Below are 52,226 nucleotides of genomic sequence, written 5' to 3' on the forward strand. Positions count from 1 at the left end.
ACCTGCATGGCTATCAAGTTGTCAAGGTTCAGACCTTTGCGGGTAATCTTCTGCCCATTTCAGGGCTAGTTTCTACCCAACGATTCGCACTATTCCTCCTGCCTCCTACCCTCTGCCTCTCTTGTTAAAGAACCCCAATCTTCCAATTTGTTAAGGGGAGTAGAGAATTAGTTTCAACACTTTTTGTGTATTTCTGTTCTTGCCAGCGACCAAAGAATTTGCCCAAGGGAGCCATTTCTCTCATAAATTCTTCAAAGCTGGCAAAATTAAGCGACTGAGGCCCATCTGAAAGGGCTTTTTGAGGATTAGGGTGAACCTCGACCATTAGCGAATCACAACCAGCTGCTTTAGCAGCCATTGCCATTGGTGTCACCAATTCTGATTTCCCAGTACCGTGACTGGGATCAACAGCAATTGGCAGGTGAGTTAAACTACGCAAAACAGGTATTGCAGATATATCTAAAGTATTGCGTGTATACTCTCTGTCAAAAGTCCTAATGCCCCGTTCGCATAAAATCACATTGGGATTTCCTGCTGCCAAAATATACTCAGCAGACATCAGCCAATCTTCAATAGTGGCTGACAAACCACGTTTGAGTAACACAGGTTTACCTGTTGCACCGACTTTTTTCAAAAGGGAAAAATTTTGCATATTGCGGGCACCAACTAGCAGGATGTCTGCGATTGATGCCACCATTTCTAATTCAGCCCCATCCATCACCTCAGTAATAATACCCAAGCCAGAAACCGATCTAGCTGTTGCTAACCAGTCTAAAGCACTTTCTCCATGTCCCTGGATAGGGTGAAGTTCGTGGTTTGTAAGCACCTCCTCTGAGAAACTTTGCACCTGCGGCTTTGACTCGCAGCGCAGTTTCTACAATCATCTCTTCGCTTTCGACAGAACAGGGGCCTGCAATTACGACTACAGGATGGTTTTGACCAAAGGTGATAGTTTCAGAGGGTGTAGGCACCTTTACATCGCTGGGTTCACCATAACGAAACTCTAAACTAGCTCGTTTGAATGGCTTCTTTACCCGCAGCACTTGCTCAATAAAAGGGTTTAGATTTTGCACTTGCTGCACGTCGATTTCCGTTGTATCACCAATCAAACCAATTGCTACTTTGTGTTTACCTACAGAGATTTCTGGGACAATCTTCCAGCGTGAAAGTTCTGTGAATAGTAATTCAATTTCTTGTCGAGGACAACCGGATTTCATGACGATAATCATCGTTTTCACATCCTCCTAAAATATGCAATTAATTTGTAAAAAGCTGAAGTTGTGTAATTACTTAGCTGAAAATCAAGGAACTAATTAGCAGTCAGTAGTTTTACTGTTGCCGATGAATTACACAATATCCGACATATTCATGCCACACATCCACCTTTTCTGCTTGTTTGAGTGCAGTATTCATACCTGGAGAATGCATGAATGCGATCGCCTCATTTCAGAAAACTGCATGATTAACTTCTGTATGCGAGCAAGCGGTGAATAATTATTCTCATAATGAGAATTACTGTAACGAGAGTTCTGGCAGGAGGTGAGACAAGGACAAACCAGATATAGAAGTAGCGATCGCTAATGCGACGGAAGAGTTGAACCAGCTAAAAGAAGTTGAGCAAGCAGATTATTCAATGGATGAATTACTGCGCTTTTCACATTCTTTTACACAACTGACATTAGCACTGCACTCAGAAGCAACAGAGGCAGCTTTTTTCTGCCTAGTTTCAGTTCGTAGCCGAGCTTGCAACTCATTAATAGTGTCACTCTGAGTAACAATTTCTCCCACTGAATTTTGAGTAGTTGCGATCGCTCCCTCGCCATCTCATATCATGTCCGGCTAATTAGTTATAATTCCCTTTCTCTATGCAGAAAGCCCAGAAAGCCCAAAAACCCCTCCCCTCTGGGGTCTTAATGATAAGTCTTTAACCGGACATAATATCACAACCCCAAATTTAGCATTAGCTTTTGAAAAGGATGTCATAAAGTGACAGCAGAATCTCTACCACAATCAGAATCACCACATACCACTCTACTCGCTGACTACTGCTATGCTGCATGAACTCCAGCACCGTTTGGGCGGTTTGGGAAATTAGCTCTAGTTTACGTTCCAGAGCATGGTGACGCTCACGAATTTCGTATTCATCCTCCAAGCGCAGATATAAGTTTTCTAGCTGTGGAGATTCCCAAAGCAACTCCGGCTTATCGATAATCTCTACTTGACCCACAATCTTATGTTGAACTAATAGGGTAGTCCCAAGTTGACGCAGTAATTCCCGGCTTTGTTGTCTACTCCTGTTTTCACGCTGGAGACTAGCTGCAAACGGTTCAATTTGATCGAATACAGTCGCTAGGCTAGTTTCATAGTGAGACAGCACAACACTCTTGGCAAGAATATCAGCCACTATCTGCAAGCGTTCTATACTCAATTCATGCAGTAAAATTTTTCCTTCCTTAGCTCGTTCACTCTCACTAATAGTGAGATGAACTTCTACCTCTTCTGTTTCCGGGTCGGCAAAAGGGCCGCTAATTTGAGAGGATAGTTTGGTCAAAAAGGCTACCTTTTCTACAGGCTCAAGGTTAAACAGGACAACTGCACCATAGGCCAGCAATACTGCGTAGCCTTCTTCACCAACTCTAATCATTAGTGGCATACTCGCCAAGGAAACGTAATTATCCAGTGTCTGTAAGTTAATATCTTTACCAAGGAATAGGGCCTGCGCTCTAAATCTATCTTTGTCATTAAAAAGGAGTTTTTGCATTATTGCCCGGAAGCTATATTCTGCCTGCTTTACTGCTCTGGTAACGATAGTAATTGATGCCTGTTGTTGGAGATAACTACAATTTCAGCTTACCATTTCCTCTTTACCCTACAGCCCATACCCTGTTTTGGTCAAAAAAATTCAACCAGTCAAGGTAAATTGGGATTGTCTAATTCTGGCTGGATAGATGATACAGTCTAATGTCTCGTTGCCACCTGAATATATTCTTCGTAAAGCCAAGCCTTTTGATATGTGGTTAATAGTATTTTTTGTGTTTAGAGCAAAGCTAGACCCCAGTCAACTAAGATGGCAGCAATTTTGGGTGATTGAATCTGATGGGCATTTAGTGGCCTTCGGGCAGATCCGAAACTTTCACTTAGCACAAGAGCTAGGTAGTTTATTTGTTGCACCAGCTTGGCGAAACCGTGGTTTAGGGACTGTTCTAGTGCAGCATTTAATTACTCAAGCTAGTCAACCGCTTTATTTAAAATGCTTAAAACATCAATTGGTGAATTTCTATATTAAAAGAGGTTTTGTATCCGTTAATTTTAAAGACTTACCACCATCCCTCAAGCCCAAGTTTGGACTATCTCAATTACGAAAGAGGTTAACAAAAGCTCTTGTAATATTTACGAAGTATGAATATTACAAGTGAGCGCTTATATATTCCCTCAATCCAGTGAAAGATTAGCCTATCCTGTAAGAGGCGCGTCCATGCTTCTTTAGATATTGCTGATGATACTCTTGCGCTCTAAAAAAATGACAGCGCTTTTCAAGTAATTGAACTACACTACTCGCCACTCCCCTAAAATTGTTAGAGTGAAGAGAGTTATGAGGACGCAAATATGACTGACAAAAATCGTTCTCAATGGGACTTAGGCAGGTTTATCGAAACCCTGACTTACTTTGAGGTGATTCCTTTCCTTAACTGGGTACAGCAGTTAATCCAAGGTCGTCCTAAGGATAATCAATATAGACCCAATGGAGGAAGAAATGTGGGTGTAATATTAGTAGCAGGTGCAACAGGTGGTGTCGGTAAACGAGTCGTGCAGCGATCGCTCCAACGAGGTTATAAAGTTCGCGCCCTAGTTCGAGATATTGACAAAGCGCGGTCAAGTCTTGGTAATGATATCGATTTAGTAGTTGCGGATATCACACAGCCAGAAACTTTAACTCCTTTAGTTATGGCTGATATCCAAGCTGTAATTTGTTGCACAGCAGTGCGTGTACAACCAGTTGAGGGAGATACAGCAGATAGAGCCAAATATTATCAAGGTGTTAAATTTTACCAGCCAGAAATTGTTGGTGACACTCCTGAAAATGTAGAATATCAAGGAGTCAAAAACTTAGTCCAAGCGGCAGCAAAATATTTGCCCCAAGCAAAGGAAAAACTAATATTTGATTTCACCAAGCCATCAGCAGAATTAAAGGATAACTGGGGAGCGTTGGATGATGTCGTCATGGGTGGCGTGAGTGCGAGTAATATCCAATTAGTAGAAAATACAGCTTTATTTGCTGGTAATGTCTCCACCGCTAACTCTGGCGGATTTGCTTCTGTCAGAACGAAGAATTTTGATCCACCCTTCAACTTATCTGGTTATGAAGGAGTGAAATTGCGCGTCAAAGGTGATGGTCAGCGTTATAAAATATTTTTGCGAACAGATACAACATGGGATGGTGTTGGCTACAGCTATTCTTTCGATACCGTAGCTAATACCTGGATAGATATTCACATTCCCTTTGCCGATTTGATTCCCGTATTTCGGGCAAAAGTTGTCAAAGATGCGCCGCCAGTTGAGCAAAGTAGAATTTGTTCATTCCAACTGATGTTGAGCAAATTTGAACATGATGGCGCTTTAAATCCCAAGTTTTCCCCAGGTGGTTTTGCTTTCCAGTTGGAATCAATTAAAGCTTATGGGGGGACAACTTTACCACAATTTATCCTTGTCAGTTCAGCAGGTGTCACTCGTCCCGGTCGCCCTGGCATTAATTTAGATGAAGAACCCCCAGCAGTGAAATTAAATGACCAATTGGGAGGAATTTTAACTTGGAAGTTGAAGGGAGAAGATAGTTTAAGAGAAAGCGGAATTCCTTATACGATTATTAGACCTTGTGCTTTAACTGAAGACGCAGGGGGTAAGGAATTAATATTTGAGCAAGGTGACAATATTAGAGGCAAAATCAGCCGTGAGGATGTGGCAGAACTTTGCGTGCAAGCGTTAAAACTAGGAAAAGCATCTAACGTCACTTTTGAGGTGAAACAGGAAGAAAATACTGTCAACTCTATCGATTGGCAGAGTTTATTTTCTAACTTACAACCGGATAAGAGATGAAATATCTCCAGATTTTTAGTCTGTAATTATCCCAACAAAGTCTGGTTACATAGGCTGTTATAACAAGTCAGCTATTTGATATGAAAAAAATCAAGGTGTTAGTAATCGCCGGGATTTTAGTAACAATTATCTGGGGCAGTTTTTTTTCCAAAACTGCCTCATCCCAGCAAGTAGAGTCCCGCATCAATAACTTAGAAGCGGACTTGAATCGTGTTGAGTCGCGGTTAAATCAGCTAGAGTCTCAGCTAGGTAGAACCCGTCAGTCTCCATCCTCAAGAACAAGACTTACCCCACGACAGTCAACTGGTTCCAGAGGGAACTTATCACAGCAAGATCCGATGTTTGATCGGCTTGCAACTTTGGTGATTGAATTGAAGCAACAAGTTAATAAATTAGAGGAGCGAGTTGCTAAATTAGAATCACGCTAAATATTTAATCAAATTTAAAAAAGCTAGTACTTAGTAAGCTATTTCTGGGCAATTTTCAACTTCAATTCTTGTAAAAGTTCAGTACTAATGGGTGATTTTGCCAGAATTGGATGTTTAATACCGCCCCAAATACTTCCAGTGCGGATACGATGGAAAACCAATATTTCAGGAATTTGACTAGAGATTAAAACCTGTGGTGGTGCGAGTTGACCGATGGTTCGCGCTCTCTTGTAATGATATGATTCTAATAAAGCCAGATCCAGCTGTTGAGCGATAATTTCTGAGGTTTCTTTTGCCGAATCTAATAATAGAATATAGTGTGGAGGATCGGCAATCGGTATCAAGCTTTTAAAATTAGTTTCTTGCAAGTTCAAGAGAGTAAGAGCATTATGGACAAAGGTTTCTTGCAACTTTTCGCCCACCAAATCGCTAATAGCTTGATGTCGTCCGAGAAACTCTAAACAAGGAGTGTGGCGATAGTAATGAGTTACCCGGATGCGATCGCCAATCCGATAACGATACAAACCTCCTTTCTGCGATAAAATTATCGTGTATTCCTTGCCAATGCTGAGTTCATGTAAACCATATAGCGAACCAGTATCGTCCTCGAACTCGAAAAACACTTCATCAAGAACTGGCACATATCCCCCAGCTACAATCAACGGAATCGTTATTGGTGCTTCGGTTGCTAATAGTCCTTTACCTTGAACTAATACACCTGGAAATTGCGATCTTAATCCCTGAGCTTGATCTGCTGCATTGGCGCTATCCCAGCAAGAAATCAGTTTCAAATTTGGCCAGAGTTGCATCCAGGGAATATTACTTTCACTGAGGAGTTGCAGGCGATGATCTGAAATCCGATTCTGTAATTCTCCTCGCAATAAATCCTGATTTTCTTGAATATATTTTAAATGTACTTGCAAAAAACTAGGACTCCAAATAGAAATAATTTCTAGTTTTTCCGCCTCTAATAATGCCAAAGCTAGTTGATGTTTAAACAACTTCGAGTCATGGAGCCGATTAAGTTTATTTGGCATCACCAACCAAGGACGCAAAAACCAACGCAACCAGCCATCTAAATAATCTAAATCATCTTGTAAAGTTTTGCTATCAGCTACATTTAATTGCGGCGAGATACAAGCGTAAAGCTTGCCTGTGGAAAATTTCGGCCCGTGTACAATCAAATCATGCGCCCATACACAGAACATTTGATTAAACGATCGCTGCAAAGATTGAGTATAAGGAATCCATTTTACTGCTCCACTACTACCAGAGGTTTTTTCATAGAACAAAATGGGTTCGAGAGTGAGATAAATTTGTTGATGTTTGTGATTTAAGTAGGGTTCGAGTGCATCATAATCTACAATTGGCACACGCTGCCAATCATCTAGAGAATGAATCCCCAAAGTTTTACCATACTCACTCTTGATTAAGCGATCGCAAATTTCCCTCTGTACAGATGTCTGCATTAACTCTGGGTTATCCAAAGCTTGATAAAATCGCCTTGCAGTTGGTGCGAGAATTTGCCCAAAAAGCTGAATAATCGGACGCATCATACCAAAATAAACTAGCTCACCTTTTTTTGTATGCCTGTAATGTTTATACATCATTATCAAGAAAAAGATTATATGGAAAGTTTCCATATAATGAATAGTTAGGTTGTTTTAAAGGTGGATGTGATGACGTACTGTGTTGGTTGGAAATATGGGGGGGCTGTTTACCTCTTAGGCGATACAGCAGCCACTAAGCCGCTTCCATCAAGCACTGATCAATCAAGCTTTGGTCAACTTCACGACAAAGTTAGAGGTGAGTACGTCGAGGAATCTCTGTTAAAGGTTGTGCCTATAGCACCCGACACCGCCATAGCTTTTGCAGGCGAAGTTCAATTGGCAACAGCAATTATTGAGTTTCTGAAAGAAAATTTTTGCAGTACAGAAACATTTACGCATCTATTCAAAAAGGTAAATGCCAGTCTGGGCCCGTTTGATCCTAAGCGACCTGTTGCATTGTTATTGGCCTATGCGCCCTCAAATGTTGAGCCACAACTTATCCATTGGGACTCAACGCATGGGCTAGACAGTCGCCAGTCTGACTACTATGAGATTGGAAGCCTCACTTCATATCATGCCGCTTTGACACCACAAGTACTATCGATCTTAGCTAATGGTCAGCTGGCACCAGACCGGATTCTGCCAATGCTCATTGCTGTCGTACAGTCATACGGCATCCACAATAATCTCATTGAACAGAATGTTGGGGGGATCATTTTTGGACTTCGTGTTTATAAGGGGGAAATAACTTGGCAAGAGGATACAAACTTTGTTCTATACGATCCCACTTTCGCAAGCCTGGCCTATATATCAGCCTTTGTTCGCAATGATGTACTCGTTGTGAACTCGTCGCTCACCAATGATATTCGTGCTTTCGCACATTCCGTTTCAACACCATCGATTCAAGCGTGGCAAAAGTCTTGGAATCCTTTCGTTGTTAGTCATATCAACTCAGACAAGTATCGGTATTGGGTATTCTTGTGCACTGGGGCAAGAGTGATTACAGTCCTCCGTCGGGATAGGTTCGATAGTGAGAATAAGTACTTTAGTCTACAGTACTCTGGCGATGGAAATTTCTCCTTTGGCTTGAGTCCAGAATTGAAGGCGTTGCTAGTGGAACAGCTTAGGGATCTCGGTGACGGCAGTCTCCCATTCAGATTGAATTTTCGCAATGCCTGAGCCAATATTGCATTTAATTATGAGCCACTATGAGATACAAAATTATTTTTTCGCCTGAAGCTGACTGAAGCAGATATCACTGCCCTCAAAACTAGCGGTTGCGTCAAGCCTCTGGATGCGATTGAGACAGTCCTCAAATATGCTGGTTAGGGTAAAGGTCTGTGAGAGCTGGAATAAAGGTATTATCAGCAATGACTACTCCAGGCGCAAAATGAGTTCCAGCACCAACAAAAACATTGCTGCCAATCTTGACTTTTTTGACATACAACATTAAATTTTGTTTGCGGGGTTTAATGATGTGAGAATAGATACCGACACGATGCCCGATAACGACGCGATCGCCAATTTCTAATAAACTGCGATCAGCAATTTCCAAACCTGGTGTCCAGTAAACATCTCGCCCCACTTTAGCACCCCACAATCGCAACCAACAGGAAAACACCCCCGGAATCAACCGCAGTACTGCCTCCAACCCGGGAATTGCAATAAAAATTACTTGGATTTGATGACTACCCCACCACGGACTATATTCTTTACCTTGTAGATAACTAATACCCTCCCGCACAGGATAAACCCATTCATGCAAGCGGTAAACTAGCACTGGTAGCCCATAAATAGAAAGGAACACTGCCAGAATGCTGAAGATGTTGGGTGAATAGGCGAGGTAGACTATTGCTGCTCCAGCTATCATTAATACAATGGTGGGAAAAAATAAAAGAATTTTACTTATAACTGTCATGGAAATGGGAAGAAAAGTTTTTGGAACAAGTTTAATGAGCTAGGAATTCCGATTATAAATGGCAATTTTTTACTTTCATAATATGTTCCATGTAACTTATCCCAAATTTTCAGATTAGCCCCATAGTTATAATTGTGGACTTCACGGCAATGATGCCAAGCATGATCCTGTGGTAAGATTAACCAAGGAGATAAAAATTGATAAAGCCAGCTACTTTCAGGAATTATCAAGTAGCTATGTCGCCATAAATCTAAGGCAGAAGTTAGACTTACTCCAAGTAAATAACCTGTTGGATCAGCTAACAAATATAAAAACAAAGTGTGTATCCATAAATAAATAATTAACAAACTTGTCCAAAGTGTGTTACGAGAAGTTCCTAATACATCCATCTGACTAACAGTATGATGGACTTGATGAACCTTCCAGAACAATTTAGTATGTAATAAACGATGATTCCAATAATATAAATAATCAACTATAACAAAACTGATAATAAAAGCCGGAACTAATGAGATTTTTAAACATCCTTGTTGAGTGGGTAATAAATGTTGATAAAGCCAATAAACTAAAGTAGCTTGTAGTAAGGGAATGAAAATTCCTTGAATCGTTAATCCTGTACCATCTAGCAACCAATCTTCACGACTTTTAACTTGAAGTTGAGTTCGTCCAACCTGATTGGTAATAGTCCAACCAAGTAATCCGATAAAAGAGCCAAAAATTAGCAGTTGTGAAAAGTTTTGTATTTCCACTTTTGATTGCTCACACTGATATTGATTAATTACGAATTATACTTAAACCCAAAATGTAACTTTTACCGATTGATTTGGCAATAAACGCGGATCTTCTCCACGAGATATAGCTGCTATAATTGACTCTACAAATATATGAATTGTGTCCGCAGGCGTATTATAAAATTGTGTACCGTATTTAGCGATCGCTTCCCCCTGAATCCCCAAAATTTCCACGTCTTGGCGGATAATGTGTTGAGCAGTCCACCGCACAAAGGGACGTGCTAACTTATTCCAAATACCATAGTTGTAGGTGACATCGGTGTAAACCAGAGTTGAATTATCGGTTTCTGGAATAGATTGACTGGTAATGAACAAATGGCGATTATCTGCCATTTTATATTCCACAGAGGTAATATTTGGCATATAAAAGCGATCGCTATGTTTAATCTCTGCACCCTGCAAATTCAGAAAACGGCTGTACCATCCCAAATTACTGTTTTCGTTGCGATATTCCACCAAAACCGAACCATTCCAGCGTTCAACAGTCATTTCTAGCTTTTGTTGGCGGGAAGTACGGAAAACACCAGGATGAACAAAAGCCGTATGGGGAATATCGATAAAGTTTTCCGCACAATTAGTAACATTGTTAGCAAAACGGTTAATTACCCGCACCGTCTCCCATCCAGTTTGTCCGTAGTGAGGCATAGAAAAGGGTTCAAAATCAACGCTTGGGGTATCGGCTAACCGCACATAAACATAGCCATCCTGTTCTTTGGTAGCGTAACACTTGACTCGACGCTGTGGCGAAGGTTTGAAGTCATTTCCTTCGGCTGGAACAGCAATAACATTCCCAACCCCGTCGTATACCCAACCATGATAGGGACATTGTAAAGCACCGTCACAAACTTTACCTGTGGACAGACGGCTATTGCGGTGTAAACAGCGATCGCGCAAAGCTACGGGTTGTCCATCTTCACCGCGAAATATCGCTAACCATTCTCCTAAAACGGTGCGTGGTAATACCTTGTTAGGTTGTAGCTGTTCGCTGAGTGCGACAATATACCAGAAATCTGCAATTTGCATGGTGGGTGGGAGCGATCGTATTTAAATTATGGCAATGTCTTGAGTAGAACCGCATTGCTGTATCTATCGAATTCCAAAAGAGCTAATTTACAATTAAAGGTGATATAGCCTGAGATGGGAAAATGATCATGACATTACAACAATTACAAAAGCAGGTATTAGAGTTACCAATTAGCGATCGCTGGATATTAGTGCAGACCCTTTTGGAGTCGTTACAGCGAGAAACTAGTTCTGAATTGAAAAAGGGTAACTTGTCCCGACTGCGAGGAATTGCAAAAGGTACAGAAATATCAAGTGAAGATGTTGAAGTAGATTATATTAACTATCTCACTGAAAAATATAAATAATGCGAATCTTAATAGATACAAATGTTGTGCTTGATTTTTTACAAGAGCGAGAACCTTTTGTAAAGGATGCGGCAAAACTGTTTGCAAAAATTGATGCTGGTGAAATCGAGGGGTTTATTGCAGCAACAACAATTACTAACATCTATTACATCGTCCGCAAAGCAGCAGGTGCGATTGCTGCTCAACATGCAATTGCACAAATTCTGACAGATTTACATATTTGTGCAGTCGATAGAGAAATTTTGGAACAAGCGATCGCATTTAATTTTCAAGATTTTGAGGATGCGGTGCAGTGTGCTTGTGGAATAAGACATGGGGTTGATGCGATCGTAACTCGTGATGCGTCTGGATTTGTCAGCGCGGGAATTTTAGTAATTGCACCAGGAGAGTTAAAAAATATTGCTAGTGAGTAAATGAAGCGATCGCGTAAAGCTACGGGTTGTCCATCTTCACCGCGAAATATCGCTAACCATTCTCCTAAAACGGTACGTGGTAATACCTTTTTAGGTTGTAGCTGTTCGCTGAGGGCGACAATATACCAGAAATCTGCAAATTGCATGGTGGGGAATTTCGAGGGAAACATATAGCGGAGAAAGTTTTCATTAATTATAGTGATGTAGCTGCAATTGTACTCAAATCTATTTTTTATGAATAAAATGCCGAAAGTTATCAATCAGCACTACGTCCCTCAGTCATATCTGAAAAACTTTAGCCCTGATAGATATCAAATTTTTGTTTTCGACAAGCCTAATCAACGCAGTTTTCCAACCCATGTAAAAAACATTGCAAGTGAACGAGCCTTCTACGATTTTCCTCAAAGTGCAACGCAACCAAAAAATATACAGATTATTGAGGAAATATTTTCAGGCTTGGAAACGAAACAAAGTAGATTATTCCAACATCTTCAAAAAAAGATAGATGGAATTTATCGCTTAAGACTCACTCCTAATCAGTCAACAAGAATTTACTCCATAAACGTTTTAACGGAAGATCAAAGGCAAGACTTAGCTTGCGTAGTTGCTATTCAATTTCTCAGAACAAAAGAGTTTCGCAAGTTTATAGTCGAGATGCGTCAAGTAACAGAGCCTCTGATAAACCATATTTTAGAAGACACAATTATTGAGCAAATTAAACAGTTTGAGGAATTAACTTCCGTTGATCTTGATAAAGAATTAGTTTCTGGAATAAAATCTCTTATTTTTGATGAATATACATCTATTGTATCTTCAATGTACGATTACGGCTTGGCTGTCATACATGCCAAGTTTCTCCTTGATTACTATGAACAAGCTGCACAAATCTTCAACAGCCACATTTGGATAATCGGAGTAAATGACACAGGACAATTTTTATTTACCTCGGATCATCCAGTTGTTCGACATCCTTATCTATCTTTTAGTGGTATTGCTTCTGAGGGGATTGAAATTGCTTTTCCTATCAATAATAAAGCTATTTTGATTATGCGGGAAAAACAACACTTTCATAAATTCACTAATCAAGACAACAAACTTTTACCACTTACTCTAGAAGATGTTGAACATTACAATAGATTACAAATTTACAATAGTAATCGATTTGTCTTTGGTTCTGAAGATTCTTTTGATTTAGTGAAAACAGTTTGTCAACAACAACCTGAAATTTGTTCAGAAGATAGAGGTAGAATTCATATTACAAACATTGAGCCACAAGCTGATGAGCAAGTCTGATAACAATCATATCGTAGGAATTAGGTTAGTTTGATTCTACTAAAGCCAAAATTTCATAAAACTGACAAGTGCGATATTGGGTAGGAGAAAAGCTGATTGTTAATTTGATCCTGTAAATATCTAACTGGCTAGAGACATTGAAGACTTGAAATAAAGGTCTATTTCCACCCATACTCTAGCAATAGCAACATTTCGGGGTGGTGCTGGCACATTACAAGTTTTGCGAATTTTTGCGACGCGCTCTAACCAATCCATACTTGCTCTTTTAGTTGTTTTTAAATCACCATCTAAACCCTACGAATTTTAACATTCTCTGTAACATCAACCTGACAAGCTAACCGCGCATGAGGATGATTAGCTGCTAATGTCTCCAGCATTTCCTGTTCATCAGGTTGAGGAGGAGGAATATCACCAATAACCTCAACCAAACAAGTGCCACAAATACCAGTCCGACAACCAAACAAAACAGGTGAATTCTGAATCGTGAGATGTTCAGACAAACTTTGATGACATTCCAGAGTGATAGTAACAAAATTACTTCCCGGAAACGATATCTTACAGAAGTCAGCCATAATACGCAACAATCTTACCTAAACAACACTCTTCCATTCCTCTCTGCGCCTCTGCGTCTCTGGGTGAGATAAAAATAAATCCTCTCGGTATTCAAAACCTTGAAAAGCCTTTTTTTGAGTTCCCAAATATTGAGTAATTGAATTAGTAGCCATCAGCGACATATCTCGATTACGTTGCCAAAGATAATCGAGTTTCTCAACATACACTTGATAAGATTTCATCGCCTCCTGATGAGTTGAAAAACTGCGCTGCAATCCTTCCGACTCCTCCGTAAAACAACGCCGCATCATTTCTTTAGCATCTCTATCACTCATCTCAAAAATGGACGATCGCAACACTCGATAAATCTTATTATACAGCGCCGGATCGTACCAAAATATCCCGTTTATCGCCGCCGAAAAATGAAAATGATCGCGCTGACATCCCAGCAATCCTAAATTAGCAACCAGTCGCTCAAATGCAGTTGGTGGCTTAAGACAAGTGACAACATCGTGAGATATAATAGTTGAACTATTAAAGTGAAAGCTTTCATCCATAAAGTGATAATATGAGACTTTAGCAGGAATGGGAGCCGCTTCAGGATGAGGATGTTTTTGATAATAATTGCTAAGTTTGTGCTGTACTAACTTACCATTTAGTGTCCGCACTCCTCGGACTGTGAAATACTGACAAGCTAAAAAAGTATTATTTGCAGAAATCAGCCCAAAGTATTGAAGTTGAATTTTTTTCCACCAAGTTTTTAGGGCATTGGTGTCAGCATATACCATCGTTTCTGTAAAGGGGCCGCGCATGGGGTAGGTAAAGATAAGTTCCCCAAATAACGCTTGTTCAACCTGTTTGGCAATTGTGCGGAAGGCGTTAATGTGCGATCGCTCTTGGGAGGATTCCAAATCTAATGTATCGCAGATTAAGCGAAAATCTTCTTGAGCGTAAAGTCCGGTTGCACTGGTTTGATTGAAAAAGATAGTGGCAATTTCAGCAGAAACAATTTGTGAGTAGTAAGCTACCCAGTAAAGTTGGTTCAAAATTATACGCTGATGTTGGCTGGACTGTTCCCATAAAGGTGTACCATATAGTAGGGAAAATTCCTCTGGGTTCCAATACTCGCTTTGACAATCTTCATAGCGAAAATTGCTAACTGCTTCATCCATTAAAGCAGTATGGTCTTGCTGTTTGTTGCGGGTGTGGTTAATTTGTAATTTGCGATGAATAGTTTTTTCCATATCCGTTTTTATTTGACGCAGAGATAAGATTGATATTTATTACACACATTGATAAGGGGGGAGTGGTTGAAAGGCTCCGCGTTCTTCTAAATTTTGCAGGATAGACTGGGCTGATTTTCCTCCCATGAGCGATCGCAATATTTGTAATCGGGTTCCGCTGTGAGTCTCTGTATCTAGTTCTTCTAAGATTTGGATTTTTTGCGATCGCGTCAGATGTCCTTTCACTTGTTCAACTGCTGCTAGTAAGCTTTGTGGCCCTACCTGTACCATAAATAAAAACTGTGCCAATACATCAAGAATTGTTGTTTGACTGAATGCTGAAAGAGTAATTTGATTAAACAAGGTGGTTCCCGTGGCGTGATGACGGGATTCAGATTGTAAAAAACTGGAAAAAAGTTCTGCTAAAATTGGATAGCGGCATTCCTTTGCTAAACGTCGATAATGGCTTAAACCCCATCCTTCTAAAACTACTTGCAGCACAAACAACAAAACTGTTTTATCTGCACTTTCAACCACTTCTGATAGTAAGCGCAAAAACGGATCGTCCGTGTTAGTTACTTCCGTTTCTGGTAAAAAATGGCTAATTTGATGAAGGTGGGTAGCTTCATCAGCCGTAAACAGTCCATAGAGCATTCGTTCTTCAACTGTTTCTGCTAACAGTACCATTTTTGCCATGTAGCCAACGCCTGCTTTTTCTATGAAATATGATTCTTCTAACAGACTGCGATTGGTAAGTTCCAGAATAGCAGATTGTTCAGTAAGATTAGATTGTTGAAAAATTTTGACTTGATCTAAATTGAAAAATTCCGCATCCCAATAATTTACTTGTGGATAATTAGCATAATTATTCTGATTGGGTAATGCTGCTGTTAATATCCGTCGTAAACAGTTATGAGAATCTGTGTGTGGTAGATCAAAACCGACAATGTTATATTTTAAATCCATTTTTTTCCTGTTCCATTAATCTGAAGTCAGGGTTAGATGTTGATAAAGTTTGAATATCTGGATAATTAATAGTTTCCCACTTTCCCCAGGTTAAGGCTTTCTGGTGATTAACGTGCTGAATAAATTGCAGAATAGATTGATCTGCTTTAGTAGGAGTCTTTAAATCAAACTGAATTGTTTGAAATACTTGTGTATCCCCTTTTGCAAAGTAATTACCAACTTGCTGAGTTAACCATAACAAACCACGATTTAAAACCCATCCCCAAAATCCTGAACGCTTAGGAGTGACAAGAATTGTTTGCCCTTCAGTTTTACCACCTTCTATCATTCGCAATGTAAATATAATGTAGAAGTACAGAAAATCCGGCCCTAGCGTCACAGTGCCAGTGCTGCCATACCAGTAACACATACTATAAGTAACTTCGTTGCGGTATAAAGGACGAATCAAGCGGATTAACCAAGAATCATCCCCTCCCCGTGTAGTGTTGCTGAAGGTAATAGCGTTGGGGTTGAGGTTTTGAGAATCAAATACAATCTCTAAGGGCAGATTGTGTACTGTATTGAAATGGTGAGCATCAATCGCATTAATTAGTAAGACATTGGGATGGCAGTTTTTGACAAACTGAGTCCCCAATATATAATCACAATCTGCCTGTTCTAACTCTGGTATAAAGGGCAGCGAACTTGGCTTTTCTTCTCCCACCCAAACCCAAATCATGCCGTACTTTTCCGCCGTATGCCAAGTTTTAATACACACAGGTAGCGGTTTTCCGAGAGAAGGAACATCTACACAAATTCCATGATTGTCATACTTCCAATTATGAAAAAAGCAGCGAATTCCATCACCTTCTACCTTACCTTCTGCTAAATGAGCGCCCATGTGAGGGCAATAAGCATCCACCACCACTACTTCCTCACTGACTCCCCGATAGATTGCCAGATTTCTACCTAGCAACGTTATAGGTTTTACTTTGCCAATTTTTAATTTTTTGGATGCTAATGTCCAGTACCATCCCTCTATAAATTGAGTTGGATTGTTAAAGTTGGATTGTGGGTTTGTAGATACCATAAAATTTAAATGAGAACACAATCTTGCACAAAATTTAACGATGATTCTGACTCCCACACCCGTTTTCCAGCACGAGTGAGATTGCCATAGTTAATTTCAGTTAAACAAACCAATTCATCTCCTAATCGATAGCCAGGATTTTTTTCCTCAAAAAACTGAATATGGGGATTAGTCTGTCTTCCTATCGGGATTTCAATCAATCCCTCGCGGAGAATTTGAGGATGCTGGAAATGGACGATACCAGTTGCTTCTTGATATAAACTACCATAGTATTCGCGTGCTAAACTCACCATCAGATTTTCAACATCAGCAGGTGTTGTGACATCATAACGCGGATAGAAATCTTGCCAAAAAGTAGGGAGAAAACGATAAGTGCGAAAACCAGAGCAAATTAGCAACCAGTAAAGTTTATTTTCTGCATAGTGTTGATGCAAAAAATTGATGGCGGCAATCCAACTACGTGGTAGTGTTGTACTCAACCAAGCACTAGGATCAACAATAGTGTCGCCAGAATATACCACACTAATTTTTTCTCCCAAAAAAGTCTTTTGACATAACATCAGAGTTGAAAATCCTTTGAGTGCATTGGATGTTTCATCTCTTAACAACAAAACCCAGTTTTTGCGCTCTAGATCAATTTCAAACCCATCCCAGGTTATACCTTTAAAGTGATTTTGCAGCAGCGCATACATGGCGGTGCGATCGCTTGGTTGCAACTTTTGAACCGGAATCAGCAAACTCTTCATTATTCGGAAATTACCTAAAATCGATTTGTAATATGTTTGTAATTAACACTTTATCGACCAATTTAGTAAATTTACGGTGTAATGTGACAGATTCCAGAATGGTTATTTATACTACAATTGAGTATTCACATCTTGTACCTTCTCAATAAGGCTTGGTAGGCATTGCCAACTCTAGAAAATAATTCAGATGTAGGTTAGGTTGAGAAACGAAACATTACCAAAGCTTTTGTTGGGTTACGCTGTCGCTAACCCAATCTACTATTCTACACCCCTATTTTTTGACCATCGAGACGGTTTTAGCTGGTTTACATACTCCATATACTGAGCTAATGGCCGATCAATACTAAGGAGCAACTTCGGATTAAAGCGAATATTGTCGTAAATCTTGCCATCTTCATCTCTGAGCATATAGTAAGCCAAACGAGTACAGAATAGCAAAAACTGACTTAGCAGATATCCCACAATACCTTTACGTTTTTCAGTTACATAAATCGGTTGAATTATCGTTCTTCCAGGTGCAATTGGAGTATAAGCATATATCATATACAGTGGGGGAAAAAGCCGGACATCTTTCATCATTGTTAACAAACCAATGCAACCATGAGCATACCGCATTGAATACTGATATGTAGAACCAAGCAATCTTTGACTTAACTGTTCTCGAAAGGTAGTTTTGGGAAATTGTCCCCGCATTATAAAGTCAATTTGCGTGCCTAATTCGCTGCGATGTAGCGACAGATCCATTTTGATATCTAAATGATGAATTGTTTTTAAATGTTGAGCATCAATCCCATTCATCATACAAATATGATGATGGCAACTTCTTTCAAATGCAATATCAGCTTTTGTAACAATTTGTTTACCCTTTAATTCATCAAAATCAACCACTCCCTCTGGTGCTTCAGCATCTGGATAAATCCAAATAAATCCATACTTTTCCTCTGTTGCATAAACTTGTAATTTAGCTTGAGTAGGAATTTCTGATTGACAGGGAATATTTTTACAAAGCCCTGTTTCATCAAATGCCCAATGATGAAATGTACAACGAATCCAATTACCATCAACCTTCCCAATTCCTAAATCTGTCCCCAAATGAGGGCAGTAAGCCTCCAAAGCCCGTACTTGCCCATCTTCACCTCTAAAAATGGCAATTTTCTGACCGCACACTTCTACAGATTTTGCTGTTTTTTTAGGTATCTCATGACTAGGACAGGCAATATACCAACCCTTAGCAATTACATTCCAATTATTGAATATTTGCATAATTGTTTGATAAATAATTATTTAAGATTTCTTGCCGTTGGCGAATATCATCTTGATATTTACCCATTACAATCCTGATTAACATTCTACCCAAACAATAAGAAGCCCGCCAAGAAAAAACAGCATCTTGTAAATCAATATGGCTACGCTCAAATAATAAATGTCCGGTTAATCCCAATAATTGAGTTAACGGTAAGCCCAAGAGTAACCAGAAGTTTTGTAACTTCCAAGTATAAAAGAGTAAAATGTAAAAAAAGAATATTCCCAGAATGTGTAGAGTAATATTAATTGGATGCTGATGTTTAAGAAGAAAAATATCCCAATAATCAGTAAAAGGATGATCCAGAATTTGATTATTAATTCGATTTCTTACCTTTTGTTTAGGATTAAAATTGATGTCCGTCATAAAAGGATGTGTTAAAAGAGGTGATTTGGTTAAATTTTATGCCAATATTCTAACAATAATGCAGAGCATGACAATAAAAATAAACCAAATTATAACCTCGCTGAAGCTTGCTGAAAATGCAAACCTTCTATTTAGTAATTTGATCCGGTTTATGCGATCGCAAGTATGCTTGAAGTGCCACAGCATAAAGCTGACTACGGGATAATTCCATGCGTTTTGTAAATTATTCAGCAGTTTCAAAGAGAGGATCGGGGATGGAAATCGCTGTTTTCATAGATTGGTATAACTTGAGTTATACCCTCATGCTATCGATTTTTTGTAATGAGGGCAATTATACAATCCCCTACTCACAGTAAGTACAATGACTTGTTATGTCTCTTCAAAGTCAGACCACTCAATTCCTAGTTGTTTTATGGCTGCTCGTAATGTTCCTAGTTTTAGATCGCGGCCACTCCAGTCAGGAAGTACAGTTGCTTTCTGCGTAATTGGATTAAACCACTTCCTGTGTGAGCCTCCACCATGTCTAGGGATTTCTTCACATCCAACCCTAGATAATTTCTTAGCAACTTCTCTATAGTTCATCTAGTAGAGATAATTGTTTCTATCAAGGCTGGTGAGTTTTGGTCTACAGATTGTAGGTTGTGAGGAAGCTCTTTACCTAAATCTTCATATACTTCAAGAACCGCTTCAAATGCATCTCTAGCATTCACTAAAACTTCATCCACAGAGTTCCCCTCGGTTATCAGTTCTGGCAAAAGTGGAGAAGTTACCGTAAACCCACCCTCTGGCTGAGGTGTAAGTAGTAGTGGAATTTTGTAGAGCATAACTAGATTTATTTATTTACTGACTTCAGGTTAACAGCATCATAGCATTGCCAAAATGTCGGGTTATGTAGTGCATCAGATTTCGTGGCTATGCTCTCCTTGAAACTTAGCGATCGCACTTTATCCACTATAGGCATCGCTTTCATAAAAATAGTGCTTTATATTTCGTTAACATAGCCGACAAAAATAAAGAGCGATATAATTTATACCTTAATACTCATTATCAGCCACACAAATACCTTTACATTTAATACCATTCGTAGCAGTGCGCTGACAATGAGAACATAGAACTTTTTCGTTTTCTGTTTCTTCATTTATTTTTATACTAGTGCTTGCCTGTAGCTTGTCTTCGTCGGTCTGAAGTTTTACATTCATAAGAATAAGCATGGAAGAATTTTTTGCTGTTTAAATTTTACAAGCCATTGAGGAGTGATTATCGGTGAGGTACAATTGCTGAATAAAGCGATCGCTCCACCCGCCGTAGGTATCACTCTCATCAAAATAGCGCGTTATATTTCGTTAACGTAGCTGACAAGAACAGCGATCGCACTCAACTACCTGGCTGTAACCAACCCTTGATAGCCGCTTTGACAACTTTAAGATACTTATTCTCTAAGATAAACTCGTCAATTGCTGTTTCACCACTTGCTTGAAGCGCACCAGCGACACGACGCTTGAAACTTGGAGTAGTTTCATCGTTAACATAAGCCACCTTTTGTAGCTCAGTTGCAGTCGGATTCGTTTGCTCTAACTGCTTCAAGAGTTGCTGAATCTCCTCGGCTGCTTCTGCAAGAGTCTTCTTCGATTCGGATAAATGGATATGCTGATTTGCTTGCTGTCGTGCGTTACCGGAAACTTGGTTTGCAAAATTGCCCACGTTTGCTCCACGAAGGTCATTTTTGAAGGATTCTGAGCTTGATTGACTTTCGGATGAAGAATTTTGCATTTGTGACTGCTCTATATTATTAATAATCTGAATGAAACCACTATAATCTTGTTTAGCAGCAGTCTGTTTCTCTTCTTGAGAGAAAACCATTCCTTCGCCTGTGATTCCATCTTCTTCTAGCTTTAAAACCCATTCAAGAATCACATCTCTAACAGACTCCACAATCCTTTTTACGCTTGCGCTGCTGATGCCAACTTTTACCGAAGTACTCACACTATAAGCCAAAAATGATTCTACTCTGGGCGGCAGTTGCATCTGTAATTCATTATCTGCATTATTAGTCAAAGCAGATAGTTCACTAATTGATTGCCCAATAGAGTAATTGCAAACGGTTTCATAAATTTCTAAAAGATTCTGGTCATGCGTGACTATTTGATGCCACCCATGATAGGGATTCCATGCTCTTAGTTGACCTTTCACAGCTCGATATTCAGGTATTGGATGCCCCTTATATCCATTGAGTTCCAACTCGATCCATTCTTGAAATTGCCTGATGTTTAGCTTCCTAGCAACTACATAAGCCTTACGGAGAAGAATTAGGACAGAAATAGAAGGGTTGAGGGCATCTCTTTGTAGTTCTAGGACTATTGAATTCACAAGTATTTCACCATATCTCAAGCATTAGGATCAAGTAAAGCTATATCCGTTTAGTGCGAAGAGTGCGATCGCTGTAGGCATCGCTCTACAGATAAAGTTCCCTTTCATAGGTATATTATATCGATATATCAGATATGATATAAATACAGCATGGGAGATCAAAGTAAACCTTTAGTTTGGTTACATGGTGAAGTTAAAACCCCACCTTTGACTCAACAAGCACGCATAGAAGCGAGTGTTCTGCTCAGACAATTACAGGAAGGTGAATCCCTTGGGTTGCCACAATTCACGCCCTATGCCAAGTATAGGAATTCACTGTCATGAATTACGTATTCGAGATACAGATAAAAACTGGAGGATCATTTATCGAATTGATGACGATGCAATCTTAATTGTTGAAGTCTTTAATAAAACAACCAGAACAACATCCAAAAACGTAATTGAGGTTTGCAAAAAGCGTCTGAGTAAATACGATACCGATCAACAGGAGTAATGTGATGGATCAAGCTAAGAGAGAACATTTGGAATCTAAAGGCTGGAAAATTGGCACAGTTTCAGATTTTTTGGAGTTAACACCCGAAGAAACTATCTTTGTTGAAATTAAGCTAGCTCTCAGCCAAAACTTGAAGAAGCGTCGGCAAAAACTGATGACTCAAAGTGAACTCGCTGCTAAGATTAGTTCCAGCCAACCTCGGATTGCTAAAGCTGAAAATGGCGATGCTTCAGTATCAATTGAATTGTTGATTCGGGCAATGTTAGCAACAGGTGCAACTCCTCAAGATATTGGGCAGGTGATTGCTGGTGTGGGGTAAAAACAATTTAATGCTAAACTCTTAAACTTATCTTTGCGTCTTTGCGTGAGATAATTCAAACAGGAAACAAAACAATTCCCAACTTTTCACGCCCCAAGCGATCGCTCACCTTACCCCGACAAACAACCTGAATTCCATTAATATAAACCCCTTGCACAATCTCATCCGAACCACGCTTAACCATCCGAGGTTCACCATCTAAAACTGGATCTGATATCTGCACTTGTGGGCTAATTGGCTGATTTAAAGCATTAGGATCGAGTAAAACTATATCTGCTTTAGCACCAACTTTGAGAAGTCCCGTATCAAGACGAAACCAACCAGCAGGTTCTCCCGTAACACGGTAAATCGCAGCTTCCGGTGAAAGGAACTTCGTTGCAACTGCTTGTTTGAGCAAAGACAAAGCTCCATCATAGTAGCCCAGGTTACGGACGTGAGCGCCAGCATCGGTAAAACCAGGCAAAATATAGGGATGCTGCATCATCGCTAAACGGGGTTTTAGGCGATCGTTCGCTCCTGTCGCCACCCAGCGTAAATCTGTATCGTATTTTTGTAATGCGTGGATAAATAAATCTACTGGTTCTTGTTGGTTTTGACGAGCAATTTGGGCAAAACTTAACGCTTGCCAACTTGCTTCGGGACAGTGAATAACTTCCATCAAATCTAACTGACGATGGAATGATTTACGCCATTTACTCAGCCATTCTTGGCGAAACTGACGACGAAAAATTTCCGATGCCCATAGTTGTTGCCTTTTTTCTCGTGACTGACAGCCATTGAGTTGTGCCCCTGTGGAGAATTCTTCAAATAAGGGAGTCACAGATCCATCAGAGTAAATGGTGAAGGGTTCGGTTAGGGTTTGAAAGCGCACATTACCATTTAGAAGCCGATTCCAAATAAAAAGTAGGGGGGAAAAAATTCGCCATAGTTTGCGATCGTGTACGGCATCTAAAGCAGAGAGGATTGTCAGCCGCAGTGGTTTTTGTCCAATCCCTGAACCCATACGCAGAATATCCACAAAGGAAGCAAGTCGTTGTAAATTGGGTGTGACTTGAAAAACACGTTGGCTACGCCGACATAAATCCGCCAACATTGCATATTCTTTAAATTTGGCGTGTTGAGAGGGAATTGTGCAGCCTTGCCATTCTCCACTCATCCGATGCCAGGGAAACATATCAATAGAAATGCCAATAAAGCCAGCCTCTAAAGCATCAGTGGCTATGCGCTGCATAAGTTTTAGTTCAAATTTTTTCGGCTGAACAGTTAAGCTGCGTTCTAATCCCATCACATGAGCGCGTAAGGCACTGTGTCCAAACATTGGGGCAACATTGGGGCCAAGGGGTAACTGTTGCAAATGCTGTAAATATTCTGCTGGTGTCTGCCAGGAAACCGACTTTTTCAACCATTTTGCAATCAGCCGATGGGAAAGTGTCTCTACCCTCTGAAAAATATCTGCCAGCATTTGGGGTTCACCGATCGCAACAGACAAGCTACAGTTACCAATGACAACGCTGGTAACACCATGACGCACTGATTCACTCAATCCTGGTGCAATTTCTAACTCTAAATCGTAATGAGTATGAATATCTATAAATCCAGGTGTCACCCATAATCCAGAAGCATCAACCACTTCACGCGCTGGGGTAGTTAAGGAGGGTGCAAGGGTGACAATACGGCCGTTTTGAATGCCGATATCTCCGCGCACAGGTAGAGAGCCTAAGCCATCGAAAATTAACCCGTTTTGAATCAGCAAGTCTAGCATAATTGTTTTTTCTGACCGCTATGATTTTCTTGGATGTACTTCAAAAGCTAAATCTGTGCGGTAAAAACATACATCAAACTCTGCAAAAAAATTTGTATGTCCGAGTATCAGAGGTACTTCCCTGGATTCTGTCCAACCAAATGCCAGAAGAACGGGTGAAAACTCGCCAACTGTAGCTGATAGCACTAAACCGCGTGCTTCCATTTGAGCTAGATTCCCACTTAACTGGACTGGAACTGTTTGCTCTTCCCAAATTACTCCTAGTTGCAGACCAATTTCATAAGGTAAAACATTGACACTTGCACCTGTATCCAGTAACGCCATAACTTCCAAAGAGCGGTTTCTGTAAGTCAACATTAGTGGCAAATAAGGCATTGTACTGGGTATACCGAAACTATTGTTCCGCTCAATAAAAGGAAATCTTTTGCTATTAAGCATTTCCTTCTTGCTTTGCTGCCTTAAGAAGTTCAGACAATGTTTCAGCAGCTTCATAAGCCTCATAGGGAGACCAGACAACTGCTTCAGTAGAAGCTAGTTGCTTTAGGAGTAAGTTTTCTCGATCTTGTTCATCGGTTGGTTCTAACTCGCAACCATCTTCTCTAGCAACCTCTCGCAATAGAAAATGTATAAGGCGTAACTTGTCTTGGTGTGATAGTTGACTAACAGCAGGAAGCAGTTCATTTAGAGGCATACTACTACTTTAAAATATAAATTTAGTGTCATTATAAACTAGGAATTTCTTAGAAATGGCGATCGCTTGTCTTTGAATAATTATCAATCTACTGATAACTTCTGGTTACTCTGTATACGTGAATACCAATGCGAACATCTTCCTTAGTTAAATGGGTTTTAGTTCCAACAAGCATTCCTACTTCTGCAACTTCAATAAGATTCTTTTCAAACTCCAATGACTCACATTTTTGCTCTTCAAAGATAACTGGAAGCTCAAAAGCTATCCTATCTCCAAGTCTGAGGGACGATGCTTCAATTTTAATACCCAAAATTCCTTTACTTTCTATAAAACGTTCTATTGTGCCAATAAACTCATAATGACTGTTTTCCTCAGACATTTCCACCACGATGCTCAGTTTTCACCCAGTGCGCTCGCTCATTGTTCCGATTTCCTCGGTTAAACTTATGTAACAGCATATCCCGTATATTGCCTGACATTTTGCGGGTGAAAACCTAAAACAATTTTATCTTTAGGAATTCCGGCAGCTTCTAATTCGTAGGTAACACCATCTTCTGTATCATCACGTTGTACCCAGATTTTGCCATCAATAATGTCAATATGAACTAAGCAACCGTGAATTCTTTTAGCACCGTCCCAACCAAAAGTTATTAGCAAATAGCTATCATTTTCGCTATCAAAGACTGTTTTACACTCAATATCTGCGTAGGAATAAGGAATTTTTGTATAAGGTACTAATACCTCTTTGATGATGCGTCGATAGTTATCTAAGGTATCCATTGGATAATCCTCTCAGTTTCAGGATTGAAAACAAGTAAATTTAGATTTTCACTTTCTATTAAAAGTGTACCAATTGGTTCCTCGAATAAAGCTGTGAATACGCTGTCACGCACTGCCAGATATAATATTCTATCAGGTTCTAGGCGACTGATAACAGCACGATACAGAATAAATCCGCCGATGGCATTTTTGAGGTCTGCCATTTCTGAAGGACTGACAAAACTTTTAATTTCTACGGCTATTTTTTTAGTTCCTTGTTCTGCGGCTAAAAGTTGTTTTGCTCCTAAATCTACATACATATCTTTTTGACCCCATTTTAAATGTAGGGGGTCATCTGTAATTATCCAACCTTCTTTAATTAAGGAATTTTTAACAGCATCGTGATAGATATCTTTTGCAGGCATGTTAAATGTTATTTTATTTTTTGCCAGAATTACTGTCAGGATTTTGACCTTGATGCTCAGTTTTCACCCAGGGCGATCGCTCCTTTTGCACACACATTTTTAAAGTTGTCACAATCATCACAGGAATCCAATGAATCATGTAGAATGACCCTTGAATTGTTGCCCAAACCAAAGACCATCCTCGTAAACTTTGAAATTGGTAAATTCCAGCAATAAACGCAATTGTCAGAATGATGCTGAGTAGTGTTTGGAGGGGGAACAGAACTGGATGATGGCTATAAAATATTGTCCACAATAAATCGGGGATTAATCCAATTGGCAGAAGAAATTGCAATATAAAAAACAATAGTAAATCAATTTCTTTTGCCCAACCTAAAGTAAGAATTTGTGGGAAATAATCTAGGTAACGCTGATAGCCACCTTCAGCCCATCGACAGCGTTGATTCCAAAGTTTTTCCCAAGTAGTTACACCTTCTTCCTGAATTGATAGAACTGTAACAAATTCAATTTCCGCACCTGCTAAATAGAGTTTGAAGCAAAGATCCAAATCATCGGTGACAGTGTTCTCATTCCAACCTTGACACTTTTCTAACAATTCCCGACGGACTAACATCCCATTACCGCGTAGTTCAGACATTCCACCAATAGCAATGCGATGGGTTTGCAGAAAGCTATCACAGTTCATTTCCATCTGCTGGCACCGGGTTAAGAAATTGGTATTAGCATTAGAAATCGCTTTTCGTACTTGCACTGCACCGATAGCTTGCTTCTGAAACAGAGGTACTGTTTGCCGCAGAAAATTGGCTCTTAACTGAGCATCCGCATCACAGACTAGGATAATCTCCCCTTGGGTAAAGGGAAACACCGCATTCAACGCGCCTGATTTACCACCTTTTGATTCCCGTCGATGAACTTGTAAAGCTGGAAATTGAGTTTGTAATTCTTTCAAAACTTGGGGGGTTTCATCGGTACTCCCGTCATCAACAACCCAGGTATCTAGGGAATCCCTTGGATAATTCAAGTGGCATAAGCTGTAAACTAGATCGGGCAAGACTAGACTTTCATTTTTAGCCGGAACTAAAATCGAGACTGGCGGTAAATAAATTTCACTCTCCATCATCGCTGCCGCTGGTTTTGCTACCAACATTCGTAACGTTTGCACAGTCAGGATTGCGGTTAATCCCAGCATCAACCATTGTATTTCTGGTAGCCAGTGCAGCAAACTCACGCCACCCCAGACTAATAAAACTACTAGGGTTGCTTTCAGACGGTGATGAAAGCTAATATTTTTACTGGGCTGAGAGGTGCTTCTTCCCACTTTATTTGCTATATCTTTTCGGTTTGTTGCTTAGTCCTGCGAGGTAATAGTAGCATCGTCACCACTCCCAAAAGGAAACCGCCCACCCCTGCTGCAACTGCTAGAATCCGCCCCAATTGTTGAGCAGCATTCAACACTGGGTTATTCAGCAGATTGGAGGAGAAATGCAGCGATTGAATTGTCCATTTATCTTGGAGTTTTTGTAGCACTGCTGTCCATCGCAACGCCATATCAGCCGCTTTGCCATCTTTGAAAGAGAAAGATGCGATCGCTTCTCCAGATGCAACATCTATTTCTGGAGTGAGAAATGTTCTGAGACTCTCTCCCTTGAGTTGCATTTTGATATCTTTAATGGAACTGGAAAACTGCTGATTCCAGTACTTTTCAAACTCAGAAACTTTGTTAAAAGTCTGATTATCAACTGTTGTGATTGTGAAATTTGGGTGCAAGTAAGGCTGTATTTTGGCAAAATCGCGAGTGTTTAGGGCTTGCAGGGTAATATCCTGTGTGCGAAGAATTGCATTTATCTCCTGTGGGTTGACATCTGCCAAAGCGTATTGGGGTAGATTCCAAATTACCAACACTAACAAAACACTCCAAAGTAGCTGAGTGTATTTGTATATGCTTACCCGTCTCTGTTTCATCATTTAAAAAACCTGTAGATTGGGTGACGCTTACCGATAATTTTTTAATCTTAATACCCACATTTTGCCATTTCTATTGGCTGGCGCTGATTAAAAGAATTTTTACTAGCGATCTCACCTGGCCCTTTCTAGGAGACTACGCTGTACACACAAGTCCTAAAAACCTAGCTTGATAAGACTTTCTTCATTCTCATACAGAGCATGAGAACAAGAGAAATAGCATTGTTAGTCGATACAATGCTATTGTTCGTCGATACAATGCCATTGTTAGTCGATACAATGCCATTGTTAGTCGATACAATGCCATTGTTAGTCGATGCAATGTCATTGTTAGTCGATACAATGCCATTGTTAGTCGATGCAATGTCATTGTTAGTCGATACAATGCCATTGCAAGTCAAGAGACTTGTGTGTACACCGTAGTTATAGGAGACAGGAAGCTTTTCGCATATACGCAAGCTTACTTTTACCAATAGCCGCCAGTTGGGTTAACAAAAATACGTATCTCTCAATGCGCCCAGATACCCACTGCAAATCTGGTACACTATCTTTTAGTTGGCGCTGTCGTAAAATCTCAACTCCCGCGACTGTCGCCACTCTATAAATTTCCATATACAAATTTACCCACCTGTAGCGATATCTACAACTGACTGTTACCCTTGATAACGCAAAGTGCGATGCCTGCGGCGGGCGTAGCCAACGCCTTTTTAACTTTATCATTCCTCTCAGAACTCGAAACGCCAAGCTTTTTTCTCAATATATCGAGTTAGGAGGCTGAGAAATCTAAACTTTGCCGAAAAGAGATCAGCAGTTCATTCAATGCAGCAATGTCAATTAAAAATCCGTCATGTCCGTGGGTTGACTTCAGCCACGCCAGTTGAGCATTAGGGATTAAATTCGCCAATTCTTGTTGTTCTACTGGAGGATAGAGAATATCAGAATCAATTGCAACAACTAAAGTTGGTTGCTGGATGATTTGTAGAATAGATTCATAATCTGACAAATTAGGACTGGTGCGATCGCGTGCAATATCGTGGCGATCCATTGCGTGGGTAAGGGTGATGTAAGTGTTAGCATCAAATCGTTCTGTTAGCTTTTTACCCTGATGCTGTAAGTAACTGGCTATAGTAAACTGCTCAGATGCATCATACTCGCGTCCAAAGCGGCTTGTAAAACTATCCCAAGAACGGTAAGTAGACATCGCCATGATCCTTGCCACTGCTAGTCCTTGGTTTGGGGGCGCGTCCAGGGTGTAGTTCCCTCCTTGCCAGTTTGGATCGGCATAAATTGCCTGTCTTTGAGCTTCACTTAATCCAATACACCAAGCTGAATGTCTGCCAGAAACAGCAATGGGTGCAATTCCTTTCACCTTTTTTGGATATAATAATGCCCACTCCAGTGCTTGCATCCCACCGAGTGAGCCACCAATTACTAACCGCAGAGATTGAACACCCAGGTATTCTAGTAGTACAGCTTGCAGGTGAACCATATCTCGGATTGTAATCTTAGGGAAGGATACACCATAAGGGTTTCCCGTTGTTGGGTTGATAGTAGTTGGTCCACTTGTGCCGTAACAACTTCCCAAAATGTTGCTGCATAGAATAAAGTCGCGTTCTGGATTGAAGGCTTTCCCTGAACCAAACAAAGGTTCCCACCAATCATCAGCGTCAGCAGAACCAGTTAAGGCATGACAAATCAGTACCCCATTATCGCCTTGAGCATTTAACTGTCCCCACGTGCGATAGGCAACCTGAACCCCAGTTAATACTTCGCCGCCTTCTAGTTGAAATGGCACAGTCATATAGTAAAACTGGGTTTGCGGTGAGATGAAGTCTGAGTAGATCATATCTAGGTAGGGAAATGAGGGAGCAGGGGAGCAGAGGAGCAAGGGAGCAGAGGAGCAATTGCAGTAAGTCTTTCCCCTCTGCCTCTTGTGCCTTATGCCCCATGCCCCATGCCCAATTAAAAACTAAATCCTAACTTGCTGGAATGCTTGCTCAAAATCCTCTTTGATGTCGTCGATATGTTCAATTCCCACTGATACTCGCACCAAATCGGGTGTCACACCTGCTGAAAGCTGTTCATCATTACTTAGCTGTTGATGGGTTGTAGAAGCGGGATGAATAACCAGGGTTTTCGCATCACCAACATTTGCTAAATGACTCGCTAATTTTACATGATTAATAAAAGCTCTACCCGCCTCTAGTCCACCTTTGATACCAAAGTTTAAAACTCCCCCAAAGCCATGCCGAAGATATTTTTTCGCTCGTTCATGATATGGGTGATTAGGAAGCCCCGGATAATTAACCCATGATACTTGCTCTTGCTGCTCTAACCACCGAGCCAATTCTAGGGCATTGCTCACATGACGATCTACACGTAAAGAGAGAGTCTCTAATCCTTGCAGTAATAGAAAGGCGTTAAATGGACTCAAGCACGGGCCAAAATCTCGTAACCCCTCGACTCTGGCGCGAATAATAAAGGCAATGTTACCAAAGGAACCATCGGGGCCAAAGACTTCTTGAAAATTCAGCCCATGATAGCCCGGTGCTGGCTCAGTAAATAGAGGAAATTTGCCATTACCCCAGTCAAATTTACCCGAATCAACAATTACGCCACCGATAGAAGTACCATGTCCACCAATCCATTTAGTAGCAGATTCCACTACGATATCTGCACCATGTTCAATGGGCCGAGCTAGATACCCACCAGCACCGAAGGTATTATCCACAATTAAAGGTATGCCGTTTTCGTGGGCAATGTGAGCTAAAGCGGCAAAGTCGGGAATGTTAAATTGGGGATTGCCAATGGTTTCAACGTATAACGCTTTTGTGCGATCGTCGATCGCTTGACGAAAACTTTCTGGGTCATCTCCCGCAACAAATTTGACGTTAATACCTAAACGTGGTAGTGAAACTTTAAACTGGTTATATGTTCCACCATACAAAAAACTAGTGGAAACAATATTATCCCCAGCCTGAGCAATGGTACTGATTGCCAAGAATTGCGCCGCTTGTCCACTAGCGGTTGCTAATGCTGCTACACCCCCTTCTAAGGCCGCAATCCGTTTTTCAAATACATCCGTCGTCGGGTTCATGATGCGGGTGTAAATGTTGCCAAATTCCTGGAGAGCAAATAACCGCGCTCCGTGGTCGGCGTCGTCAAAAACGTAGGAAGTCGTTTGGTAAATCGGTACAGCACGAGCATTAGTTCCAGGAGCCGGCTCTTGTCCAGCATGAACTTGCAAGGTTTCAAAACGATATTGTTCCGACATAAGCAGTTATTTGAGTTTCCAATTATACAAACAAGTAACAATAATTGAGCCTTGTTTTGGATAAATCAACGGTAATTTGGAAGGCTTACCGTATTTTAACTGTTTGCACCCAGGATTCCTCATCTCTAGCACAACAAGTTGGATAGAAAATGGGAATTAACACCTTTTAATTTATATTTAGAAAAAAAGCGTGTGAGTCGTCATGCAAATAGACTAGCCTTTTAGAATTAATGCTGCCCAACCAGACAAACTAAAACAATTTCTTCCCAAACCTTTAATTATTTCCAGCCCAGTTGCAGGTTGCAATGGTTTTTATTTTGCCTATCATCGCCAGTTAAACTATCAACTTCCTGAGACATCACCTTTTCAGCACATCGTTACTACTTATACTAAAGAGTTTGAGGCAAAATTAAAAATTAACGGACACTGCTAACTTACTCATTCAGTTTTTTATTTTTAAGTACAAATTGCTCCAGATTGTGATACTGTCTTTTGAAGAAGCCATACTGTTTCTGTACACCCTGACTGTGAAAACCTAAGTTTTCTAGCAACTTTTTAGAAGCGATATTTTCCAGCATGACTTGAGCAATAAGGAAACGCAAACCTATTTTCTCAAACCTAAATTGCAAAATGGTATGCACCGCCTCAGTCATGATACCTTGTCTCCAAAAACTACTGGCAAGCTCATAACCGACTTCGGCTGAGTGTTCTTGTGGGTTCCAGGTAAACCCACAAGAACCAATCAACACGTTGTCTTGCTTACGGAGAATTCCCCAGCGAATTCCATCTCCTCGCTCAAACCGCTTGGCTCTACGTTCAATGACAGCGTAGGCGTAGCCCGTCGTAGACATCGCTTCTTTAATAGAACTGAAGGTATCAAGATCGTGAAACTGAGTCACGCTCGGATCGGAGAATACAGCAAAGGTAGCTTCAGCATCCTGCAAGCTTGTCTCACGAAGAAGAAGCCTTTCTGTTTCTAATTGAGGAAAGGAAGATGGTGAGAAATCTTTGCTCATAGTTGCTCGCCACAGTGACAAGACAATTTCATTAGGCTCAAGGCTGAATAGTCTTCGCCGACTGGTTAAATAACAAATCTCGTAACTTATCTGGATCGAGCGCTTCAGTTTTGAATGCTTCTGCTTTTTCGTAGGCGCGAATTGTTGCCGGACGCGCTTTAATTGTCTCAAACCAGCGCTTGAGGTGAGGAAAATTCTCTAGGTTTTGACTTTGGAGTTCATGGGGCACAATCCAGGGATAAGCAGCAATATCGGCGATGGAATAATCGCCAGCCACAAATTCTCTATCTGCTAGTTGCTTATTTAGTACTGCATATAAGCGTCCCGTCTCATTCACATAGCGGTTAATAGCATATTCAATTTTTTCGGGAGCATAAGCACTAAAGTGATGATTTTGTCCCGCCATTGGCCCCAGTCCTGCCATTTGCCAGAATAACCATTCTAAAACTTGAGTGCGATTACGTAAATCTTGGGGGATTAATTTTCCGGTTTTTTCTGCCAAATATAACAAGATTGCAGCAGACTCAAATACCGAAATTGGCGCACCTCCATCTGCTGGCACGTGGTCAACGATCGCAGGCATACGATTGTTAGGAGAAATCTTCAGAAATTCCGGCTTAAATTGATCCCCAGCCCCAATATTCACAGGAATTATGGTGTATGGTAAGCCAACTTCTTCCAAGAAAATTGTGATTTTATGACCGTTTGGAGTTGCCCAATAGTAAAGTTCAATCATGGTTCTTTTCCTAAAATTGTGCGATTGTTTTGTAGGTTAATAGTGCGTTACAGACATCTCTTAATTACGAATTACGTAGCTTGCTTCTCGCCGGAGGCGAGTATTACGAATTAGATTGTGGTGATTTTGCGATCGCAGCCCAAACTCTATGGTGAACCTGAAGAATTGGTGTAGGATATTTTGTTTCGAGCAATGTTGCCAATTCCTGGTCAAATACTTCTACTTTTTCTGGTGTCAAGCTGGCTCCCACACCAGCACTCGCCCGAATTCGTCCCCGCCAGTCTTCGTGTGTATAACAGACAAATACATCGTAAGAAAATGTGCGGATTTCTCGAAAACCTCCTTCGCCAATATCTTGTAACCACAAGGGATATAATCCATTACCACCGTCCAGTGTCCACGCTGGATTATGAGCTTTGATTAGTTGTTCCGTTGCGTGAACTACATTACCTTTTAAGGGTATCCAATCAAAATGTGCGATCGCGAGCAAGCCATTTACTCTCAATATACGAGTAATTTCCTCGACAGCACGCGGACGATCAAACCAATGCCAAGATTGTCCAGCTGTCACCACATCCGCACTAGCGTCTGGTAACTCTGTATTCTCGGCAGTTGCGACTCGATAATCTACTTTCAGTTGCACAGATTCGCTTAACAGTCTCGCCTGTTCTAAAAGTGAGGCTGATGGATCTATGGCAATTACATAAGCACCTCTATCAGCAAAGCCCCGCGCTAGTGTTCCTGTTCCTGTGCCGAGGTCAACAATATTCTGTCCTGGTAAACCTATACCATATTCAGACAGTTTGTTAAATAATGAACTAGGAAACCCAGCGCGGTGTTTTGCATAATCAGTAGCAGTTGCACCAAAATCAATTTTCATACCTACAAAACTATTTTTGTAACAATTGTCTTGGCTAGAAGTTCTCTACCCACGGACGTAGTTCTACTTCATAAGTCCAAGCACTGGGGGGTTAGCGGAGAATGCTGAGATAAGTTTGAGCGATTTTAGTTCTCCTCTTGGGGAGAAGGGGTCAGGGGATGAGGGCTTGAGCAATTGTATGTAAAACTAACTCGATATCATTAAATCTTTGCTCATTACTAAAGCGAATCACCGCTTAACAATGATATGGGTCGATGGTGGCTTCGTTTTAACCAGCGATGAACTGCACTCTTAGATGCCCAAATTTCGCCACGTGGTAGATCACACCACCTGCAACCACTGATCAGAATGTACAGCAGACTATTCAAAACATACCAAAATGGATACTCAGTAATACGTCATCCTCTACCAACAAAATTTTCATAAGTTATATCCGTGGATTGGGCTACTGTCCGCAAAACTTAGCTTGACATCAACTAAGACAACTACAGACTCAAACACTGCTATCCCCGACTTAAATCTATGTCAGTGCATTTGTACTATATATTTTCTGTTTGATTTCTAGCCAGTTGTGATGAAGCGGTGACGCTTGCGCTGCATCCACCTTAAGGTGGTTCGGAGAGCGTGAACGTCAACAACTGGCCATTGGGTAGGATTTTGAGACGGGAATTGATCCCTTGTAGAATTTTCTCAATGTCCCTGTAACCCTGTTGATATATAAATTAAAACTGCAACAGAAAAACTTTGGATGCCAAATTGCCAAAAGCACTCAACACAATAGACCTCTTACATAAATCACAAATAAGAACCCTACCCCCAATACTTGTCGGGTTTAGGGGAAAAGGGGAAAGAAAAAACCTTTAACCCAAACCCAGTAACCTTTTCCCCAAACCAAATTTAAGTTCAAAATCCAAAACCTGAGCAGTATTGACTTCAACCCTGCCAAAGCTATGCTTTGTCTCTCCTTTGCTTACGAGTCGTGAAGCGTAAAGCTCCCGTGTTTCTAACCTACGATGTACACACAAGTCGAAAAAAGCTTAATTTTCTATTGTTCTCAATATGTCGCCAGCCCGCTAAAGGTTGAAAATAAGCAAATAAGTTGGCTGTACCGTTGCGTTTATACTCAAAATCATAACGTTCTGGTTGCTCCGGTTCTGCCGGTATTGGTTGTCTAACTTCTTCTACCAATTGATATGAACATTCATCAAAACAAACTACTGGACGTTTAGGATCATACGGAACGCTCGTATAAATCCAATATATCTTCCATCCGTAAAACGTACTCAGCATTTACTTCGGGAATGCACCACTGTTCTTTGAGCCACGGCTTAATATCGTTTTTTTTAAGGTTTGACGAACTGTTTCATCAGAGATCGAATCAACGATACCAACTTCTATTAAGTGGTCTGCTAAAAGTTGCATTGTCCATCTTACCCGTCCAGAAGGTGGGTTAGAACAAGCTGTAGCAATTAGAAACGCTTCTTCCTTTCCTTCAAGTTTATGAAGCTTTGGTGGATGAGGTTCATCAAGAAGTGCAAAATCTAACCCACCGATGACAAATTTCTCTCGTGTCCGTTCTACTGTCGTAACATGCACTCGAACAATGGCAGCGATCGCTTGATCTGTTTCTCCCTCAGAAGCCATCAGAAGAATATTTGCGTGAGTGATCTTTCTTGCCTTGTGCTTACCTTTTTTAATTAGCGTTTGCAATTGAGAAACTTCATCCTCACTCAAATCCACAATATACTTTTTTACCATGCTATTTACTAGTTTTTAAGTAGTTTATCAGTCAGATATACTACCCAGCAAAGTTTCCTTGGCAGACTACTAGTACTGCCGTTTTCTACGTCATCACGACAATGCTTGATATTAAAGGCGGCTACAGCGCTTAAGTATACGTACTATCAAAACTCATACTCAACTCATTCAAGGAAGCCACTACCATGTCACAGAAACTCACAGGAAAAATCGCAGTTATTACCGGTGGTAACAGCGGCATCGGACTCGCCACAGCAAAGCGGTTTGTCGCAGAGGGGGCGCACGTCTTTATTACAGGTCGTCGTCAAAACGGACTTGATGCTGCGATCAAGGAAATCGGTGAAAATGTTACTGCTGTTCAGGGTGACGTGTCGAATCTCGCCGATCTCGATCGCCTTTACGCCACGATTAAAGAGCAGAAAGGACGCCTCGATATCCTCTTTGCAAACGCAGGTGGTGGTGAGTTTGTACCGCTCGAACAAATTACCGAGGCGCACTTCGACAAGTATTTTGGCATCAACGTCAAAGGCACTCTTTTCACCGTGCAGAAGGCGCTGCCATTAATGCCTGCTGGTGGATCGATCGTCATCAACGGGTCGATGGTATCAATCAAGGGCATACCAGCTTTCAGCGTCTACGCTGCCACCAAGGCAGCCCTGCGATCGTTCGCACGCACATGGTCAGTCGATCTCAAAGACCGCCAAATCCGAGTCAATGTTGTCAGTCCGGGGACGGTGATCACACCTGGTTACAAGACCGAACTCGGCATGAGCGACGAACAAATTGAGCAAATGAAGGCGGACACCGCGGCCACCACACCTTTGGGTCGCCCAGGCACACCCGACGAAATCGCCAAGGCAGTCTCTTTCCTCGCCTCCGACGACAGCAGTTACATTACTGGCATTGAACTCTTCGTCGATGTCGGCACAGCACAAATCTAATCGTTTTTGGTCAGGACGACTCGATAAAGCCAACTAAGCAATTTTAGGCAATTTGAGTTACTTGCTGATTCACACGGGGACGACCAAAGCGTTCCCAAGCACTCCCTCCTCGCAGAAACAGTTCTAGGAAGCGCAATGGTTCTCCTGAATCGCCTCTTGACCAACCGGAACTACCAGGAGCAAAGGCTAAAGTTCCTTCAGATACTTTGAAACTGCCATCAGAATACACTGCATCGCTGACCACATCTCCAATCCGGATCACGATCTTGCTTTGAGGCTCCAAATTAAGTGTATGGGCCCCGATAGTTGTTTTGATGTTGCCGTAGCCATCAATCCAGGCAATTCGATCTGGTGGAACATCTGGGATTTGCTCATTCTTAAGGCTATCTCCCAGAAGGCTAAAATCTTCACTCATAATCGCAGCCGCAGCCGGAGGAAATACATCCCGTGAGCGAAACTGCGATCCACCACGAGAAACGTTGATCGCTCGCAACTCCTTTGTATAGTCTTTGATAAAGGAGAGGGTGTAGCCCGCATTCACACCCACTACTTTTACACCATTGGATAAAAGGGCATAAGTTAGTCCTTCACCTTCATTGTCTCGACGAGCTTCAGGATCATCCTGACGAGGCGCACAGTTGTGATAAATTAGGCGATCGCTAGGACCTGGGTTGAGTCCCAGTTGGGCAATCCAGAATCCCGTTGCCAAGGTACTGAATGCTGGAACCGAAAGCAAATGAATTTGGGCATGGGGAAAAGTCATCAGCAGACGTTGTGTGACTTCAGTAAATGCCGGATCTCCTGTACCGTAGTCTGCAATGACGCAGATAAACATTCTGCTCCTCCTTTTGATGGGTAGTAATTTGCAATCAACCTAATTCATAATTAGGAATTATGAATTATTCCGTCATTATGTGATTACAGGGTGAAATGAAAAAACAAGTGTTCATTTCACTCCTAATTAATAACGTTAAAGTCTTAGTCAACGCAATGAAAACAATCACTTCACTTTTTAGCGAAGAACGCAACCAACTCCAGACAGATATTGATAACACAATCGGCATTGAGCAAATAGTTAAACTAGTCCAAAACCGACTCGATAATCTCGAAAGAATTTACATTGAAAAGCTTAATTTGGCTCAAGTTCGTCTGGCTTCCTTTTTCCTGGATACGCTGCGGCAGTCTATCGCCACTCTTGCAGCAGCTAACTATCTTCAAGTTGCTCCAACAGAGCAAAGGCAAATTCCTAACCCAAGTACAAAGTTCTTTTCCAGCAGATTAATCTTAAAACTACTACAGGGACTAGTTTCTATAGGTATCTTAGGTTCTTTGTTTTCCTTAACTAAAACTACCCCAGGTGCGTGGATGGCTATCTTATTAAGCTCTCTACTTATAGGACTAGAAATTGTACTTCAACTCGAATTAAACAACCAGCAAAATAATTCTATATCTGAAGGACTATTGGAATTACCTCAACCGATTATTCGGGTTGATAGCAAAGTATTTCTAGATTGCCTTGGCGATGCTCTCAACACTATCGACCTAGCAGTGGCTAGAGTAGAAGAATCAAATAAACATGAAGGCGACTTAGCAATAGAAGAACTACCAGAGCTATTGAATTTTCTGCAAAGACTAATGGGCGCATCAAAACTTGATAAACCCCAAATGGCTTATGAACTGGCAAAACTTCTGCCACAGATTTTAATGTCTCAGGGAATTAACGCTCAAATTTACCGATCAAATAGCGATCGCGAGTATTTTGACTTTGAGCCAAGTATCGACCCCGATACCAAAGAACACGTAACTTTAACTCCGGCTTTGTTGAAAGGCGATCGCTTAATTAGACGCGGTAGGGTAATTGAGCCAGCATATTCCTCTTCTAGAGAATAATAGACAATAAGGGTATGGAAATTTTAGAAACAATCGGTTTTGATTTGGGACACGGTGAAACAGCTGTAGCTAAAGCGATCGTGGAAAGCATCGAACCCCCCCAGATGCTGGAGATTAATAACAAGAAGAACCAAATTACAGCTCTCGGCTGGCATCCCAAACTCGGTTATCTTGTCGGCGAACAAGCATTAATTCAAGCTGGCGTTACCCAGCTGACAATCTCTTTCAAGCAAAAACCTAACAATGATCCCAAATATCGGGAAACAATTAGCACTTTTGTGGCAACCTACTACCGCCTTTTGAAAGAAAGCAAACAACTTGAAGGTGGCGAAGGTAGCTATTTTTACATTGGTTGTCCTTCAGGATGGTCAGTTAGCGATCGCACCGAATACCAAAAGCTACTTCAAGAAGCTGGTATTCCCCGACTAAATGTTGTTCCAGAATCGCGGGCTGCTTTCATGCAAGCCAAAGAAGCCGGGAAGTTGGAGTATGACAAACTTGTTGCATCGGTGCTAATTGTCGATATTGGTTCTTCAACCACAGATTTTACTCTAGTTAAAAGCTTAGAAGAGATACCCATAGATTTCGGGAGTAATACTTTGGGAGCATCCCTAATTGACAAAGCTATTTTTGCCCGGACTCTTGCCAACCACGAACAAAAAGCATTACTGGAAAAAGTATTTAAGGAATATCCACATCACCAAGCTCGTTGCGAACTTGCTTGCCGCAAAGCTAAAGAAGATTACTTTTCTAATGAACAACTATACAGCGATCCTGAATCCTTTGCGCGTGGCTTCGAGTCGATCAACGAACAGATTTATTTTATTCCCCAAGTAAATAAATTGATGATGGAGGAAATCTTAAACCAGCCCTTACCGGAACTGGAGCATCATAGTTGGATTAAATCATTTCGTGACTCTTTAACCGAGGCGAAAGAAAAGCTGGAAAAACTTGGAATTGTACCAAAACTTGTGCTGATGACTGGCGGTGCATCTCGCATGAAGTTCACGCATATTTTTTGTCAGGAAATGTTTCCCGAACCAGAAACCCTGCTTCGCCCCGATCCGGAACCGGAACGGTGCATTGCAATGGGTTTAGCACGAGTAGGACGATGGGATCTGCGTGCTGCTGCTTTTAAGCAAGAAGTAAACAAACTATTTACCTCGAACAAGCTTAAAGGTTTGATTGAAAGGCATATCCCGGAGTTAATCGAATCACTAACTAAACCTTTGGCGGATGGCTTGATTGTCAATGCAGTTAAACCAGCTTTAAAAGATTGGCAAAAAAATAAAATACGGACTTTAGCCGATTTAGAAACAGCTTTGATCGGTCGGGCAGAACAGTGGCTCAAAAGCGATCGCGCTGTGCAGATAATTAATCATCAATGCGCTTCTTGGTTTAGCAATAAAATACAACCCGATTTAGCCGCACAAACCGATCCAATATGTCGAAAGTTTCAGATACCTAGAAGCAGCTTAAGGTTTGAGGATAGTATTGACCCAAATTTTGTTAATCCAGAGTTACAAATTGGAGATGCTATCCTGGCTGAGACAGTAGCGTTTATCGTCAATGTAGTAATTGGTGGAGGCGCTGTGGCTAGCATCATCACTCTCATACTAACTGGACATTTAACCTGGCCGATTGCACTAGTATATGGGGCTTCGGTGATGGCAGCAGGAATGGAGCTAAATCGCAAGACTGTTCAAGAAGTAATTAAGACAAATGTAGATGTACCTAGTTGGATTCGTTCTAATTTTTTGAGCGACAAAAAAATTCAGGATATGTGTGAGCAAATAAAGCCTGAGTTAGAGAAAGTTCTTCAAGAACAACTGACAGCAAATCAAGAAGCTTTTGACAAACTGATTGTCAAAGTTGAGCAAGGACTTCAAACAAGCCTTTCTACCAAGGTTCAATCTTGCATAATTCTGATCCAATAGCGGTGATGGGTGGCAGTAAATCACAACAATAACAATTATTCTAAACTTTCTGCTTCCCAGTGAATTAAATATGTAAGCTGCTCAAAAGTAAATGGTTAAAATAATAGTTTTCTTTTTCCTCATTGGGCTGATTATCGCTGGGATTTTATTCAATCCGATTCTAGTAAAAAGGCGAAGAAATCGGCTCAAACGTCGTCCTTTTCCCCCACTTTGGAATGCCATTATTGAGAATAATCTTCCCATTTATCTCTGTCTTTCTCCAGATGAAATCAGACGACTTCAGGGAGATATTCAAGTTTTCTTAGCAGAAAAGCAATTTATTGGCTGTAGAGGATTACAGGTGACAGAGGAAATGAAACTGACTCTTGCGGCTGTCGCCTGTTTACTTCTATTAAATGAACGTGGGCAGTACTTCCCCAGACTTCGTTCAATTCTGGTGTATCCTAGCGCTTATTTGGTTCAGGAAACGAATTCTGTTGGAAAATATGTTGTTGAAGAAAGGCGTGTGGCAAGACTGGGTGAATCGTGGACAAATGACCAAGTAGTACTGTCTTGGGAGCAGGTGAAACAAGACACTAATAACTGGAGAGATGGACGTAACGTTGTGCTTCATGAATTCGCCCATCAGTTGGATCAAGAAGATGGTAAAGCTGAAGGAGTTCCGATATTGCAACGCAATTCAGACTATGCTATTTGGGCGAAGGTGATGACAGAAGAATATCAGCAACTTTGTAATGATGTTCTACAAGGTGTAAATACGGTAATGGATAGCTATGGTGCAACGAATCCCGCAGAATTTTTTGCCGTAGCGACTGAGACATTCTTTGAGAAACCGCACCAATTGTTGTCTAAGCATCGAGCACTTTATGAGCAACTGCAACGTTACTATAAATTAGATCCTGTGCAATGGGCGTGAACTAATTAAAAAATAAAAAGTAAAAAGATAATCCCCATAAATACAGCAAATTTCAAGTTAGTGAGGTGCAGTCTTGCTGTAATTTTCAATTAAGAGGTTTTCATCGCCAGAATCTTCAAAGCTACTGCTTCAGAGACAGGCATCACCGATAACCGATTTCCTTGTTTCACCAATAGAAACTCTTCAGCGCTAAACTCTTCTTTGAGTATTGAGAGCAAGATGGGGTTAGAAAAAGTCTCAACCAATTCCACTACAACTGTTTACCAACGAGGGGATTCGGAACTTGATTTCGGGTCGTAGTATTTACTTTCTGGTTCAAACTGGGTCGGGTCAGCAATATCTTTTTTCATCACACGCATTAACCCAGCAATACCGGGAGGATTAGTGCTGGAGTGATAAAAAAAAGCTAAGTCTCCTTCATCCATTTGGCGCAAAAAGTTGCGAGCTTGATAATTGCGAACGCCGTCCCAGATAGTCTCGTTCTGCTGTTGAAGGTCAGCAATGCTATAGGCTTCTGGTTCTGATTTCATTAGCCAATAATTCATTTACAGAAATTATGTATATAGAAATAACAAGGGTCTTTAATAAGGGGCAAAATCCCCTTGTCTTTGAGATAATAGCCGGATTTACACGCCGGCTGTACTAGTGAATATTTGAATTAGGGACTTCCAGCGAACGTAAGGGCGCAAGGCCTTGCGCCCCTACCAATGTACAAATAATTTGGGATAATTTATTTTTTGTCAGTCCCTTAACTGCGGTAAGCTATAACGGCATAAAACGGATCTCCTCCAGCTGCACCCAACCACTGTAATAAATTCGGTAATGTTGATTTATGAGCTATAACTTCTGTGGTTGTAAATCCTGGAACTGACGCAAAGTAAGCTTTGACTAATTCTACTCGCTGTGCTTCTGAAGCCTCTCGCCAAGCTTGAATCGCTTTTTCAAAAAACATCCGATTAGAAAAGCTGATAATTGCAACACCACCAGGTTTCAAGATGCGGTAAATCTCGGAAAATACTGCTTCTGGATATTGCATATATTGTACAGATACGCAATTGAGAACAGCATCAAAATCTCCATCTGGTAAAGGTAGCTGCGGATTTTCGTTAAGATTTTGCAGAAAGTAATGATTTAAGCGGGCATTACGTGCTAGTTCGTCACCATTGAGTCCGTGTCCCTCCACATGGTCAAACTCCATCTCTTCTGGTAGATGAGACACCCAGCTGCTCATCATATCAAAAATGCGGGTGTTGGGTTTGAGGCGATCGCGGTATAAATCCGTTAGCTGTTGAATAAATCCTTCATCCACATGGGTAACGAAGCGAGGATAGGCATAGAACAGCTTATCGTCTGTGTCATCTAATTTCAGGCGTTGATTTGGTCTTAACTGCATAAATCTCTGTTTTGGAGAACTTTTTCCGAAAATAGCGGCAATTTCAAGTATTTTTCAACAATCACTATGTAACATATTTTAATAACAACAGGATACTTAAACGAGTCTAAATAGCAGCATTCAATTTTATCAATTCAATGTTCCATAAACTACACTTTTGGCAGCATATTTGGCGAAAAATCCGCCTGGTAGGATCGTTACCCTATTTGAGTTTGTTCCTTTGGATGCTACCCTTATTATTATTTACTTCTGGGCACAATAGCCTGATGGCACATGATGAAGCCCTTTACGCTTCGCGTGCCCGTCTGATGTTTGATTCTGGTAATTGGATAACTCCTTGGGAAAGGGCACATCATAAAACACCTGGGTCTTATTGGTTAATTGCCAGTTTCTACAAGTTGTTTGGTATCAGTGATACTAGTGCGCGTCTTCCTAGTATGATTACTAGCATTTTTAGCTTATGGCTGGTGTATGAAATTGGCAAAATTATGCTAGGCAAAAAATTAGCTTGGCTAGCTACTGCTATTTTAAGTGTGGAATTTCTCTGGCTACAATACTCTCGCTTAAGTACGCCTGATGTACCGATGATTTTCTTGGTACTTTTAGCTATTTTCTCTTTAATCAAAACAGAATTACATCCTAAATATCACTATTTTTGGAGTTTTCTAGCTGGTTTAAGTTTAGGTTTAGGCTTCTTAGTCAGAAGCTTTATGATTTTTTTGCCAATTATCGCTTTATTACCTTATTTAATTTGGGAGCATCACCGTCATCGTCATCTTAGTAACCCAATTTTATATCTAGGCTTTTTCGTAGGTTTAATACCCACCGGCGTTTGGCTGTGGTTAAGCTGGCTGCATTACGGAAATCAGAGTTTTGAGGAGTTGTTCAAGTTTGTTGTGCAGCTAGGTTCTGAGGATCGGAATCATAATGGGCTGCTATTCTATGTATGGACTATTCCTTTAAATGCATTTCCTTGGGCTTTTTTCGGACTTTTAGGTTTGTTTTTAACTGTCCGTCGTCCTATTCCTCTTTACCAGTTAATATTAGTTGGTTTTCCACTTGTTTTATTTGTAGAACTGAGCATTTTTAGTACTCGTTTACCTCACTATAGTCTTTGCCTTTATCCGTTTATAGCTTTGTTGTCCTCTGTGGGTTTAAGCTGGTTAGGCAATATTTACCAGACAGTAATTCACCCACAATTGCCTCTTAAAAAAGGTAAAAAAAATATATTGAACCTTTTCGCAAGGAATAATCTTCCTCGAAACCTCAGTTATGGCTTTGGTGGATTCGGTGTTTTTCTTGTAATAGCAAGTACTGTTATTATTAGTTACGGTGGTTCTGACATCCGCAAAAATGCAACTATTGGCTTGGCTATGGGGTTGGGTTGGTTAATTTTACCTGTGGTGTGGATTAGTCGTTACCACTTTGGCAAGAAGTTTCTCACAGCCCGTTACTGGATTGCAGGATGGTTAATTCCCTGTTGGCTGACTTTGGCGACGATAGGTAGTATCGGTCTGTTAAATGACTATAACCCTGTTTTAAGAACTTTTTTACAACAAAGTGCGATCGCTTCAATTATCCAATCTCATCCTATCTACCTTGTGCAAATAGACCAGAAAATCCAAGTACTGCTTAATTTCTATCTTGCTATCCGCCCCCAAGCAGTAGTTTCTATTTCCCAAGTACCAGCTTTGAGCTATGCTTTGATCTATACTGACCAGTCCCCTAAATTATCTCGGACTCACCACGTTCTTGGTACAGTAAAAGAGTACCAGTTGATTCAAGTTCTTCCCTAAGATAGATGCAAAGCAAATATTGCTAAATAATATCAATTTAGTTATAATATTACGTACACTAAGTATTATCTTAAATGGTTTCTACATCTAATCACTCTCCAACTTTAGAGTCGTGGCAGCAAAATCTGGCACCATACAATTTGGGCTACAGGATCAAATTAGTCTCACAACTGCTGAGTCGCAAGTTTACTGAGAAGCTAGAACCCTTTGGATTGACGCCATTCCACTGGTTGGTGTTGTGCTGTCTTTGGCAAGAAGATGGTTTACCTACTTCTAGTATTGGGGACAAACTCAAACAAGTAGGAGGGACTTTAACAGGCGTACTAGATCGGATGGAAGAACGCGGCTTGGTGCGTCGAGAACGGGACACTCACGATCGCCGCATCTGGCGGATCTGGCTCACGGATGCAGGTAAGCAACTAGAAGATGTTTTACCCCCAATCGCCGCAGCAGTGCGTGATGAAGCGATGGATGGTATTTCCTTTGCTGACCGGGAACTATTTTCCCAAATCTTGAACCGGGCGATCGCTAACCTTTCCTAAAGATAATGCCATAATCACCCGACCGGGGGAGGCAGTGTAAAGATATGTTTTGAGATAATATTACGCATACTAAGGAAATAAGTTTTTTTTCAGGGAATATTACGCATTCTAAATAAACGACTATTAATCAAGTTATTGAACGCACAAGGAAGTTAACAATCATGGGTGCTAATACTTTGAACGGACGCAACGGACACAAAACCCCAATTTTAGAAAAAGAAGTGATTCCCGATTTAGAGACTTTAGAAACTGTTACCGCAGATACATCCGCAACAGCAGAAGCACCTGTTGTAATTCCTGAGACAGAGAAAGAAGTTGCAGCGAAACCGAAGCGGAAAAGACCGACTGGTTTAATTTTGGCAGGATTAGGTGTGGGTGCGATCGCCGCAGGTACTTTTGGTTTTCACTACTGGCAATACGCCTCCACCCACCAGGAAACTGACAACGCCACCGTTGCGGGAAACATTCACCAAGTTAGTAGCCGCATTCCCGGAACTATAAGTCAGGTGCTAGTGAATGATAACCAACTGGTGCAACCGGGACAACTGTTAGTGAAGTTAGATCCACGGGACTATGAAAGCAAGGTACAACAAGCAGCAGCAGCCCTAGAAAATGCTCGTGGACAGGCGCAAGCCGCGCAAGCAAATATTGCCTTAACTTCACAAACTACCAGTGGTAAAACAACTCAAGCGCAAGGAGATGTCAGCGGTGCGGTAGCAGCAATTTCCACAGCCCAAGCAGCAGTACAAGAAGCCCAAGCAGGGATACCAGCAGCGCAAGCTGAAGTCAGACTAGCCCAAGCAGGGATTCCCGCCGCCCAAGCGCAGGTAGCGCAAACAAATGCGAATTTGGAAAATGCCCAAGCAGATTACAATCGCTACAACCAGTTGTATAAAACAGGTGCGATCGCTCGTCAGCAGCTAGACGCAGCCAAGGCAACTTATAATGTGGCTACGGCACAAAAAAACGCTGCTATTCAGGGAGTAGAACAAGCCCAAGCTAAGTTAGCCTCTGCGAGAGTTGGTGTCGCCAAAGCCCAGTCTCAACTAGCACAGGCGCAAGAAAATGTCACCAACGCCCAAGCTAAATTGGCAGCATCCAAGGGAGGATTGCAACAAGCTACCGCCGGCGGACAAGATACAACAGTAAAACGTAGTCAATACGAAGCGGCAAAAGCTGCGATCGCGCAATCAGAAGCATCGCTCAAAGACGCACAATTGCAACTATCTTATGCCAATGTTACCGCCCCCAGTGCCGGACGCATAGGCAGGAAAAACGTAGAAGTTGGCAACCGAGTCCAATCGGGAACACCATTAATGGCGATCGTGGATAACGAGTATTGGGTAATTGCGAACTTCAAAGAAACTCAATTAGAAAAGATGCGCCCAGGAGAGCCAGTAGAAATTAAGCTGGATAGTTTCCCTCATCATACCTTTATTGGGCGTGTTGACAGTATTTCGCCAGCTTCCGGCGCTCAGTTTGCCTTATTGCCACCGGATAACGCTACAGGTAACTTTACTAAAGTTGTCCAACGCATCCCAGTAAAAATAGTTTTCGACCAAAAGAGCATTCAAGGGTACGAATCGCGGATTACACCTGGGATGTCTGCGGAAATTGCTGTGGAAGTTAAGTAATACCAAATTGCTTTAAAATATCTGAAAAACCTCTTTCTAGCTGTGATATCTTCCTACATCTATGGAGAGGCGTATAGAGATGAGGTGAGATGATATTGATGAAAGCAGATTGGTATAAAGCAAACCTTACATGAAAAAACCGCTACTACCTGCTTTAACGTCAAGAAACTACCAGCTGTTTTTTGCTGGACAAGGTATTTCCCTAATTGGGACGTGGATGACGCAACTTGCCACAATTTGGCTAGTTTATGACTTGACAAAATCCCCATTAATGCTAGGAGTTGTGGGATTTTCGAGTCAAATTCCTAACTTTTTTTTAGCTCCCTTTGGCGGAGTATTTGTAGATCGCTTTTCTCGGTATCGCACCTTAATTGGTACGCAAATCTTGGCGATGATTCAATCGTTAACATTAGCAGTGCTGGCGCTGACTGGTGTGATTGAGGTATGGCAGATCATCGCCTTGAGTTTGTTTCAAGGATTTATTAACGCCTTAGATGCGCCAGCCCGTCAAGCTTTTGTGCCAGAATTGGTTGAACACAGAGGAGATTTAGCCAATGCGATCGCGATCAATTCCACAATGTTCAACGGTGCGCGATTAATTGGCCCTGCGATCGGCGGTTTATTAATTGCTGGCGTTGGAACTGGTTATTGTTTTTTAATTGATGGTTTGAGCTACGTTGCTATAATCGCCGCTTTATTGGCAATGAAAGTTAAACCTTGGAAAAATTCGATAACTGAGGGTAATCCCTTACAAAAAGTCAAAGAGGGATTTGTATATGCCTTTAGTTTCCCACCGATTCGTTCTGTCTTATTACTATCAGCTTTAGTCAGCCTGATGGGGCTGCAAAACACTATTCTCGTCCCAGTTATTGCCGAACAAGTCCTCAAAGGTAGTGCAGAAACCTTGGGTTTTTTGATGGCGGCATCTGGAGTTGGAGCCTTAACTGGTGGTATTTTTCTAGCTACACGCCAAACAATCTTAGGAATTGGCAAATTGATTGCCTTAGCTCCAGCAATTTTAGGAACTGGTTTAATCGGCTTTTCTTTGTCTCGATTTTTACCACTTTCTTTATTTACAATGTTATTCGTTGGCTTAGGAACAATTCTCCAGATTGCTGCTAGCAACACATTTTTACAAACCATTGTCGAAGACGATAAACGCGGGCGATTGATGAGCTTATATACAATGTCATTTTTGGGGATGATTCCCGTGGGTAATTTATTAGGAGGTTTTTTAGCAAATCATATTGGCGCTCCTAACACTTTAATGATTGATGGGATAGCTTGTATTTTAGGGTCAATCATTTTTAGCAGACAGTTGCCTGCTTTAAGGAAAATAATGCGTCCAATTTATGAGCAAAAGGGGATTATTACGACTCAAGAAGTTTAAGATAAATAACCGCAGTGAAATTTAGATTTATCTTAATGGAGCTTTCTATAGCAATTCTTTTTTTATTTTTAGCGTTGCTGATTCAAGCTCACGCAGAGGCAAAGAACATGTTGATATAAGATTTAATAAGAACATTTTTTGCTACTTAACCTTGAAAATGGAACAAAGTTATGGCTAATACAGGTGTAATTCGTCAGCAAGGGCAAAATCCTGCTTTACCACCAGAGCGTGTACCGCTAAAAACCTGGATTGGTGTATTAGCCAGTATGCTTGGTGCATTTATGGCGGTATTGGATATTCAAATAACTAATGCTTCGCTGCAAGATATTCAAGCAAGTTTAGGAGCAACTCTCGAAGAAGGTTCTTGGATTTCTACGGCGTATCTCGTAGCAGAAATTGTGGTAATTCCTCTAACAGGATGGTTGTCACGAGTATTTTCTTTGCAACGTTATTTATTAGTCAATACTGCACTATTTATCTTCTTTTCTATTTGCTGTGGTTGGGCGTGGGATCTTAATTCCATGATTTTCTTTCGCGCCTTACAAGGTTTTAGTGGAGGAGTATTAATTCCTACAGCTATGACAGTTGTCTTAACAACTTTACCCCAATCTAAACAATCAGTTGGGTTAGCTGCATTTGGGTTTAGTGCAGTTTTTGCGCCCTCAATTGGCCCAACATTGGGAGGTTGGTTAACCGAAAATTTTGGTTGGGAATACAACTTTTATATAAATGTAATTCCAGGGGCATTAATGCTGGCTGGTGTTTGGTATGGAATTAAGCAAGAAAAACCCCAAATTAATTTACTGAAACAAGGTGACTGGTGGGGAATTATTGCGATGGCTATTGGGTTAGGTTCTCTACAAGTTGTTTTAGAAGAAGGTAGCCGCAAAGATTGGTTTGGTTCAGCGTTAATTGTGCGCTTAAGTGTGATTGCGGTAATTTTTTTGGCGATATTTTTCTTTATAGAATTAACTCGTAAACAACCATTTATTAATTTACGGCTTGTGCTTAGGCGGAACTTTGGTTTAGCCAGTATTGTCAATGTGTCGCTGGGAGTAGGATTGTATGGTTCAATTTATATTTTACCGTTGTATCTCGCCCAAATTCAAAAATACAATGCTCTGCAAATTGGTGAAGTATTAATTTGGGCTGGTATTCCCCAACTATTTATTATTCCCCTCATACCGAAATTGATGCAACGCATTGACGTGCGTTTCATGGTAGCTTTTGGTGTAGCTTTGTTTTCTATAAGTGCATTTATGAACTCTGGAATGACTAATGAAACAGGATTAGATCAATTACGCTGGTCGCAATTTGTGCGTGCAATGGGACAACCCCTAATTATGGTGCCACTTAGTTCTATCGCTACTGCTGGATTGAGTCCGAAAGAAGCAGGTTCAGCAAGTGGTTTATTTAATATGATGCGGAATCTGGGCGGTTCTATCGGAATTGCTTCTTTAGCGACTTTATTAACAAATAGAGAGCAATTTCACTCAAATAGATTGGGTGATGGAGTATCTTTATATAATCCAGAAACTCAACAGCGAATCGACCAAATGACGCAGTATTTTATTAGCCGCGGAGCAGATTTAAGTACAGCACAAAATCAAGCGATCGCATCTATATCTAATATAGTCCGTCGGGAAGCATTTGTAATGGCTTTTAACGATTGTTTCTACTTTATTGGTATTGCTTTGTTACTCAGTGGGATTGCTATTTTATTCCTCAAAAAGGTGAAGCCAACTGGTGGCGCTGTCGCTCATTAGATTTGTTGTATGGGTTAAAATGTTTGATAAAACTACTAAGGTACTAAAATGGTCATTAGCCAGAGTAAATACTATATTTCCCCAGAAGAATATTTAGAAGGCGAGAAAGTAAGTGAAATCAAACACGAGTATATTGATGGGCAAGTCTACGCAATGGCAGGGGCAAGTGATGCTCATGTTACTGTAGTAGGAAACTTGTTTTCCTTGCTGCGAAACCATCTCCGGGGTAGTGGTTGCCGTGTCTATATGTTAGACATGAAAGCACAAATCGAGGTCATAAATCGCTATTTTTATCCCGATGTGATGGTGACTTGCGATGCACGAGATAAAGAATTTGAATATTTTAAGTGCTATCCTTGCTTAATTATCGAAGTGCTTTCTGAGTCAACCGAAGGCTATGACAGAGGCAAAAAATTTGCTAGTTATCGACATTTAGAATCACTGCAAGAATATGTGCTAATTTCACCAGATAGAATGAGTGTCGAATGTTTCCGCCGCAATCAGGAAGGACATTGGGTACTTTACCCTTATGAAAAAGGGGAAGAAGTGCATTTAGCTAGCGTTGATTTTCGTTGTGCGATCGCAGAAATATATGAAGATGTAATATTGATAGATGAGAATATTTCCTAATCTAACATTTCTGGGTCAATTCCTAAAGCGTTGAGTTGTTCAAGAGACAAAGTACGCAACTTCTCTGTAATTAACAGCCGCTTCTGTCGTTCAGTTTCAGCCCTTTGTCGCTCAACTTCCGCCCGTTCCTCACCTGTTAACAGTAAATTTCCTTGTGCATCCCACCACCGTAACCAAGGTAACTCTGCATTTTGATAAAATCCTTGCCAGATTCCTAACTCTACACCCATAGGAACAATTGGGTAATGTCCTCGTTCATTGGGTTTCATGAGTTGATAAGTATTATCGACTAGGTGATACACTTCAACCTGTGCTTTTGCTACTTCATAAATTCCATAATAAGGCACTCGAATTGCCTGCTCATAAACCCAAAACTTACCAACATTTCCACCTTCCCCTTGAGATGGCGGTGTGTTATCTCGTTCTTCTGAACCATCTCCAGAGACAAATTCAATCACAATGAGGGGTGCAACATACTCCTTCCACAGCACATAAGAACGGCGCATTTTACCGTTAAGTGTAGGTGGTACATTGGGTACATAAAACCAGTCTGGTGCTTCAGCCCCTTTCTCAGGAGGATCTGTCAATCGCCAGTAGATACCAGAATCTTGTCCGATACAATATTGACTGTCGGGATGAAGTTTCTCTAAAACAAGTTTAATTGAGTCAGTAAGTAAGATACTTTGGGGATGCTCTTGCCAGTTTTTGACAAATGTACCATCTGAGTCTGGTAACTGGGTGTGGTCAGGTAGAGTTAATGCCGATAAGGAAGTCATAGGCACAACTTAGATGATATTTGTATTTCATTTATTATCCTAATAAATCTAACAAGCTTTGTTATCCTTCCGAATAGGTTATCAAGCGTGCATTAAGGTCAACAATTACCGTTCCTCCTCGATTTTTCTCTATCTGTCGCCAGACATCATAGCCCATCAGAATCGCCTTCTCCCAATCACCCAACGAACATTGAGAAACTTCTAAATGGGATGTCATATTTTTGATAGTTTTCAATAGTTGGTAATCTAATGTTGAAACGCCTTCTAAGAAATCATGATCTTTGGCATAGCTAAATACGAGTGCTGATATACCTTCCTCAATAGCTACTGCACGACCGCCGTCTTCAACTTCATCAATACTAAAATTACTTTTGCGCTTACGTTTAAGTATACTACGAGTGACAACTGACCAACCTAAGACTGCGGCATAGGAAAAATGGAAAACATCATGAAAGCGGTAGCCATCGCTTGTATATGAATTATCGGTGAGGTCATTTCCAATTTGTTGTTTGTTGATAAATGCCTTCATTTTGATTGAGTTATCTTTGCTTACCTCCGTAATTTCTACTTTAAACTTTCGTGGTAAAGTTTCATGTTCAGGAAAGTCATTATCAAATATGTAGGTTGTGGCTTTATCATTTATCTGTGCTGAATCTCTCCATCCCCAACGATCATGGCACTTTCTTAGATTATCTTCCGCAATTTCTTCCAAATTAAGGTTAAACTTGCTTGCCAAGTTGGAAATATACCAAAGCATATCTCCCAATTCTTCTGCGATACCTTCTTTAAATAGTTTGTGTGCATCACCGTCACGTAAATGTTTTTTATACTCAGTCATCAATGATCCAACTTCACCAACTAAACCTAATAGCGGTATGATTAGTTCAGTACCTTCGACAGCAGGAATTTGGTCTGTATTCAGTGCTTGTTTTTGATACTGAGAAAAATTCATAATAGACATATCCAATTGGAAAATTGTTGATTATAGTGATTCTCTGTAAGGATTCAGGTCTAATATTTAGGAAGCAGTGATGGCCGAGACAGATAATTATTAGAATTAGCCAGCAGTGCTTGTGCAAAAAAGTCAATCA

Annotated in this window: 57 protein-coding genes and 3 pseudogenes; 20 read left to right on the top strand and 40 right to left on the bottom strand. The window is 40.9% G+C overall.

Annotation, left to right across the window (positions count from 1 at the left end; all coding sequences use genetic code 11):
- Positions 1-124 precede the first annotated feature (124 nt).
- Both aroF and V7L12_RS17960 read right to left on the bottom strand, forming a co-directional pair.
- A pseudogene (gene aroF / locus V7L12_RS17955) lies at positions 125-1,229 on the bottom strand (3-deoxy-7-phosphoheptulonate synthase).
- Positions 1,230-1,960: 731 nt separating this feature from the next.
- Complete coding sequence (locus V7L12_RS17960; protein WP_335086202.1) at positions 1,961-2,761, bottom strand: RMD1 family protein; 801 nt, start codon at positions 2,759-2,761, stop codon at positions 1,961-1,963.
- Positions 2,762-2,948: 187 nt separating this feature from the next.
- Here V7L12_RS17960 and V7L12_RS17965 point away from each other — a divergent pair, with 187 nt between their 5' ends.
- From V7L12_RS17965 to V7L12_RS17975, 3 genes are all read left to right on the top strand, one after another.
- Positions 2,949-3,416: a GNAT family N-acetyltransferase gene (locus tag V7L12_RS17965; RefSeq protein WP_335086204.1), complete on the top strand. Its 468-nt coding sequence runs from the start codon at positions 2,949-2,951 to the stop codon at positions 3,414-3,416.
- Positions 3,417-3,606: 190 nt separating this feature from the next.
- A complete protein-coding gene (locus V7L12_RS17970; protein ID WP_335086206.1) occupies positions 3,607-5,094 on the top strand; it encodes a CIA30 family protein in 1,488 nt (495 codons plus the stop codon).
- An 80-nt stretch (positions 5,095-5,174) separates the two neighbouring features.
- Positions 5,175-5,522: a hypothetical protein gene (locus V7L12_RS17975; RefSeq protein ID WP_335086208.1), complete on the top strand. Its 348-nt coding sequence runs from the start codon at positions 5,175-5,177 to the stop codon at positions 5,520-5,522.
- 38 nt (positions 5,523-5,560) lie between these two features.
- Here the strand turns inward: V7L12_RS17975 and V7L12_RS17980 are convergent, their stop codons facing one another.
- Positions 5,561-7,075 (bottom strand): GH3 family domain-containing protein, encoded by a 1,515-nt coding sequence (locus tag V7L12_RS17980; protein ID WP_335086309.1) that lies wholly within the window; start codon positions 7,073-7,075, stop codon positions 5,561-5,563.
- Between the two features lie 126 nt (positions 7,076-7,201).
- Here V7L12_RS17980 and V7L12_RS17985 point away from each other — a divergent pair, with 126 nt between their 5' ends.
- Positions 7,202-8,251 (top strand): hypothetical protein, encoded by a 1,050-nt coding sequence (locus V7L12_RS17985; RefSeq protein WP_335086210.1) that lies wholly within the window; start codon positions 7,202-7,204, stop codon positions 8,249-8,251.
- A 133-nt stretch (positions 8,252-8,384) separates the two neighbouring features.
- On the opposite strand, the gene V7L12_RS17990 is transcribed toward V7L12_RS17985, so the two are convergent.
- The 3 genes from V7L12_RS17990 to V7L12_RS18000 are packed head-to-tail and all read right to left on the bottom strand — an operon-like array spanning position 8,385 to position 10,804.
- Positions 8,385-8,990, bottom strand: coding sequence for an acyl transferase (locus V7L12_RS17990; protein WP_335086213.1), 606 nt, complete (start codon positions 8,988-8,990; stop codon positions 8,385-8,387).
- Positions 8,987-9,739, bottom strand: a complete 753-nt coding sequence (locus V7L12_RS17995; protein WP_335086215.1) for a sterol desaturase family protein — start codon at positions 9,737-9,739, stop codon at positions 8,987-8,989. Before V7L12_RS17995 ends, V7L12_RS17990 begins: the two co-directional genes overlap by 4 nt.
- A 42-nt stretch (positions 9,740-9,781) precedes the next feature.
- Positions 9,782-10,804, bottom strand: coding sequence for an aromatic ring-hydroxylating dioxygenase subunit alpha (locus V7L12_RS18000; protein WP_335086217.1), 1,023 nt, complete (start codon positions 10,802-10,804; stop codon positions 9,782-9,784).
- A 128-nt stretch (positions 10,805-10,932) separates the two neighbouring features.
- Between V7L12_RS18000 and V7L12_RS18005 the strand changes: the two genes are divergently transcribed.
- Both V7L12_RS18005 and V7L12_RS18010 read left to right on the top strand, forming a co-directional pair.
- On the top strand, positions 10,933-11,151 hold the full coding sequence (locus tag V7L12_RS18005) for a hypothetical protein (protein WP_335086219.1): 219 nt from the start codon (positions 10,933-10,935) through the stop codon (positions 11,149-11,151).
- The gene (locus V7L12_RS18010; RefSeq protein ID WP_335086221.1) at positions 11,151-11,564 is read left to right on the top strand and encodes a type II toxin-antitoxin system VapC family toxin; all 414 of its coding nucleotides are present in this window, start codon (positions 11,151-11,153) and stop codon (positions 11,562-11,564) included. The genes V7L12_RS18005 and V7L12_RS18010 overlap by 1 nt, the downstream gene beginning before the upstream one ends.
- A gap of 17 nt (positions 11,565-11,581) precedes the next feature.
- Here the strand turns inward: V7L12_RS18010 and V7L12_RS18015 are convergent.
- Positions 11,582-11,734: pseudogene (locus V7L12_RS18015) on the bottom strand (Rieske 2Fe-2S domain-containing protein); the annotation flags it as partial.
- A 64-nt stretch (positions 11,735-11,798) separates the two neighbouring features.
- On the opposite strand from V7L12_RS18015, the gene V7L12_RS18020 reads away from it, so the two are divergent.
- The gene (locus tag V7L12_RS18020; RefSeq protein ID WP_335086224.1) at positions 11,799-12,857 is read left to right on the top strand and encodes a DUF4238 domain-containing protein; all 1,059 of its coding nucleotides are present in this window, start codon (positions 11,799-11,801) and stop codon (positions 12,855-12,857) included.
- A gap of 120 nt (positions 12,858-12,977) precedes the next feature.
- Here the strand turns inward: V7L12_RS18020 and V7L12_RS18025 are convergent, their stop codons facing one another.
- The 12 genes from V7L12_RS18025 to V7L12_RS18080 form a co-directional block, all read right to left on the bottom strand.
- Positions 12,978-13,112, bottom strand: coding sequence for a hypothetical protein (locus V7L12_RS18025; RefSeq protein WP_335086226.1), 135 nt, complete (start codon positions 13,110-13,112; stop codon positions 12,978-12,980).
- 32 nt (positions 13,113-13,144) lie between these two features.
- Entirely contained in the window at positions 13,145-13,429 is a 285-nt protein-coding gene (locus V7L12_RS18030; protein ID WP_335086228.1) for a 2Fe-2S iron-sulfur cluster binding domain-containing protein, read from the bottom strand.
- 18 nt (positions 13,430-13,447) lie between these two features.
- Positions 13,448-14,653 carry a P-aminobenzoate N-oxygenase AurF gene (locus tag V7L12_RS18035; RefSeq protein WP_335086230.1) on the bottom strand — a complete coding sequence of 402 codons (1,206 nt, stop codon included), beginning with the start codon at positions 14,651-14,653 and terminating at the stop codon, positions 13,448-13,450.
- Positions 14,654-14,692: 39 nt separating this feature from the next.
- On the bottom strand, positions 14,693-15,598 hold the full coding sequence (locus tag V7L12_RS18040; protein WP_335086232.1) for a ferritin-like domain-containing protein: 906 nt from the start codon (positions 15,596-15,598) through the stop codon (positions 14,693-14,695).
- Positions 15,582-16,667 (bottom strand): aromatic ring-hydroxylating dioxygenase subunit alpha, encoded by a 1,086-nt coding sequence (locus tag V7L12_RS18045; protein WP_335086234.1) that lies wholly within the window; start codon positions 16,665-16,667, stop codon positions 15,582-15,584. Before V7L12_RS18045 ends, V7L12_RS18040 begins: the two co-directional genes overlap by 17 nt.
- A gap of 5 nt (positions 16,668-16,672) precedes the next feature.
- Positions 16,673-17,413, bottom strand: coding sequence for a hypothetical protein (locus V7L12_RS18050; protein WP_335086236.1), 741 nt, complete (start codon positions 17,411-17,413; stop codon positions 16,673-16,675).
- Between the two features lie 258 nt (positions 17,414-17,671).
- Positions 17,672-18,676 (bottom strand): aromatic ring-hydroxylating dioxygenase subunit alpha, encoded by a 1,005-nt coding sequence (locus tag V7L12_RS18055; protein ID WP_335086238.1) that lies wholly within the window; start codon positions 18,674-18,676, stop codon positions 17,672-17,674.
- Positions 18,660-19,082 carry an Mpo1-like protein gene (locus V7L12_RS18060; protein WP_335086240.1) on the bottom strand — a complete coding sequence of 141 codons (423 nt, stop codon included), beginning with the start codon at positions 19,080-19,082 and terminating at the stop codon, positions 18,660-18,662. Before V7L12_RS18060 ends, V7L12_RS18055 begins: the two co-directional genes overlap by 17 nt.
- A gap of 369 nt (positions 19,083-19,451) precedes the next feature.
- A complete protein-coding gene (locus V7L12_RS18065) occupies positions 19,452-19,664 on the bottom strand; it encodes a type II toxin-antitoxin system HicA family toxin (RefSeq protein WP_335086242.1) in 213 nt (70 codons plus the stop codon).
- On the bottom strand, positions 19,661-19,906 hold the full coding sequence (locus V7L12_RS18070; protein WP_334812833.1) for a type II toxin-antitoxin system HicB family antitoxin: 246 nt from the start codon (positions 19,904-19,906) through the stop codon (positions 19,661-19,663). Before V7L12_RS18070 ends, V7L12_RS18065 begins: the two co-directional genes overlap by 4 nt.
- An 8-nt stretch (positions 19,907-19,914) precedes the next feature.
- Positions 19,915-20,052, bottom strand: a complete 138-nt coding sequence (locus V7L12_RS18075) for a hypothetical protein (RefSeq protein ID WP_335086244.1) — start codon at positions 20,050-20,052, stop codon at positions 19,915-19,917.
- A gap of 404 nt (positions 20,053-20,456) precedes the next feature.
- A complete protein-coding gene (locus tag V7L12_RS18080) occupies positions 20,457-21,449 on the bottom strand; it encodes an AbiTii domain-containing protein (RefSeq protein ID WP_335086246.1) in 993 nt (330 codons plus the stop codon).
- A 295-nt stretch (positions 21,450-21,744) separates the two neighbouring features.
- Here V7L12_RS18080 and V7L12_RS18085 point away from each other — a divergent pair, with 295 nt between their 5' ends.
- Together V7L12_RS18085 and V7L12_RS18090 are read left to right on the top strand one after the other, a co-directional pair.
- Positions 21,745-21,942, top strand: a complete 198-nt coding sequence (locus V7L12_RS18085) for a type II toxin-antitoxin system RelE/ParE family toxin (RefSeq protein ID WP_158680406.1) — start codon at positions 21,745-21,747, stop codon at positions 21,940-21,942.
- Between the two features lie 4 nt (positions 21,943-21,946).
- Positions 21,947-22,261 (top strand): helix-turn-helix domain-containing protein, encoded by a 315-nt coding sequence (locus V7L12_RS18090; RefSeq protein WP_335086248.1) that lies wholly within the window; start codon positions 21,947-21,949, stop codon positions 22,259-22,261.
- Between the two features lie 55 nt (positions 22,262-22,316).
- Here V7L12_RS18090 and V7L12_RS18095 read toward each other — a convergent pair whose 3' ends face one another.
- The 8 genes from V7L12_RS18095 to V7L12_RS18130 form a co-directional block, all read right to left on the bottom strand.
- Positions 22,317-24,023 carry an N-acyl-D-amino-acid deacylase family protein gene (locus V7L12_RS18095; protein ID WP_335086250.1) on the bottom strand — a complete coding sequence of 569 codons (1,707 nt, stop codon included), beginning with the start codon at positions 24,021-24,023 and terminating at the stop codon, positions 22,317-22,319.
- 18 nt (positions 24,024-24,041) lie between these two features.
- A complete protein-coding gene (locus V7L12_RS18100) occupies positions 24,042-24,461 on the bottom strand; it encodes a retroviral-like aspartic protease (RefSeq protein ID WP_335086252.1) in 420 nt (139 codons plus the stop codon).
- Entirely contained in the window at positions 24,454-24,714 is a 261-nt protein-coding gene (locus tag V7L12_RS18105; protein ID WP_335024416.1) for a hypothetical protein, read from the bottom strand. Before V7L12_RS18105 ends, V7L12_RS18100 begins: the two co-directional genes overlap by 8 nt.
- 88 nt (positions 24,715-24,802) lie before the next feature.
- A complete protein-coding gene (locus V7L12_RS18110; RefSeq protein ID WP_335086254.1) occupies positions 24,803-25,093 on the bottom strand; it encodes a hypothetical protein in 291 nt (96 codons plus the stop codon).
- Between the two features lie 65 nt (positions 25,094-25,158).
- Positions 25,159-25,494 carry a XisI protein gene (locus tag V7L12_RS18115; protein ID WP_335086256.1) on the bottom strand — a complete coding sequence of 112 codons (336 nt, stop codon included), beginning with the start codon at positions 25,492-25,494 and terminating at the stop codon, positions 25,159-25,161.
- On the bottom strand, positions 25,482-25,898 hold the full coding sequence (locus V7L12_RS18120; protein WP_322733271.1) for a XisH family protein: 417 nt from the start codon (positions 25,896-25,898) through the stop codon (positions 25,482-25,484). Before V7L12_RS18120 ends, V7L12_RS18115 begins: the two co-directional genes overlap by 13 nt.
- Before the next feature lie 13 nt (positions 25,899-25,911).
- Positions 25,912-27,216 (bottom strand): glycosyltransferase, encoded by a 1,305-nt coding sequence (locus tag V7L12_RS18125; RefSeq protein ID WP_335086260.1) that lies wholly within the window; start codon positions 27,214-27,216, stop codon positions 25,912-25,914.
- Between the two features lie 8 nt (positions 27,217-27,224).
- Complete coding sequence (locus V7L12_RS18130) at positions 27,225-27,863, bottom strand: YybH family protein (protein ID WP_335086262.1); 639 nt, start codon at positions 27,861-27,863, stop codon at positions 27,225-27,227.
- Between the two features lie 219 nt (positions 27,864-28,082).
- Between V7L12_RS18130 and V7L12_RS18135 the strand changes: the two genes are divergently transcribed.
- The gene (locus tag V7L12_RS18135; RefSeq protein ID WP_335086264.1) at positions 28,083-28,283 is read left to right on the top strand and encodes a hypothetical protein; all 201 of its coding nucleotides are present in this window, start codon (positions 28,083-28,085) and stop codon (positions 28,281-28,283) included.
- Here the strand turns inward: V7L12_RS18135 and V7L12_RS18140 are convergent, their stop codons facing one another.
- The 8 genes from V7L12_RS18140 to V7L12_RS18175 form a co-directional block, all read right to left on the bottom strand.
- A complete protein-coding gene (locus tag V7L12_RS18140) occupies positions 28,284-28,472 on the bottom strand; it encodes a hypothetical protein (protein ID WP_335086266.1) in 189 nt (62 codons plus the stop codon).
- 154 nt (positions 28,473-28,626) lie between these two features.
- The gene (metX, locus tag V7L12_RS18145) at positions 28,627-29,706 is read right to left on the bottom strand and encodes a homoserine O-acetyltransferase MetX (RefSeq protein WP_335086268.1); all 1,080 of its coding nucleotides are present in this window, start codon (positions 29,704-29,706) and stop codon (positions 28,627-28,629) included.
- Between the two features lie 123 nt (positions 29,707-29,829).
- The gene (locus V7L12_RS18150; protein WP_335086270.1) at positions 29,830-31,134 is read right to left on the bottom strand and encodes an O-acetylhomoserine aminocarboxypropyltransferase/cysteine synthase family protein; all 1,305 of its coding nucleotides are present in this window, start codon (positions 31,132-31,134) and stop codon (positions 29,830-29,832) included.
- 434 nt (positions 31,135-31,568) lie between these two features.
- On the bottom strand, positions 31,569-32,150 hold the full coding sequence (locus V7L12_RS18155; protein ID WP_335086272.1) for a GNAT family N-acetyltransferase: 582 nt from the start codon (positions 32,148-32,150) through the stop codon (positions 31,569-31,571).
- 37 nt (positions 32,151-32,187) lie between these two features.
- Positions 32,188-32,886: a glutathione binding-like protein gene (locus V7L12_RS18160; protein ID WP_335086274.1), complete on the bottom strand. Its 699-nt coding sequence runs from the start codon at positions 32,884-32,886 to the stop codon at positions 32,188-32,190.
- A 103-nt stretch (positions 32,887-32,989) separates the two neighbouring features.
- A complete protein-coding gene (locus V7L12_RS18165) occupies positions 32,990-33,766 on the bottom strand; it encodes a class I SAM-dependent methyltransferase (protein WP_335086276.1) in 777 nt (258 codons plus the stop codon).
- A gap of 1,008 nt (positions 33,767-34,774) precedes the next feature.
- Positions 34,775-35,056 carry a hypothetical protein gene (locus tag V7L12_RS18170; protein WP_335086278.1) on the bottom strand — a complete coding sequence of 94 codons (282 nt, stop codon included), beginning with the start codon at positions 35,054-35,056 and terminating at the stop codon, positions 34,775-34,777.
- Positions 35,057-35,524, bottom strand: coding sequence for a helix-turn-helix domain-containing protein (locus V7L12_RS18175; RefSeq protein WP_335086280.1), 468 nt, complete (start codon positions 35,522-35,524; stop codon positions 35,057-35,059).
- 185 nt (positions 35,525-35,709) lie between these two features.
- Here V7L12_RS18175 and V7L12_RS18180 point away from each other — a divergent pair, with 185 nt between their 5' ends.
- Positions 35,710-36,465 carry an SDR family oxidoreductase gene (locus V7L12_RS18180; protein ID WP_335086282.1) on the top strand — a complete coding sequence of 252 codons (756 nt, stop codon included), beginning with the start codon at positions 35,710-35,712 and terminating at the stop codon, positions 36,463-36,465.
- 43 nt (positions 36,466-36,508) lie between these two features.
- Here V7L12_RS18180 and V7L12_RS18185 read toward each other — a convergent pair whose 3' ends face one another.
- On the bottom strand, positions 36,509-37,300 hold the full coding sequence (locus V7L12_RS18185) for an SAM hydrolase/SAM-dependent halogenase family protein (RefSeq protein ID WP_335086283.1): 792 nt from the start codon (positions 37,298-37,300) through the stop codon (positions 36,509-36,511).
- A gap of 155 nt (positions 37,301-37,455) precedes the next feature.
- On the opposite strand from V7L12_RS18185, the gene V7L12_RS18190 reads away from it, so the two are divergent.
- The 3 genes from V7L12_RS18190 (at position 37,456) to V7L12_RS18200 (ending at position 41,208) form a co-directional block, all read left to right on the top strand.
- A complete protein-coding gene (locus V7L12_RS18190; RefSeq protein ID WP_335086285.1) occupies positions 37,456-38,355 on the top strand; it encodes a hypothetical protein in 900 nt (299 codons plus the stop codon).
- A 14-nt stretch (positions 38,356-38,369) separates the two neighbouring features.
- On the top strand, positions 38,370-40,292 hold the full coding sequence (locus V7L12_RS18195) for an Hsp70 family protein (protein ID WP_335086287.1): 1,923 nt from the start codon (positions 38,370-38,372) through the stop codon (positions 40,290-40,292).
- 91 nt (positions 40,293-40,383) lie between these two features.
- Positions 40,384-41,208, top strand: a complete 825-nt coding sequence (locus V7L12_RS18200; RefSeq protein WP_335086289.1) for a M90 family metallopeptidase — start codon at positions 40,384-40,386, stop codon at positions 41,206-41,208.
- 89 nt (positions 41,209-41,297) lie between these two features.
- Here V7L12_RS18200 and V7L12_RS18205 read toward each other — a convergent pair.
- Positions 41,298-41,753, bottom strand: a pseudogene (locus V7L12_RS18205) (EVE domain-containing protein).
- Positions 41,754-41,956: 203 nt separating this feature from the next.
- Positions 41,957-42,601, bottom strand: a complete 645-nt coding sequence (locus V7L12_RS18210) for a class I SAM-dependent methyltransferase (protein ID WP_335086290.1) — start codon at positions 42,599-42,601, stop codon at positions 41,957-41,959.
- A 137-nt stretch (positions 42,602-42,738) separates the two neighbouring features.
- Between V7L12_RS18210 and V7L12_RS18215 the strand changes: the two genes are divergently transcribed.
- The 6 genes from V7L12_RS18215 to V7L12_RS18240 all read left to right on the top strand — a co-directional run bounded on the left by V7L12_RS18215 (position 42,739) and on the right by V7L12_RS18240 (position 50,359).
- Positions 42,739-44,397 (top strand): ArnT family glycosyltransferase, encoded by a 1,659-nt coding sequence (locus V7L12_RS18215; RefSeq protein WP_335086292.1) that lies wholly within the window; start codon positions 42,739-42,741, stop codon positions 44,395-44,397.
- Positions 44,398-44,471: 74 nt separating this feature from the next.
- Positions 44,472-44,939 carry a MarR family winged helix-turn-helix transcriptional regulator gene (locus tag V7L12_RS18220; RefSeq protein WP_335086294.1) on the top strand — a complete coding sequence of 156 codons (468 nt, stop codon included), beginning with the start codon at positions 44,472-44,474 and terminating at the stop codon, positions 44,937-44,939.
- A gap of 161 nt (positions 44,940-45,100) precedes the next feature.
- Entirely contained in the window at positions 45,101-46,573 is a 1,473-nt protein-coding gene (locus V7L12_RS18225; protein ID WP_335086296.1) for an HlyD family secretion protein, read from the top strand.
- A 130-nt stretch (positions 46,574-46,703) separates the two neighbouring features.
- Positions 46,704-47,963, top strand: a complete 1,260-nt coding sequence (locus V7L12_RS18230; RefSeq protein ID WP_335086298.1) for an MFS transporter — start codon at positions 46,704-46,706, stop codon at positions 47,961-47,963.
- A 170-nt stretch (positions 47,964-48,133) separates the two neighbouring features.
- Entirely contained in the window at positions 48,134-49,729 is a 1,596-nt protein-coding gene (locus V7L12_RS18235) for a DHA2 family efflux MFS transporter permease subunit (RefSeq protein WP_335086300.1), read from the top strand.
- A 48-nt stretch (positions 49,730-49,777) separates the two neighbouring features.
- Entirely contained in the window at positions 49,778-50,359 is a 582-nt protein-coding gene (locus V7L12_RS18240; RefSeq protein ID WP_335086302.1) for a Uma2 family endonuclease, read from the top strand.
- On the opposite strand, the gene V7L12_RS18245 is transcribed toward V7L12_RS18240, so the two are convergent.
- Positions 50,356-51,135, bottom strand: a complete 780-nt coding sequence (locus tag V7L12_RS18245) for a Uma2 family endonuclease (protein ID WP_335086305.1) — start codon at positions 51,133-51,135, stop codon at positions 50,356-50,358. The genes V7L12_RS18240 and V7L12_RS18245 overlap by 4 nt on opposite strands.
- Before the next feature lie 61 nt (positions 51,136-51,196).
- A complete protein-coding gene (locus V7L12_RS18250) occupies positions 51,197-52,087 on the bottom strand; it encodes a nucleoside triphosphate pyrophosphohydrolase family protein (RefSeq protein ID WP_335086307.1) in 891 nt (296 codons plus the stop codon).
- Positions 52,088-52,226: the final 139 nt, after the last annotated feature.

The sequence above is a fragment of the Nostoc sp. genome (assembly GCF_036918245.1).
Lineage (GTDB): Bacteria > Cyanobacteriota > Cyanobacteriia > Cyanobacteriales > Nostocaceae > Nostoc.

Excerpts from the sequence above, each read along its gene's own strand:
- V7L12_RS18180 (WP_335086282.1), top strand. The coding sequence starts at position 35,710 with ATGTCACAGAAACTCACAGGAAAAATCGCAGTTATTACCGGTGGTAAC.
- V7L12_RS18085 (WP_158680406.1), top strand. The coding sequence starts at position 21,745 with ATGCCAAGTATAGGAATTCACTGTCATGAATTACGTATTCGAGATACA.
- V7L12_RS18235 (WP_335086300.1), top strand. The coding sequence starts at position 48,134 with ATGGCTAATACAGGTGTAATTCGTCAGCAAGGGCAAAATCCTGCTTTA.
- V7L12_RS18075 (WP_335086244.1), bottom strand. The coding sequence starts at position 20,052 with ATGAAAGCGATGCCTATAGTGGATAAAGTGCGATCGCTAAGTTTCAAG.
- V7L12_RS18185 (WP_335086283.1), bottom strand. The coding sequence starts at position 37,300 with ATGTTTATCTGCGTCATTGCAGACTACGGTACAGGAGATCCGGCATTT.
- V7L12_RS18130 (WP_335086262.1), bottom strand. The coding sequence starts at position 27,863 with ATGATGAAACAGAGACGGGTAAGCATATACAAATACACTCAGCTACTT.
- V7L12_RS18190 (WP_335086285.1), top strand. The coding sequence starts at position 37,456 with ATGAAAACAATCACTTCACTTTTTAGCGAAGAACGCAACCAACTCCAG.
- V7L12_RS18070 (WP_334812833.1), bottom strand. The coding sequence starts at position 19,906 with ATGCTCTACAAAATTCCACTACTACTTACACCTCAGCCAGAGGGTGGG.
- V7L12_RS17975 (WP_335086208.1), top strand. The coding sequence starts at position 5,175 with ATGAAAAAAATCAAGGTGTTAGTAATCGCCGGGATTTTAGTAACAATT.
- V7L12_RS18155 (WP_335086272.1), bottom strand. The coding sequence starts at position 32,150 with ATGAGCAAAGATTTCTCACCATCTTCCTTTCCTCAATTAGAAACAGAA.
- V7L12_RS18000 (WP_335086217.1), bottom strand. The coding sequence starts at position 10,804 with ATGCAAATTGCAGATTTCTGGTATATTGTCGCACTCAGCGAACAGCTA.
- V7L12_RS17965 (WP_335086204.1), top strand. The coding sequence starts at position 2,949 with ATGATACAGTCTAATGTCTCGTTGCCACCTGAATATATTCTTCGTAAA.
- V7L12_RS18035 (WP_335086230.1), bottom strand. The coding sequence starts at position 14,653 with ATGGAAAAAACTATTCATCGCAAATTACAAATTAACCACACCCGCAAC.
- V7L12_RS18050 (WP_335086236.1), bottom strand. The coding sequence starts at position 17,413 with ATGAAGAGTTTGCTGATTCCGGTTCAAAAGTTGCAACCAAGCGATCGC.
- V7L12_RS18220 (WP_335086294.1), top strand. The coding sequence starts at position 44,472 with ATGGTTTCTACATCTAATCACTCTCCAACTTTAGAGTCGTGGCAGCAA.
- V7L12_RS18100 (WP_335086252.1), bottom strand. The coding sequence starts at position 24,461 with ATGCTTAATAGCAAAAGATTTCCTTTTATTGAGCGGAACAATAGTTTC.
- V7L12_RS18040 (WP_335086232.1), bottom strand. The coding sequence starts at position 15,598 with ATGGATTTAAAATATAACATTGTCGGTTTTGATCTACCACACACAGAT.
- V7L12_RS18195 (WP_335086287.1), top strand. The coding sequence starts at position 38,370 with ATGGAAATTTTAGAAACAATCGGTTTTGATTTGGGACACGGTGAAACA.
- V7L12_RS17960 (WP_335086202.1), bottom strand. The coding sequence starts at position 2,761 with ATGCAAAAACTCCTTTTTAATGACAAAGATAGATTTAGAGCGCAGGCC.
- V7L12_RS18175 (WP_335086280.1), bottom strand. The coding sequence starts at position 35,524 with ATGGTAAAAAAGTATATTGTGGATTTGAGTGAGGATGAAGTTTCTCAA.
- V7L12_RS18160 (WP_335086274.1), bottom strand. The coding sequence starts at position 32,886 with ATGATTGAACTTTACTATTGGGCAACTCCAAACGGTCATAAAATCACA.
- V7L12_RS17970 (WP_335086206.1), top strand. The coding sequence starts at position 3,607 with ATGACTGACAAAAATCGTTCTCAATGGGACTTAGGCAGGTTTATCGAA.
- V7L12_RS18165 (WP_335086276.1), bottom strand. The coding sequence starts at position 33,766 with ATGAAAATTGATTTTGGTGCAACTGCTACTGATTATGCAAAACACCGC.
- V7L12_RS18105 (WP_335024416.1), bottom strand. The coding sequence starts at position 24,714 with ATGCCTCTAAATGAACTGCTTCCTGCTGTTAGTCAACTATCACACCAA.
- V7L12_RS18115 (WP_335086256.1), bottom strand. The coding sequence starts at position 25,494 with ATGGATACCTTAGATAACTATCGACGCATCATCAAAGAGGTATTAGTA.
- V7L12_RS18060 (WP_335086240.1), bottom strand. The coding sequence starts at position 19,082 with ATGACGGACATCAATTTTAATCCTAAACAAAAGGTAAGAAATCGAATT.
- V7L12_RS18095 (WP_335086250.1), bottom strand. The coding sequence starts at position 24,023 with ATGCTAGACTTGCTGATTCAAAACGGGTTAATTTTCGATGGCTTAGGC.
- V7L12_RS17980 (WP_335086309.1), bottom strand. The coding sequence starts at position 7,075 with ATGCGTCCGATTATTCAGCTTTTTGGGCAAATTCTCGCACCAACTGCA.
- V7L12_RS18225 (WP_335086296.1), top strand. The coding sequence starts at position 45,101 with ATGGGTGCTAATACTTTGAACGGACGCAACGGACACAAAACCCCAATT.
- V7L12_RS18005 (WP_335086219.1), top strand. The coding sequence starts at position 10,933 with ATGACATTACAACAATTACAAAAGCAGGTATTAGAGTTACCAATTAGC.
- V7L12_RS18110 (WP_335086254.1), bottom strand. The coding sequence starts at position 25,093 with ATGTCTGAGGAAAACAGTCATTATGAGTTTATTGGCACAATAGAACGT.
- metX (WP_335086268.1), bottom strand. The coding sequence starts at position 29,706 with ATGATCTACTCAGACTTCATCTCACCGCAAACCCAGTTTTACTATATG.
- V7L12_RS18200 (WP_335086289.1), top strand. The coding sequence starts at position 40,384 with ATGGTTAAAATAATAGTTTTCTTTTTCCTCATTGGGCTGATTATCGCT.
- V7L12_RS18150 (WP_335086270.1), bottom strand. The coding sequence starts at position 31,134 with ATGTCGGAACAATATCGTTTTGAAACCTTGCAAGTTCATGCTGGACAA.
- V7L12_RS18215 (WP_335086292.1), top strand. The coding sequence starts at position 42,739 with ATGTTCCATAAACTACACTTTTGGCAGCATATTTGGCGAAAAATCCGC.
- V7L12_RS17990 (WP_335086213.1), bottom strand. The coding sequence starts at position 8,990 with ATGACAGTTATAAGTAAAATTCTTTTATTTTTTCCCACCATTGTATTA.
- V7L12_RS18030 (WP_335086228.1), bottom strand. The coding sequence starts at position 13,429 with ATGGCTGACTTCTGTAAGATATCGTTTCCGGGAAGTAATTTTGTTACT.
- V7L12_RS18250 (WP_335086307.1), bottom strand. The coding sequence starts at position 52,087 with ATGAATTTTTCTCAGTATCAAAAACAAGCACTGAATACAGACCAAATT.
- V7L12_RS18140 (WP_335086266.1), bottom strand. The coding sequence starts at position 28,472 with ATGGAAATTTATAGAGTGGCGACAGTCGCGGGAGTTGAGATTTTACGA.
- V7L12_RS18120 (WP_322733271.1), bottom strand. The coding sequence starts at position 25,898 with ATGCCTGCAAAAGATATCTATCACGATGCTGTTAAAAATTCCTTAATT.
- V7L12_RS18240 (WP_335086302.1), top strand. The coding sequence starts at position 49,778 with ATGGTCATTAGCCAGAGTAAATACTATATTTCCCCAGAAGAATATTTA.
- V7L12_RS18020 (WP_335086224.1), top strand. The coding sequence starts at position 11,799 with ATGAATAAAATGCCGAAAGTTATCAATCAGCACTACGTCCCTCAGTCA.
- V7L12_RS17985 (WP_335086210.1), top strand. The coding sequence starts at position 7,202 with ATGACGTACTGTGTTGGTTGGAAATATGGGGGGGCTGTTTACCTCTTA.
- V7L12_RS18210 (WP_335086290.1), bottom strand. The coding sequence starts at position 42,601 with ATGCAGTTAAGACCAAATCAACGCCTGAAATTAGATGACACAGACGAT.
- V7L12_RS18090 (WP_335086248.1), top strand. The coding sequence starts at position 21,947 with ATGGATCAAGCTAAGAGAGAACATTTGGAATCTAAAGGCTGGAAAATT.
- V7L12_RS18245 (WP_335086305.1), bottom strand. The coding sequence starts at position 51,135 with ATGACTTCCTTATCGGCATTAACTCTACCTGACCACACCCAGTTACCA.
- V7L12_RS18045 (WP_335086234.1), bottom strand. The coding sequence starts at position 16,667 with ATGGTATCTACAAACCCACAATCCAACTTTAACAATCCAACTCAATTT.
- V7L12_RS18170 (WP_335086278.1), bottom strand. The coding sequence starts at position 35,056 with ATGCTGAGTACGTTTTACGGATGGAAGATATATTGGATTTATACGAGC.
- V7L12_RS18025 (WP_335086226.1), bottom strand. The coding sequence starts at position 13,112 with ATGGATTGGTTAGAGCGCGTCGCAAAAATTCGCAAAACTTGTAATGTG.
- V7L12_RS18230 (WP_335086298.1), top strand. The coding sequence starts at position 46,704 with ATGAAAAAACCGCTACTACCTGCTTTAACGTCAAGAAACTACCAGCTG.
- V7L12_RS18055 (WP_335086238.1), bottom strand. The coding sequence starts at position 18,676 with ATGCAAATATTCAATAATTGGAATGTAATTGCTAAGGGTTGGTATATT.
- V7L12_RS18065 (WP_335086242.1), bottom strand. The coding sequence starts at position 19,664 with ATGAACTATAGAGAAGTTGCTAAGAAATTATCTAGGGTTGGATGTGAA.
- V7L12_RS18010 (WP_335086221.1), top strand. The coding sequence starts at position 11,151 with ATGCGAATCTTAATAGATACAAATGTTGTGCTTGATTTTTTACAAGAG.